Origin of the sequence: Pedobacter sp. ok626, assembly GCF_900100435.1 — a bacterium.
Taxonomy (GTDB): domain Bacteria; phylum Bacteroidota; class Bacteroidia; order Sphingobacteriales; family Sphingobacteriaceae; genus Pedobacter.
On the sequence record NZ_FNEX01000010.1, the window covers coordinates 57,672 to 115,342 of the forward strand.

Here is a 57,671-nt window from a genome sequence, read left to right on the forward strand (position 1 = left end):
GTCGGGCCGGAGTAAACAGCTTATTGACCATCTACCCTATGAATAATGCAGGTACGCAGGTGACGGGAAAAGGCAAGCATGTGTTTGATGGGCATGACCATCACCATACCGTAGAAGGGCCTAAATTTTACAAACGCAATGGGTACTATTATTTGTTTGCCCCGGCTGGTGGTGTGGCTACAGGCTGGCAGCTCGTATTGAGATCCAAAAATATTTATGGCCCATATGAGGAAAAGGTCGTGATGGACCAAGGAAAAACTGGAATTAATGGGCCGCATCAGGGAACATTAGTAGGCACACAGAAAGGAGAATATTGGTTTCTGCATTTCCAGGACAAGTTTGCTTACGGTCGTATTTTGCATCTTCAACCGGTAAAATGGGTAAACAATTGGCCGGTTATTGGAGCTGATCCCGATGGAGACGGTAAAGGAGAACCTGTGCCTTTCTTTAAGAAGCCGGATGTCGGCCGCGTATACCCCATGGCTACCCCAGCGGAAAATGATGAATTTAATCATGATGAACCTGGCCTGCAGTGGCAATGGCATGCCAATGAACAAATTCAATGGACTGCACAGATCCGGAATTCGGGCTATCTGCGTCTGTTTGCGTACCCAACGCCAAAAAATGCAACGAACTTATGGCCGGTACCTAACTTGTTGCTGCAAAAGTTACCTGCTCCGGATTTTACGGCGACTACTAAAGTTAAGTTTAGTACGGAATGGGATGTTTGGCAAAGTAAAAAAGCCGGTTTATTAGTAATGGGGAATGATTATGCTTACCTCTCTATATCAAAAGATGAAAAAGGGTATAGAGTAAGTCAGGTACTTTGCAAAGATGCTTTAAACGGCTCTTCCGAAAGCTTGATCGAAGAAAAAGCAATAGCTGGGGCTGAAATATATTTAAGCGTTCAGTTATCGGCTCCTGATGCCGTATGTAAATTTAGCTATAGTGAAGATGGAGTTAATTTCACACCTATAGGCATTGCTTTTAAGGCACAGCCAGATAAATGGATTGGTGCTAAGGTCGGATTGTTTTGCATCAGCAAACCAGATGTTCGTACCGGGGGGTATGCAGATTTTGATTGGTTCAGGATAGATAAATAAGATTGGATAGAATGATGAAAATATTTAAGGAAATAGCGACCTGTTTTGTTTTGCTTCTGTTTGTGAGTGATTCAATTTTTGCGCAGATTAAGGCAGATGCCGTCTGGCAATGGTCAACTACAGTAAATGCACTTACTTCTAAGGAGACCAATGATCATCCTACAGCTTTTTTATGGATTCCACCCAATTGTAAACAGGTTAAGGGAGTTGTAATTGGTCAGCACAATATGCTGGAAGAGGGGATTTTGGAGCACCCTGCTTTTCGTGAGAATTTAGCAAAGCTTGGTTTTGCAGAAATATGGGTGACACCGGCTTTGGATATGGTATATGATTTTAATGCTACAACCAGCCTGACTGCTTTTAATGAAATGATAAATAGTTTTGCTGACATTTCAGGCTATTCTGAACTACAGTTTGCGCCAATCATTCCTATCGGACATTCGGCAGCAGCAAGTTACCCATGGAATTTTGCAGCGTCGAATCCTTCACGCACATTGGCGATAATTTCTGTACATGGGGATGCACCCCTTACAAATATGACCGGAAGTGGTAGGCCAAATCCAGATTGGGGAAACAGGAATATCGATGGTATACCCGGACTTTTTGTAATGGGTGAATATGAATGGCTGGAGGGACGTATTGCACCTGCTATAGCCTATCGTAAGGCGCATCCAAAAGCGCCAATCGCCTATTTATGTGACGCCGGCTTTGGTCATTTTGATTATTCAGATGAACTGGTTGGGTTTTTAAATATGTTTATCGCTAAGTCGGCAAAAGCGAGACTTCCAGTCTCATTTGCAATGAATAGCCCAGTAGCTTTGAAAGCCGTAGATCCGGAAAAAGGCTGGCTCGTTGATCGATGGCGGGACAATAAACCTTCAGTGGCTTTGCCAGCTACTTTTGCAAATTACCAGGGCAATAAGGAAGACGCTGGCTGGGCATTTGATCGGGAAATGGCTTTGGCTACTGAAAGTTATTATGCCAGGGCAAAAGGGAAAATGCCCCAATATATTGGCTATGTGCAAGCTGGAAAACTATTGTCGCCATCAGGATTTTCTGGCTTCAATCCTAAGTTTATACCCCTCGCAGATGGACTGACATTTCATCTCCATACCAAATATCTGGATGCTGTGGTTGGCAAGCCTGCTGCAAAAGGACATTCAACTGCTAAGATTAATATTACGAGAATCTGTGGCCCCGTAGTTAAGGTAGATGATTCCACTTTTAAAATCTCCTTCAACAGACTTGGCTTTAATAATACAAAACGTTCAGGGGATGTATGGTTCATGGCCAGAAGTGATGGCGATGCGATTTATAAGTCGGCTGTTCAGCAAGCCAATATGAAAATACCGATAGTCAATAAGGAAGGAAAGGCACAACAGATCAATTTTCCACCAATTGAATTAACCAGGGAACAAAAAGAAATTAAGCTGAAGGCAAGTTCAGATTCAGGGGAACCTGTTCAATATTACATCAAAGCAGGGCCTGCAGAAATCAAAAACGATAAGTTATATCTGACCAGGATTCCGCCAAGCGCTAAATACCCTTTAAAAGTAACGGTGGTAGCCTGGCAATATGGAAGAAGTTTTTCACCACAGCTTCAGTCTGCATCACCTGTTGAACAAGTCTTTTATATTACAAGGAGGTAATTTTCAAGTTTTAATAAAAAAAAAATCAACGTCATGAGTATAGGGATGACATTTAGTTGTCCTTAACATATAGTGTCAGTGGTTTGAGAGACTGCTGACACCAGATAAATTAAAATTAACCAAATATACATGGAAAAGAGTTTTACGAATTTATGTACGAAGAAATTTCGTACTTCTGAAAGCTTAAGGAAGATAAAATATTGTACTTCCTCTGGTTTTCTGCTGCTTTTACTACAGTTTTTTTCGCTTGCGGTCTCTGCCCAGGAAAAAAGACTTTCGGGAACGGTTATCGATGCTGAAGGTGGGGGGCTACCTGGTGTAAGCGTTCAGGTTAAAAATACAAAATCCGGTACAGTAACCTCGGCTGAAGGAAAGTTCAGTATTAGTGTTCCTTCAGGCACTAACAATCCGGTATTGGTGTTCTCCTTCATCGGCTATACTAAAAAAGAAATTGAAGTTGGCAGTCAAACCACCTTTAATATTACCTTGCAGGCATCAGACAATGACCTGACTGAGGTTGTTGTAGTTGGGTATGGTACACAGAAAAAGGAAACTTTAACAGGTTCTGTTGCAGTAGTCAACGCAAAAGCATTTGAAAATAAAGGGGCATTGGCGAGTCCCTTGCAAGCCTTGCAGGGCCAGGTTCCCGGGGCTATAATTACTCGGGGCTCCGGAGCACCAGGTGATGAATCATGGGGCATAAAACTGAGGAGTGCTGTATCTGTTAAGTCTGTTGAGCCTTTAGTAATTATCGACGGTATCGCTTATGATAGCTTCCGGGAATTAAGACTGATTAATCCATCTGATATTGAAAGTATTTCTTTTTTAAAGGATGCTGCTGCTGCAATCTATGGATCTAGAGCTGCAGGTGGGGTGATGTTGGTAACCACAAAAAAAGGAAAATCCGGAAAAGCAGCGGTGGAATTCAGTTCCCTATATAGTTACAAGAAGCCAGGATTGCAGCCCCGTTTAATGAGCATGGATGAGTGGGCTAATGGTGTAATAACGGCCAGGACGAACGATGGTTTGGGTGAAAATGATGTATGGATCCGTTATGCAAATCTTGCGCTTCAAAATAAGGGCGGGTACATTGATGCTAGAGATCCAGCCGCCGCACCGATACCATCTGCCTTTACAGATGTAAAAGATTTCGTGTTCTTAGACAATAACTGGACTGATATCATGTGGGGAGGGGCAGCCTCAACTCAAAATGATTTAAGTATCTCGGGAAGGACAGAGAAAGCTGGTTATCGTTTGTCAGCCGGCTACTTATATGACGATGGTATTTTACGTTGGGGCAACAACACCAACAAGCGATATAATTTTCGTTTGAACAATGATTTTAAAGTATCGGACCGTTTTACCATTGAGTCCGTAATTAGTTACAGCAACCAAAATCAAGTCAGCCCTACAATGATAGGCAATAGTTTGGGACAAGGATATCCACAGCCCGGTTTCCCATCGGCTACCTTAAATGGTAAACCTTATGCATGGGGTGGACAATACACGCCGAACTGGTTTGCTGAGCTAGGAGGCGATAATCAACTTAAGGTAAAGTCAACCAATATCAGTGAGAATTTTAAATTTAAGGTAACTAAGGAGTTGGAATGGGTAACCACATTAGGGATGAATATCAGTACTGCAATACGTGATGTTCAGCAGAATCCAATCGACTGGTATAACTATGAGGGTGATCTGCTTATACAGAGTAATCCGAACCAGGCCAGTAGCTATTATGAAAAGTCCACTGCGACCACGGATTTCTATTCTGCTTCCACTTACCTAAATTATATGAAGAGCTTTAAAGGGGAGCATAACGTTTCCGCTACGTTAGGAGGCCAGTATGAGTTTAATGATTTTGATAGTTACAAAACAAAAACACTAGACATCAATAGCTCCTTGTCTACTATTAATGGTGCCGGTGTAGTAACTTCTAGTGGTACCCGTAATCAGTATGCAATAGGTTCTTACTTTTCAAGATTAAACTACAATTATAAAAGCAAATATCTGTTTGAGCTGAATGGGCGTTATGATGGTTCATCTAAATTTGCAAGACAAAATAGATGGAATCTCTTTTATGGTTTCTCCGGCGGATGGAGGCTTGGGGAAGAGCGCTTTGTAAAGGACCTTAATATTTTTGATGAATTAAAATTAAGGATCTCTTATGGTATTGTTGGTAATCAAACTGGTATAGATTTGTATGATGGTGTACAGTTATATAATCAGTCTTCTGGTACTGGTGCTTACCTTGGTAGTGGAAAAGTAACCTATGTAGCGACTAATGGAAAACTGGTTTCCTACGACCGTACCTGGGAACGTATTCATAATTATAATTTAGCCCTCGATTTTACGCTATTAAAAAATAGGCTTTCTGGTACCCTTGAATACTTCCTTAAGAAGAATAATAACATGTTCCTGGCAGCACAGTATTCTGCGGTGTTAGGTGCGACTGCACCTGAGGCCAATATTGGAAAATTTAGGGGAAATGGTTATGAGGCTACTTTGAACTGGAGTGATAGAAAGGGTGAATTTTCTTATAACATCGGTGGCGTATTCACATTCGCTGAAAATAAAATAGTTGATTTTGGAGGTGTTAATGTACTTTCTTCTGGGGGTAGAATTGCCGCATTGCAAGGATTTCCACTAAATTCCATTGTGGGATTGGAGTATGATGGCAAAATACAAAATGAAGACCAGCGTGCCGCTTATTTTGATAAGTATTTAGTAGGCAATACTATTGGGCTTACAAATGCTATCCGGGTTGGGGATAATATGTATAAGGACTCAAATGGTGATGGCAAGTTAACTTATGATGACCTGGTTTATCTGGGTACGGATGATCCAAAAATTTCTTATTCTTTTAATTTTGGGGCCTCATACAAAGGGTTTGATTGCTCAGTCATTTTTCAAGGTGCTACGGCGCGGACAATATTCAGGGATGATGTAAACTGGAGACAGCCCTTCAGATCCGTATATTTAAATACCACCAATCAATCGGTTAATAACAATTGGACTCCCGAAAATACCACGGCGTTTTTTCCAAAATATTCAACCAATGGCGTGATCAATGCCTATAACTACCAGGCTTCTTCCTGGTCTGTGGAAAATGGAGCTTACTTGCGTTTAAAGAACATTGTACTTGGCTATACCTTGCCAGAATCTGTAATTAAGAAAACAAAAGCATTTTCTAAACTGAGGGTGTATGTAGCCGGACAGGATTTATGGGAGACGACTAAAATTAATGATGGCTGGGATCCAGAAGCTACCAGGACGGTAAGTTCCGGCATACAGCGCTATCCTTTCAGTCGCTCGGTAACGGTGGGTCTTAATGCAGCATTTTAATTTAATCATCATGAAAACGAATTTCAAAAAATATACAATCGCGCTATTTTTGGCCACATCTCTTTTTGGAGGACTTGTGGGCTGTAATAAGATAACAGATCTTGATCCACTGGACCAGATTGCTGATGGAAATTACTGGAAAACGGCTAACCAATTTAAGTTGTTTGCCAATCAGTTTTATGGCTGGAGAGCTGATTTCAGAAGTGTGATAAATGATAATCCGCACAGTGATTACCGTTCTGATTTGATCACTAACCTCACACCCAATCAATATAGCAACGGGACTAATACCAACACCGGTACCGATGGTAACTTTTCAGATAAATTTAAAAACATAAGGTTAACAAATACTTTATTATTAAACGCATCCAAATACGCCGCAACTGGAGAAATTGCTCAATATGTTGCCGAAGCAAAATTTTTTAGAGCCTATCTTTATTTCGATTTATTGCAACTATTTGGCGATGCGCCAATTGTTGAGGGGGTACTTGATGTCAATGATCCAATCTTATTCGCCAAGCGGAACAACAGATCTGAAGTAGCTGATTTTATTATTGCGGATTTGCAGGCGGCCATCCCGAACTTACCTTTAGAGAGTTCGATCCCCGCTGGAGATAAAGGACGGGTCAGCCGTGGGGCTGCGCAAGCTTTTTTATCGAGGGTTGCCTTGTTCGAAGGTACCTGGCAAAAGTTCCGCAACAACACGACCCGTGCTACAGGGCTTTTGGATATTGCTGTGAATGCCGCAAAAGGGGTGATGACCAGCACCCAATACGAATTGTTTAAACCTGCTATCTTGGGAGATTCTGCCCAGAAGTATATGTTTGTGCTGGAAGATGCAAAATCAAATCCAGCAGGCATTGCCAAGAGTGCCAATAAGGAGTACATTTTTAGCAACAGGCATGATGAGACCTTAAACCCAATTGGAACAAACATCAGTCACGGGCAATTTGCGAACGTTGTACTGGTGGCACGGAAGTTTGCAAATCTTTACCTAAGCCAAAACGGATTGCCTATAACGAATGCGAATAATACCCAATTTCAGGGCTATAATACCATCACCTCAGAATACCAAAATAGGGATAACCGTATGAAACATACGCTGATGCCACCAAGAAAAGCTTATTGGTCGAATGACAATGGACGTGTAAACTGGTTGGGAGATGCAGCAGACTTAACCACTGCGGTATTTAAATCATATATTCCTTCCAATTCCGGTACAGGCTATAACAACCAAAAATGGAATGCTGAGCGGAAGGTAACAGACAACTTTGAGGGTTATGATTTTCCGATTATACGTTATGCGGAGGTTTTATTGAATTATGCTGAAGCAGTTTTTGAAAGAGATGGGGCAATCTCTGATACGGATTTAGATATTTCGCTAAATCTGGTTAGAAACCGCGTAAATACGACTATGCCAAAATTGAGCAACGCTTTTGCTACCACTAACAATTTGGACATGCGTACCGAGATAAGGAGGGAGAGAACGGTAGAACTTTACAACGAAGGCTTCAGGATAGATGATTTAAAGCGTTGGAAAACTGCTGAAACAGAGATGCCGCAGGATTTTTTAGGTATCAAGTATACCGGTACTGAATATGCAACAGCGGGAGTTTGGGGCACCACGCTTAACCGACCTAAGAATGCTGAGGGGGCGATCATTTTCGAATCAGGAAGGACTTGGGCTGACAAAAATTATCTGTACCCGATTCCCGCAGATCAGTTAAAACTTAATCCTAACCTGGGTCAAAATCCAAATTGGTAAAATTTAATATTTAAATATATGAAACGAATTAAATCTATATATAGCTTGAATGTTGGACTTTCGCTTATGAGCTTTGTCCTGCTTTTCTGCATTTCTTCATGCAAGCAAAGTGGCTGGGTGGACGAAATAGCCAAAGAAAATACTTTGGTGAATGTGCTTTCCGTCAATCAGGATGCTAATGTTCCATTACTACTTGGCAAGGATACAACTTTAACCATATCATCCAGTCCACAATCACCTACCAATGGTAAGCTGCAATGGAGCAGTGCGGATGAAAGCGTTGCCAAAGTTAGCCAAAATGGTGTGGTAACTGCAGCCGGTTTGGGTACTACAACAATCACAGTTCAATCCACCGATGGAGGGTTACGTAAGGCAAGTGTAGAGATTACAGTGATCGACAAAGTGATTTATGCCACTAGTATTGTCGCTAGTCCTGTAGCATTAAATACCTATCCAAAAGTGAAAACTACCATAACCACTACGGTACTCCCAGTCAACACCACTTATAAAAGGTTAATTTGGTCCAGTAGTAGCCCAGGCATTGCTACAGTAGACCAAAGCGGAGCGGTAACCGGTGTTGCACCAGGCACGACTAATATAACTGTAAAGCCTGCCGATGGCAGCAGTGCAATGGCGACAGTTGCTGTTACAGTAATCGAAGTAGTGCCCATACAGACCATTAATATTAATACCGTATTAACGGATGGTATAGCAGTAGATGAAAGATTGGTTATAGATTATGGAGTATCTCCGGCAGCAGCAACCAAACAGCTCGTTAACTGGACCAGTAGTAATACTAACATCGCAACTGTAACTTCCACCGGCATTGTTACTGGTGTGGCTATCGGACAGGCGGTTATTACAGGAACCAGTACCGATGGTGGCAATGTAACTACTACTTTAACCATTAACGTTATGGAAGGCAAAATCAACGATACCTTTACTGATGGGGTAACTCCAAGATGGATTGCTTCTTCGAGCGGATCTACGGCTGCAGTTCAAAATAACGTGCTTTGGATGACAATGAATAATCCTACCGGACCAAGTCGCAGAGGGGACTTTAGGCGGACAAATACTACGTTAAATATTGGTAAGTATCCGGTTATCGCCTTTAAGTTCACACGTCCTTTGCCCGTAAATGGTAACGTGTTTTTTGATACCAACCAGGGGAGATGGAAACAGACTACAGGAGGAGGAAATAATGTGATGCCTTCTTTAACCGGTAAAGACGGGCTGACAGTTTACTATGCGGATATGGCTGCGAGCAATACCTTCGGCACAAGTGGCTTTACCCTGCCAACTACTGCAGCTTACACTTTTAGTCAAATTAGTGTAGGTGTGGCTGATATGCCCATAGCACAAAACCCACTGTCGCCTTATCCGGTGTATTGGATAAAAACATTTAAATCGGTAGCAGAGCTACAAGCATATATCAATTAATAAGAAAACTAATTATTTTGTCATGATTAAAAATATTGTTAAAGTCGCTATTCCTGTTGTGTTTTTGGTTATGGTGGCAATGTCCTGCAAGAAGGACTTTTACAAGCTGGTGAATCCCCAAACTGAACAGGTTAATGAACCGGTCATTACAGGTAAGTTAGCAATTATACATCCTGGAATGTTACATACAGCTGCAGACTTTACCTTTGTGAAATCGAAAGTGGATGCTGGGTTGGCTCCATGGAAAGATGGCTACGATAAACTGAACAGTAGTACTTTACTGAATCTAAGTTACACTGCAAGCCCTACGGTAAAACTGATCCGTGGAGGAGGATCTTTGGAGGAACCTGAAGCGGACAATTACGCAAATGCTATGCGTGATTCGCATGCGGCTTACCAGATGGGATTAAAATGGAAATTATCCGGTGATGACCGGTACGCAGCTAAAGCCGTAGAAATATTAAATGCCTGGGCACGTGTATGCAAGTCGATAAGCGGAGACAGCAACAAGGCTCTCGCCTCTGGGATTTATGGTTTAAGTTTTGCCAATGCAGCTGAACTCGTTAGAGGATATAGTGGTTGGGCTGTTGCAGATTTTAATACCTATAAGCAATGGATGCTGGACGTTTTTTATCCAGTGGCCTCAGACTTTCTGCAACGCCATAATGGTACCTGTCCCTCGCATTATTGGACAAACTGGGATGCTGCAAATATGTGCGCGGTAATGGCCATCGGGATTTTGACTGACGATATGGCTAAAATAGAATTTGCGATTACATATTTTAAAAGAGGTGTAGGTAATGGAAATATAGATAATGCCATAACATCTACTCACAATGTGAACGGGGAGGTTCTTGGGCAGGGACAGGAAAGCGGCAGAGATCAGGGACACGGTGTTTTAGTGATCTCACTGTTGGGGTCGTTCTGCCAAATGGCATACAATGTTGGCGAAGATCTTTTTGCATATAAGAACAACAAGTTTTTATCCTTGTGCGAGTACACGGCAAAATATAATTATACAGATGCAGGCGGTGCTTTTCCTTATACAGTTCCATTTAGCCCTTACGTAAGATATTTTAATGCGAACTGCGCGAGTTCTGAAACCCTTACTGAGGTTTCTGCTGTATCGCGTGGAGATGTAAGGCCTTCCTGGGAGCTTGTATATAACCACTATGCGAAGCTGAAAGGCGTCGGCGCTAAATACAGTCAGCTTTTTGCAGAGAAAGTTCGCCCTGAAGGGGGAGGTAGTCAATATGGCCCGAATAGTGGAGGATATGATCAGCTCGGCTTTGGAACTTTAATGTATTCTAAATAGTCTTTTTGAATTCTGCATATTCAAATGTAGCCATCTGTTGTAAAACAAGATGGCTACACTTATATACATAGTCCATCTCATAAAAAATAAACTATAGCAATGGCAAAGAGATTATCGATAAGCGATATTGCTGCTGAACTGAATATATCAAAAACCACCATTTCCTTTATCTTAAATGGTAAGGCAAAAGAGAAACGGATCAGTAATGGGCTTGCAGAAAGGGTGATGAAATATGTCAAGCAAAGGGATTATAAACCCAATCAGCTGGCCAAAAGTCTAAGTACTGGAAAAACGATGATGATTGGTCTGATGGTAGAAAATATCTCCGATTATTTCTTTGCCCAGGTTGCTTATCACATAGAAGAATTAGCCTACCGTAATGGATACCGGATCATTTATTGCAGTACAGATAACGACTTGCAGAAAACTCAGGAGCTGATCAGGATGTTCAGGGAGCGACATGTCGATGGTTACATCATTACTGCTCCCGCAGGCCTGGGAAAGGATGTACAGGGCTTAATGGATGATGGTTTGCCCGTAGTACTGTTCGACAGGTATTTGAAAGGTGTAGACACCAGTTATGTCATCCTTGATAACTATAAGGCAAGCTACGATGCTGCCAAATATCTGACGGGACAGGGCTTTGAAAATATTGCTTTTGTTGAGCTGGATTCTGATCAGAGCCAGATGCATGATCGCCGCGAAGGCTATTTGCAGGCAATTGCCGACGCGCAGCTTGTGCCGCTAATTAAAAAGATCGCGTTCAGCAGTGATTTTGACCAAAAGGTAAAAGAGCTGGTAAAGTTTATCAGTAAGAACCAAGGGCTTGATGCCATTTTTTTTGCAACAAATTACCTGGCCTTCAGCGGTATTAAGGCACTAAACCAGTTGAAAATGCGTACTCCTGAAAATGTAGCTGTAGTGGCATTTGATGATCACGAGGTTTTTAATATTTACTCTCCAACAATAACGGCTGTGGCCCAGCCGATTAAAAAACTGGCGCAGCAGTCCATCAATGCCTTATTAAAAATGCTGGACGCTAAAGCCAGTCCGCAAACTTTAGAAAAAATTGAGGTGGCTGCCGAATTGATCATTAGGGACTCTACTCAGGTGTAAAGTATGGATAAGTTATTCATTTTTTTTGAGTATAACTTTCCCATTGAGGTGTCTTAAAAGAAATAAATAATTACAGATGCTTCTTTTTGAAAAACGATTAATAGTTGGGATAGATATTGGCGGTTCACATATAACCGCAGCTTTAGTTGACCTTGAAAAACAATGTGTGCTGGAGGAATCAAGAGTCAGGAGCCGTGTAAATTCAAATGGTCCTGCGGAAGAAATTATCAATACCTGGGTTGAGGTATTAAAGGAGGTGATCTCTGGCGCTCCTTCTGAAATTGCAGGCTTAAGACTGGCTATGCCTGGTCCTTTTGATTATGAAAATGGTATTTCTTTGATCAAAGGAATGAATAAATATGAATCCCTTTATGGCCTGGACATCAGAACATGCCTGGCGGAACATCTCTCGATTCTCCCTCAGCATATTTTATTTCGCAATGATGCTGAAGCTTTCCTCCATGGGGAGGTTTTTTGTGGTGCTGCGAAGACAAATCGTATAGCAATTGGAATTACACTTGGTACAGGCTTGGGCTCAGCTGTCAGCATAGCTGGGATCACGAAGGATGCCTGTCTTGGTGTTTCTGCTTTCAAAGATGGTATAGCGGAAGACTATATTTCTACGCGATGGTTTGTGAAACGCTACCAGGAGCTGACCGGTAAAAAAATAGATGGAACGGAAGCCATGGTCGAATTATATCATCTTGAACCAGCGGTTAAAACAGTTTTTGCAGAATTTTCATTGAATTTGTCGACGTTTTTAGCGTCATTTATCCAGACTGAACAACCTGAAGTGGTGGTCATCGGAGGGAATATCGCTAAAACACATAACTTGTTTCTGGATGATGTAAAAAATCACTTGCAGCAGCATGGTCTGGCAACCCCGCTTAAAATTGCCGAGCTTTGGGAGGCAGGAGCCCTGCTTGGCGCTGCCTATTATTCCCCAGCTGAAAAAATGATAAATTAACATGAGGAAAAAAATATATACCCTGATCATTGCTGCACTGCTTACGAAGGTGACGATGGCGCAGCTCATCCCATTGCCTGCTGATTTACCTAAAACTCATCCCAGACTGATGACGACTGCAGCGGGTAAAGATAATGTACAGAAACAGATTAAAGAGGAAAAATGGGCCCAGGAGGTATTGAAAGGTATAAAAAGTCGCATCGATAAATACGTTGATCAGCATGTTACTGATCCAACCTGGATGCCTTCCAGATTAATGATGTATTGGAAAAGCAGAGCTACAAATGTATACATTAAAGGCGGGGTATATTCACATGCAGATGGAACGGCGCCTGTACCAACTGTTCGTTTTGGTAGTAGCAGGGGGCAGGCCAGCGTGTACAGCAGACCAAAGTTGGAAGACATCATTCCTTATATGGATGACACCAAAGGCGTATATTTTCACAACACAAAAAAGGCTGGTATGCCTTTAGAATGGGGCGAACAAGCTAATGCCTCAGGTATAGAAAGCATTAACGAACAGATTATGGGATTGGGGAAGGATGCTGCTTTTATATACTGGCTTTACGGTGATGAAAAGTACGCGAAATTTGCCTACGCTATTTTTGACACCTATATGATGGGGATGTATTACCGAAATGAGCCTGTTGATTTAAACAACAGCCACGCCCAAACATTGGTTGGTTTATCAACCTTTGAAGTGATCCAGGAACGCATTTTAAATGAGCTTGCCTATCTGTATGATTTCCTGTATCCATATGTAAGCTCAAAATATAAGGACAAAACAGATCAATATGAAGCTACATTAAAAAAGTGGATAGACATTACGATAAAAAATGGCGTTCCCCAGAATAACTGGAATTTGCATCAGGCCAAATTTATCCTGAAAGTAGCCATGGTTCTGGAGGAAAACAAAAAATATGCGGATGGCAAAGGGCGTGAGTATTACATTGATTATATCTTAAACAAAACTTCAGCCCGTCAATGGTCACTGACTAAATTTATGCAATATGGTTACGATGAAAATACTGGTGTCTGGGCCGAATCACCTGGTTATTCACAGGGGGTGACCAAAGACCTGACAAATTTTATCCGTGATTATGACAATACCTTTAACCAAAATTTGTTGCCTTATACACCTATCATGGTGAAAGCAGTCGAAATGCTGCCACAATACCTGTTTCCCAACGGAGATATTACCGCTTTTGGCGATACACATTATGGACCGATTTATACAGAAGCTTTTAGCGATATGGTCAGAATGGCCCAAAAGTATAAGCAAAAAGAAAATGAAACTACGTTTACCAGAATGTATCGTTTGTTCGATCCCAAAGCTGCTGAAGGAAAATCAGTTACCGGTAATCTTGCACCTCAGGTAGCTTCTTTTTTTACCAGCAAGCCACTGAAGCTAGACAAACAAATCACATCGGGGAAAATCCAGGACTTCATTACGCAGACGTTTTATGCACCTAATGTAAGCTGGTTTGTGCAGCGAAGCGGTTATGACGACAAGAAGAATGGATTAATGATTTCGCAGAATGCATCGCTCGGGAACCACATGCATGCAAATGGGGTTTCTATAGAATTGTATGGCAAAGGCTTTGTACAGGGGGCAGAATCGGGTATCGGATCAACCTATTTCCAACCGGATTATAAAGAATACTATTCGCAGTTTCCTGCGCACAATACCGTGATGGTCGATGGCATATCCGCCTATCCGGAAATGTTAAGCAATCATGCATTTGATCTGTTAAGCTGTTACCCGAAGCCGATGCAAAAAGACGGCTACTACGAAGATATCACGTTTTCTGATGTGTACTTTTTAGAACCGGAGAGCCGGAGCGATCAAAACCGGTTTTTAAGTATCGTGCGGACTAGTGGATCAACTGGCTATTACATCGATATTTTTCGTTCAAAAAAACAGCGGCAGGGTGATAAATTTCATGATTATTTTTACCACAATCTGGGGCAGGAAATGAAGGTGACAGATGTAAATAACCAAGCCCTGATGTTGAAGCCGAGTGAAGAAATGGCCTTTGCCGGTGGGCATCTGTTTGCATTGGACTACATGTGGGACAAAAAGTCGGTCACTACCGATAAAGATTACAAGGCCGAATGGAAGATAAACATGCCCGATGGCGACCATGTCTATATGAATCTCTGGATGAAAGGGTACCCGGGAAGGGAAGTGTTTTCTATCAAATCGCCCCCTACCAAGGCCTTCCGGAAAGAAGGCCATGGACTTCCTTATGATGTGGAGAAGGCGCCGTTTTTAACGATTGCGGCACGTCAGCATGGTGAGGCATGGAATCATCCTTTTGTTTCTGTTTTTGAGCCAAGCACTGAAAAAGAAGGTAAATCTATTGAATCGATTTCTTCGTTTACACCCGATCATACGTCAGCTGATTTTGTCGGCCTCATCGTAAAAGGTAAAACTGGTAGAACAGATTATATTTTCTCATCAGTAAAGGATGAAGCAGTAGTCTATAACAGCATGTCAGCTAATGCTACTTACGCAGTCGTAACTGAACAAAATAAAGATTACACGCTTTTCCTGGGAAATGGTATCGAGTTAAAGGGAAAAGGATTTACGATAAGCGCAGCGGAAAAAACTTCCGCGGTGCTTACTTGTAAAAATGGGGTTTTTTATTTCAGCTGTGAGGCCCCTGTTTCAGTTATTAATAGTAAAGGAAAGGTATTCAGGTTTAATCAAATGGCTTATCAGAAGATTGCAATAACCCCATAGTGAGGAAGACTTTTGGAACCGGGGTTACAATACAGATAAAAATCTCCTATTGTCACAACGTTTGATTATTTTAGATGCCAAGATTTCGAACTGACGTGCATAAAGCCTTTATAACTTTTCTTTTACTTTTTTCTGTGTTATTTAAGAGTGCGGCACTTGATCCACCTACGGTGCGGCGTTTAGACATAGAGAATGGGCTTCCCAATAACTTTGTAAGATCGGTCTATCAGGATAAAAGAGGTTTCTTTTGGTTCGGAACCAAAGATGGGCTGAGCCGTTACGATGGTTATGGTTTTAAGGTATTCAGAAACCAGATCAACAATAAACTTTCACTGGTCCACAATATTATTCACAGCATTAACAGCGATTCGTACCATAATGTTTGGATTGGTACCAGGCGGGGAGTAAGCGTTTATAACGATTTGAAGGGAACGTTCAGAACGGCAGCGTTCCGTGACTTTACAACAGGTAAAGTGGCTTTAATCACCGACGTCATCAGGGAAATTAGTCCCGGTCCTCAAAATACCATGCTTATTGGCAGCGAAGGTCTGGGTTTATTGGTATGTAAAAAAGGCTCCGTTATTGCGGAGCAAATTCCCCTGGTTTTGAATGGCATCCCGACAACCTCCTATGGCGTTCAATCCGTAAAAGTAGACAAGGATGGGAAGGTGTGGGCGTTCGCCCAGAACCTTGGACTTTGTTACCTTGATCCGCAGAGCGGTAGGCTGATCCTTTGCGATAAAAAGGTAGGACTTGCCATCGCTATGGCCATCGCAGATCAACAGATTTTTATCGGGACTTTTAATGGACTATATCGTTACGACATTAAAAAAAAAGAAATGCTGGAAGCGCCTGGTCCGCACAATGAGCTCGCAGCCGTTACCATTTCAAGCATAACGCCACAAAAAGATGGGGAGCTTTATCTGGGCACCAACGGCGATGGAGTATATATTTATTCCCCTAAGCGAAATGCTGTCGAACGGCTTTCGGTAGGAAAAAATGATAACGGACTGAAAGGGGAACAAATATTTTCCATATTCATCGACAATAATTCCAGAAAATGGATCGGGACTTCTTTTAGTGGGGTAACCATTGTGGATCCTCTTAAGAAGACCTTTAGGACCTGGTCACAGAATCCAGGAAATAACGCGATATCTGCTTTTCTGGAAAGGCCGGATGGAAGTTTGTATATTGGGACTGATGGAGCTGGTTTGAGTATTTGGGACAGGAAGACTGATCGCTTTACTAATTTCAGGAAGTCCACTGATCCCCGGTCAATTTCTTCTGATCTGGTCACGACGATGATTTCCGACCATCAGGGACAAATCTGGATGGGTACTTTCACTGAGGGGCCTAATAGGTTCGACCCGGTTACCAGAAAATTTACTCGGTATAAGCTGATCAATCCTCATACCGGTGCCGAAATGAAGGTTGCCTTTACAGTTTTTGAAGATAGGGACAGGGACATTTGGGCAGGAACGCTTCGAAGGGGAAGTGTGTATGGAGCACTTTACAGACTAAACAGCTCAACCGATAGTTTTGAACTTTTTGATTTACGGCTGAGCGATCTATTTACCATGATGCAATCAAGGGACGGTACGATTTGGGGGGGGACCCTTACCCAGTTGGTTAAGATTGACAAAGTAAGAAAAGATCATGTTTTCTATGATGTCGGGTATACCGTTAGGGCTATCTATGAAGATACGAATGGACTGCTTTGGGTTGCAACCGAAGGAGGTGGACTTATTTTATTCGATCCGGTAAAAGGCAAGGCTTTATCGCGGTTTACTACTGCTCAAGGGTTGAGTAACAATTCGATATTAACCCTTATAGGGGATAACCAGGGGAATCTTTGGATGAGTACTTATTACGGGATATCGGCTATGGATCTGAGGAAACGGACTTTCAGGAATTTTTACCAGAGTGACGGGCTGCAAAGTAACCAGTTTCAGGTTAACGCCGGCCTCAGGCTCAAATCAGGTGAGATCGTATTTGGTGGCATAAAAGGCTTCAGTATTTTTAATCCTCACCAGATTGTACCTCCCAGCCCCCAGCCAAATCTCTTTCTTACTGATATCACCATCAACAATGTTCCTCTGGAACAAAAACCAGATTTGATCCTGAAGACGGACAAGGAGAACATAAAGGAGATTAAGGTGCCTTACGACCAGGCCGTATTCTCATTTGGTTTTACCGCGCTGGAATATTCCTCGCCAGACAAAATCTCTTATCAGTATATAATGGAGGGCTGGGACCGTGGATGGAACAATTCAGGAACGGACAGGAAAGCGATCTATACCCACATTTCGGAAGGCAGTTATGTTTTTAGGGCCAAGTGTACGAACGCAGTTGGGAAATGGGGAGAAAAGGAGATTGCCCTGAAGATCACTGTGCTGCCCCCTTGGTATAGAACGTGGTGGGCCTATCTGGGATACTTCTCTGTCGTAGCTGCCCTTCTGTATATTTATCAGCGATACAGGACAGCCCAAACGAGGCTGGAATATGAAGTGAAACTGGAACGCATCGCCCATGAGAAGGAAAGACTAGTCAATGAGCAGGAAAAAGCGCTTACAGAAAAACGCATGTCCTTTTTTACTAATATTTCGCACGAATTCCGGTCCCCACTCTCACTGATCATCAATCCGATTAGAGATCTTATCAAAAAGGACATTTCCAGCGGGCAGGGAAACGCTGATGAGCTCAACATGATACAACGTAACGCAAAAAGAATGCTAACCCTCGTGGATCAGCTACTGCTCTTTCGAAAAGTTGACGCTGGTTTTGACAACATCCAGGCTTCCAGATTGGATCTGAATAAATTATGCAGGGAAGTTTACCTTTGTTTTACCCAACAAGCGGCTTCAAATCAGATTGATTACACCTATGATTCTGTAGCCAGTGATGCGATGGTATACGCTGACAAGATTAAGATAGAGATCGTACTTTTTAATCTGCTATCTAATGCGCTCAAATACACTCCGCAAGGTGGTAAGATAGCGGTAAGACTTATGGATACTGATCAGGAGCTGATACTTGCTGTGGAGGATTCCGGGCCGGGTATTCCAGAGGCTGCCGGAGACAGAATATTTGAGCGTTTTTACCAGGCGGAGCGAAGCGAAGGAGGTTATAAGTCCGGTTTTGGAATAGGCCTTTATTTGGCTAAGCAGTTTATGGAGTCCCATCGCGGTAAGATCTCCTATGAGAATCTTAAGGATGGTGGAAGCCTTTTTCGCATCATTCTGCTTAAAGGAACGGCGCATCTCAATAATATAGTTACAGTAGATGATCAACCGGGATCTGAATTATTTACCGAGTTCGATGCTGCGGTCGAATACGAACAATTGGATAGTGAGATGGTCATCCTTGAAAGCAATGTGGTTAGCGACAGGCAGTCTATTTTAATCGTGGATGACGAACAGGATATCAGAAAATATATAACAGGCTTATTTAAGAGTTCTTATATTGTCTACGAAGCGGAAAACGGGGAGCAGGGACTTGAGCTTGCCAGTACAAAGCTTCCTGACCTGATCATAACTGATTACCGGATGCAGGGCATCGATGGGATTGAACTTTGTCAGAACATCAAATCCAATCCGCTGCTTTCTTATATCCCGGTGATCCTCCTTACGGCCAGTTCATCCCAGGAGATCAAGCTTAAAAGTGTTCATGAAGGCGCAGATGATTACATCAACAAGCCCTTCGAGCGTGAATACCTGATAGCAAGAGTTGCCAATCTCCTGAAGAACCGTAGCAATCTGCAGAATTATTTCTTTAATGAAATCACACTTCAGTCAAATTCAGTGGTGGTTTCTGAGGAATATAAGAAATTTCTGGATACCTGTATACAGGTTGTAGAAGTGCATCTGACGGATTCTGAATTTGGTATCAAAGCACTCGCAGAGGAGGTGGGAATGAGCCACTCTACTTTGTATAAACGTGTGAAATCCATTTCCGGACAATCGGTAAATTCGTTTATCAGATTCATCAGGCTGCGTAAGGCTGCAGAACTCATGATCAATTCAGATCATAATGTAACTGAGGTAGCCTTCAGGTCTGGATTCAATGATGCCAAATATTTTGGAAAACAGTTTTCTAAGCTGTTTGGGCTGACCCCCTCAGAGTTTATTAAAAGGCATAGGAAATCTTTTAATAACCGGTATAAAATGAAATAATAGCCTCAAAAAAATGGGTTTTTTGCCATGCTAAACCGGTTAGTCGAAAATGCACTCCTATTGTATGAATTTATACCCCTCTTTTTTTTAGCTGGTCCGCATCTTCGTATCAACCAAATATTGATACGCTATGATGTCGGAGAAATTGATCGCTTTGTGGAACGGCTCGCTTGCCGGAAGTGAAAAGGATTATGCAGTTTTACATGCCAATCTTTATCCTAAACTGTTTATTCATGCATCCAGAATGCTCAATGATAATGATCTTATAAACGATCTTTTACAGGACCTTTTCACTAAATTTTGGGTAAACAAGGAAAAGATAGGACTAATAAAAAACGTTGAGGGTTATTTCTACAGGTCCACCCGATCAATCGTATTGAATCATATACGTTTGGAAAAGCAACGAGAATCAAAAATGGTGCGTATGCCAGAGCCTGGGATTGTTTCTTCTACAGAAGACATTATTGTTTCGGACGAGTCACAGCGGTTGACAAAACGTCTTGTACAATCTGCACTGAACAGGCTTCCCGCAAAACAAAAAGAGATACTCAATATGAGGTTCTATGATGAACTGACTTACCCGCAGATTGCCGTGTTACTTGGAATCCGTTATCAATCTGTTATCAACCATGTATATAGAGCCGTTCAATCTCTAAGACAAGTTTCTGAACTGTCTGCTAAGTACGCGGCCTAATGAGTATCCATAAACGATCTCTTTTTTGGAGGAAAAGCAAGTTGTCCTCGATTTTATTGAATTTTATCTAAAATGATAAACACCTCTGAACCTGCTCTTTGTGCAATACTGTTATAGCATTTTTCCATAGTCTTAATTTGAAAATAGGGGTTGAAAATAGGGCGGTATTCAGCACTGGAGCCACCAAATGGAGGGCCTTGTTGTTCAAACGTTTTGTCAAAAAGTAATCCGATTATTTTTCCTTTTTCATGGAGTAACGATGCTGTCTTTTCAGCATATTCTTTTCTTCTGTTTGGTGAAATTGCACAAAAGAATGTTTGTTCGATGATGAGATCGTATTGTCCTTTATGCTGAAAAAAATCTTCAGCCAATACCTTTACTTGTGGATTGTGCTCAAATTTATGACGTATTTTTTTAACGGCTTCCGGTGATATATCGATTAAAGTAATGTTCGTGAATCCATTCTCTACTAAATATTCCGCTTCATAGGCGTTGCCACAACCAGGTATTAATAGGGCAGCGTTCTTATTGGGATATTGGTCAAGATATTGGCAAATGGCTGGTGAAGCATAACCAATATCCCAGCCAGTCGCATTGCTTAGCCATTTGGCGTCCCAATATTGCTTGCCGGATAGCTTATCTTGAGATTGTTCTGAATCCCGTTCTGTTGATATTTCCATGGTGTTTAAATCTAAAGTTTCCATAACAAGGTTACCAAGGTAAATACTGTTGCTTAAACTTCTTCTATCATCTGCAATAAAAGACATATAGACATGAAGTTTCATGCCTTTTACTTCTGCTGGTAATTCTAAAAAATCTGTCTCTTCTGTCATACGTGCACCGGAAAACAGGTAATATGATTTTCCTGTTTCTTCTGCATATACCAATAACATTGCTCGTGCGCTTCTGTCGCTCCAGTTTAATGCGGTGTCGTAAGTCCAGTTAAAGCGAACACCATTGTTTTCGGCTATTGCAATTGGGTTTAATGGCAGCTCAATGGTTCCCTGAGTTAAACGCGCTGCAGCGTAGTTAATGCTGATGTCAGGATATTCGCCTTGAACTGCATGTAAGAGTTGGTAGGATTTAGCTGCATTGTTGGGCGAAATGGGTTTACCTTCGGCAGCTTCTTCAAAGCCTATTCGAACATAATCCGTCATACTGTTGACGAAATTATTCACTACTTCCATTCTCTTCCTTTGAATTTTCTCTTTTGGGCTTGGGGGACTTGTACGCTTTCTTTTCTTTGACCTAACATAAGCTACTCCATACCTTACATAACCCTCTACTGGACCGAGATTACCATTGAAGCCACCCAAAATACCGTTATTAATTCTTGCCATAGTTTTTTGTTTTTTTTCTAAAAGTATGCACTAAGCTGTTGATTGTCAACTCGCATGCTTTTGATTGCTTGTACTTTAAAGCAATTTAATTCACAGTATATTAACGGATGTTAATCGGATGCTACTCGGCTCCAGTCGGGCAGTGTCCGAGTAATATCCGGGTAAATGCCGGGTATAGGCCGGGTTTATAGGATTAACTGAAAGGAAACTTTTAGGCTGAAATCCTTAGTTGTAACATTCTGGTTGCGAAACAGAAAGTCTGTTTTTTTTAACAAATGTTAAAATATTTTAACTTTTTTTGATCGGTTGACTCGCTGTTCTATACCCATGTTATTGAAGTAGGAGCCGCATTGGGGGGAACATGATGATTGTTATTATATTTGTCCTGCATGAGCTATAGTAACATGTGATGTATGAGTAGTAAAAACAATACCGAAATAGAACATGGGGGAAAGGAGGCTTTTCACAAAGACGATGAAAACCTTTTGCGGTATTTTTTTGATTTACACCATAAATCTTTACGTTATTTCGCTATAGGATTGGTAAGTAATGATGCTGAAGCAGAAGATATTGTAGCTTCCTGCTTTGTGAAATTATGGCAATTTAGGGAACAGTACTCAGATCCAACTAAAATTAAAGCCTTTCTTTATATCAGTTGCCGAAATGCTTGTTTGGATTACCTAAAGAAAAATAAGAGACGTAACGGCTGGCAGGATGAGTATTTAAGGCAGCTTGAAGGTGATGATGAAAGGATACTTCAAAGAGCGGCAGAATCGGCTTATCTGGATATCATTAATAGGGAAATAGAAGAACTACCCGAAAAATGTGCTGAGGTATTTAAACTGCTTTATTTTGAACATAAAACAACAGATGAAATTGCCAATCAGTTAAATATCTCTGTTAAAACGGTTCGTAATCATAAAGCTAGAGCAGTTAAGCAGTTGCGGTATGCATTTGTAGAGAAAGGATTATCCGATGCTATGATGTTTGCCGTTATCTTATTCCTTAATAGTAAATAAGTTAAATTTTATTTTTCTGATAATCAGCTGTTTATTTGTATTCTGTTTTTTTATGTGCAAAAAAAATGATTTTTGACTAGGCGTTTGGAGGAAATGTCGTTTTTATGTTTTATAAGCGCTTAAATGATTAGTATTTAAGTTCGAATCCATAGCGATAATTATGAAACATACTGGAATGTTTGAACATGAATTTGATATGGCCTTACTTTTCTCCGCTCATGTTAAAGGAGAACTGGATGCTCAAGGACAGAAACAACTCAATGCCTGGCTTAATGCAAGCCAAGGTAACAGAGAACTGTTTGATAGTCTAATGCATAAAGAAGAATTGAAAAAGAAACTGATCAGTTTTAATGAAGGCAATTCAGAAATAATATGGGGCAAAACATTGCAAAGCCTTGTAACTTTAAATATTCAAGAGGATCATCGGAATATTTTTACCGCAAAAAATCAGACAGTCAAACTTTGGAAGCGGATAAGTATAGCAGTCTCCATTATAATTGCATTGAGTGTAGGAGGATATTTTTTCATTAAGGGCCTAAATTATTTTGGTTCAGATCAGCAGATTGTATTAACTATTAATGACAATGCTCCTGGACGTAATAGAGCAACATTAACCCTTGCTAATGGCAAGGCTATTGCGCTTAGTGATACTAAAACAGGACTTGTAGTTGGATTGACAGATTTAACCTATAATGATGGTAGCTATATAGATGTTAAACAGGAAAACCAATTATTAACGGCTTCAACACCGCGCGGAGGTACTTACCAAATTACTTTATCAGATGGGACTCGTGTATGGTTAAATGCAAATAGTAAGTTGATCTTTCCGTCTAAATTTAGTCCTTCACAACGAAAAGTTCAGTTAATAGGAGAAGCTTATTTTGAAGTAGCCAAAGTAATGATTAAAGATAGCAGAATGCCATTTGTAGTCGTTACTGATCAACAGGAAATTTCTGTTTTAGGTACTCATTTCAATCTGAATAGCTATAAAGATGAGGGTGTTGCGAAGACTACCCTGCTTGAAGGTAGTGTGAAAGTCTCTTTACTTTCATCTTCCGGGAAAGCTAGAGCAATAGGCAGCGTTATCCTAGGTCCGGGACAGGAGGCTGTCTTAAACAAGAATTCTGAATTAAAGGTAACAGCAGCTGATGTAGAACAAGCTACTGCATGGAAAAATGGCCTGTTTTATTTTAAAGATGCTGACTTAAAAACTATTTTACGCACATTTTCGCGTTGGTATGACATTGATATAGTGTATACGGGCTCACTTAGTAGTCAGAAATTTTCAGGAAAGCTGTATAGAAATGTGAATGCTTATCAAGCATTGGAAGTCCTAAAGTTATTAGGATTGGACTTCGTTTTGGAAAAAAAGAATCAACAAATACCACAAAAGATCATTATTAAACCTTAAACAAACCAACGAAATATGATTAAAAAATTAACTTGAAATTTTATCGAAGGGAAACGGAAAAATTACGGAGGTGTTACTAGCACCTCCGCATAAAATCTGGGCCGCCCAATTAAAGGGTATAAAAACAATTCAACTAAACCATTTCTTTATTCACCCAAACATTACAAAAGTAATGAAATTAAACTTTATAAGCGGAGCTATGCCTGATGCATGGTTCCCGGAAAAACTATTAAGAGTTATGAAACTTACCACCTTGATGTTAATTGTAACATTGATGCAGGCAAGTGCTGCAGGGTATAGTCAGAAGGTTTCCTTATCGGAACGGAATGTACCTATCGAAAATGTCTTTAAGGAAATTGAAAAGCAAACGGGTTACGTATTCCTTTATGAAAATGGGATTTATAAGCAGCGGATGAGTATCAATGTGAAAAATGTGAGTATTGAAGAGGTACTGAGCAGTCATTTTAAAGCACTACCATTAACATTCAATATTGTCAACGGCAACAATATTGTTGTAAAAAAGAAGTCAGAATCGCTAACTGATAAGGTTTTGCAACTGTTTAATCAGAAAAATCCCGTTAAAGGTAAGGTTACTGATGAAACAGGTAGGGCTGTTCCTGGGGTCACCATTTTAAATAAAACAACAGGCAAGGGGACAATTTCTGAGGGTTCGGGGGCTTACAGTATAGACGCTGATAAAGGCGATCTACTAATATTTAGTTATATCGGATACCAACAGAAAAAAATCTATGTTGCAGAGCAAACAACGGTAAATGTTTCTCTGGAACCTGAAACCTCAAGCCTGGATCAGGTGGTAGTTGTGGGTTATGGTAGCACCAAGAAAAAGGATTTAACAGGATCTGTATCTACTGTTAATGCTGCTGATTTAAAAAATGCTCCTTTTGCAACTATTGATAATGCGCTGGCTGGAAAAGCCACTGGGGTTCAGGTAACTAAAGCTGATGGTTCGCCAGGTGGGGCTGTACGCATCAGGATACGAGGTTCCAGTTCGTTACTTGGTGGAAATGACCCTTTATACATTATCGATGGCGTACCGGTTCAGGTATCGAACAGCTTTATCAATCCGGGATTTGATGTGGGCAGTCCTATTGGCAATGAGATCAATGGGATGGGAAGTATGAATGCAGGTTTATCAACTGCATTTGCTAATGGACTAAATAGTTTGGGTGGATTAAATGTCGAGGACATCGAATCGATCAGTATCCTTAAGGATGCATCTTCTACTGCAATCTATGGTTCAAAAGCTGCTAATGGTGTGGTTATGATTACGACAAAAAGAGGAAAAAAAGATATGAAACCTCAGATTACGGCAAATTATTATTCCACAGTTACTACACCCAAATTACCTAAATTATTAAATGCTGATCAATACAAAATGCTGCTTACAGAATCTGCGCAAAATTTAATGATGGAAGCAAATCCGGATGAAGACTATATCCCGGAAAATATTGACGCTATTTTAAATCATTCAGATACCTTCTTTGGTAAAGCGAATACAGACTGGTTGAAGGAGGTTACACGCAATACGGTTGCTCACAATGCCGACCTTTCTGTACAGGGTGGTGGTGCAGCTTCCAAGTATTTCAGCTCTATCTCGTATAATCAAACACCTGGTGTCGTAAAATCAACAAACTATCAGCGTATTGCGGGTAAGTTGAATCTAGAGAATGAGATCGGTAATAGGTTCCGATTTATCACCAATTTGAATTTAGGCTATACCGACCAGAATATTGGCGATGGTGCTTATGGACAAGCATTAAGGGCACGTCCGGATTTGGCACCCTATGACGAAAATGGTATGCCAACCAGTTTTGTTGGGCAGGGTGGTGAGGACTACCAGGGTTTTCAAAACCCTGCAGGATTGTTGCAGGCAACAAACAATGCCAAGACTTTTAGCATGTTGGGGTCACTATCAGCACTATACGATATTACAAAAGACTTGCAGTTTAAAAGTACGGTCTCCATGAATATGCAGACCTATAACCAGCGTATTTATATGCCTAGTTTTATCCAGACAGGTAGCTATTTTGGTACACCTACAGAAAGGTCAGGGATTGGAAGCAACTCAAATAGCAGAATGACCAATTGGTTTTTGGAAAATACACTTACCTATACTAAAAGTATAGCAGACATTCACGATATCAATATTTTGGCAGGTACATCTTACGAAACCAGAAAAAACAGCTTCTTCAGTGCTACAGCTTCAGGATATCCTAATGATCATTCGCTAAATAACCTTTCTTCTGCTATAACGCCTTTGTTTACTCGTGGCGATGAGCCTACCGGGCCACAGAGTTATTTATTGTCATTTTATTTGCGCGCAAATTATACCCTAATGGATAAATATCTGTTTACTTTCACAGGTAGGACAGATGGTTCTTCAAAGTTTGGCCCTAACAATAAATTTGGATACTTCCCTTCGGCAGCTTTCGGATGGAGAATCTCTAAAGAGAATTTCCTGAAAGAGGTAAAATGGATAGATGACCTGAAAATAAGGGGAAGTTATGGACTTACAGGAAGCCAGAATATTGGCGACCAGATGTACCGTACTTTGTATAGCCCTAAGGCATATGCTGGGGCAAATGCTTTAATCCCAACTCAGCTTGGTAATGAAAGCATTAAGTGGGAAAGTACAAAGTCTACAGATCTGGGATTAGATGTTTCATTGTTTAACAATAGGCTACAGCTTACGGCTGATTATTACGATAAGAGAACCAATGGTGCCTTGCTATATTTACCAGTTCCATCAAGTAGTTCTTACGCTTTCTTACTCAGCAATGCTGCAGATCTTAAAAACCAGGGTTTTGAGTTTTCTTTGCAGGGTGATATTATAAGAAGTAAAGATTTTAAGTGGAATGCTTCATTTAACGTAACCTGGAACAAGACCATAGTTACCAGGCTGGATCCAAAAGCTAATTTGGGACCGTCGGGAAGTACGACTGGCCTGGAATGGCAGAATACCCGGATTGCAGAAGGAATGCCTTTAGGAATGATTCTTGGCTATACCTACGCCGGAATCATTAAAACTCAGGAACAACTGGATGCTTATAAAAAAGAGCTAGGTCCGGGTAATACTGTATTTTATCCATTTTTAGGTATTGGTGATCCAATGTACAAGTTGGACTATGAATACTTCAAATCAAGTAAATCTGCAATTGCTGATTCAAAAACTATTATTGCAAATGCTGCACCTAAATATTATGGTGGCTTTACACAAGGTTTTAGTTACAAAAATCTGGATCTTCAATTGTTCTTCACATTTTCTCAGGGGGGCAAATTGTTATGGGGTGATCATATCAGTAGCAGGCAGTTTAATGGGACTTCAAATTCGCATGCGCTGATGTTAGACCGATACCATCCAGGAAATAAGGAGACTAACCGTGAACGATTGGTTTTGGAAGGTACCATGCCCATGCCATCATCTATTGATGTTTTCAGTTCTTCTTATATAAAATTAAGGACTTTAAATATGAATTATAGGCTTAACCAGACAAAGTGGATGCAACGTGCAGGGTTGCAGCATACTTCAGTTTTTCTTTCTGCAACTAACCTATTTACCATCACTAAATATCCTGGAAATGACCCGGAGACAACTAATGACACATTTAGTGTAGGCGGGGGATATTTTGATGTAAGCAATTATCCGGTGGTACGCACATTTTCACTAGGATTTAAACTTGGTTTTTAACATAAGATATTGAGATGAAATATATACAATTCAAATTATTACTACTGTTATTGTTAGCATGTACATTTTTTTCATGTGAAAAACAATTGAATGTTTTTCCTACAAATAAGTTAGTAGATGGCAATGTAATCATTGACCTTAAAAGTGCTGAGACGGTATTAAATGGCGTGTATTACGCTTTTGCAAATGTAGGTTTGGATTACGCTAGCTTAGAGTCTGTTAAATGGATTTCAGTAAATGAAATTTTGCCTTCAGAACTTTCCGGTACTTTGGCTTATTCTTATGGTCAGGATGGATTCATGAATATGGCTTATCGTAATTCCAGTCCGGTACTTGTAAGTAAATGGAAGTACGGTTACAATATAGTGAATGCGGCCAATGGTTTTCTAAAGAATATAGGGCCAGTAAGCAATATCCCTTCAAAGCGGAAAGAACAAATGATTGCTGAAGCTAAGTTTTTGCGTGCTTTTGCCAATGCTGATCTGCTCCTTTATTTTGGCCATTATTATGATGTAAATAGCAAGTATGGAATTATATTGAGGGATGAGTTTGTTTCTGCCGATAATGTAAAGTTACCTAGAAGTACCGTTGCGGCAACATATCATTCAATTCTTAAAGATTTGGACGAGGCAATTGCTGCTTTGCCACCTTTAAATACTCAAATCCATTATGCGAATGTTTGGGTAGCAAAAATGCTTAAGGCCAGGGTACTGATTAACAGAGGGGCGCCAGGGGATTACAATCAGGTCATTAATTTAACTGAAGACATCATTAATAATAGTTCTTTTAAGCTGGAAGCGAATTTAAAAGACTTGTTTCAAGTAAAAGGATTTGCAAGTCAGGAAGTTATGTTGTCAGTACAACCTTTCCCCAATGACAGTTGGAAATTTTACCTGAATAATACAAGTGTAGATTATTATGTTACTCCTGCTTTAAAAGATTTGTTGGCTAATGACCCAAGAAAGGCCTGGATGTATAAAGACGCTGCAAACATAAATGGGATATTACCTTCTGTAACTAAGTATTATTCTGGACCGGCAATTAAGCCCGTAAAAACGCCCTTGGTATGTAACAGCTATGCTTTCCGGTTAACAGAAGCTTACTTAACACAGGCCGAGGCTATTGCTTTATCAGGTGCCGACCTTAGCTTAGCTAAGTCGCGTTTAAAGAAAGTATTAACGTGTGCAGGAATCTCTGATTTTACTGTTGTGGATGAGGCAACTACCCCAGCGGCTATGCAATTATTAGTAGTGCAGGAAGTGTGCAAAAATTTCCTGCAGGAAAGTGGCTTGGATTGGTTTGCCTTGCGTAGGCTTCCTCTTGCTACCTTAAAAACATTAAGACCTGGTGTCAAGTCTGTTTATTCGCTAACGCTTCCTATTCCTATAGTTGAAATTAATGCAAACGGTTTAATTGAACCAAATCCTGTGGATTAATTTATTTTTTATGATCAATATGAATATTATGAGTAAATCACTTTATATGTTACTTTTTATTTGTGCAACAGCTTTAGGCGCTGTTGCACAAAATACTGCGCTAGAAAAAAAGGTTGTTTTTAAAGGAACAGCTGCAACCAGATACAATGGTCAATATGTTTATCTATTTTCCAATGCGCCAACGACAGTTCGGGACAGCGCCAAAATTGTGAATGGAACTTTTACTTTTTCACGTATTTTTATGGGACCCGGTATTTATAGTTTTTACAGTGGATATGAAAAAAAGACAAAGGGAGACTATAGCGTGCTAACGGTTCCTTTTGATCGTCCTTCGAAGATGGAGATCAAGGGCAACATAGAGCGTTTCGACAATTCGGCCGTTAAAGGGAGTAAAGACTTTTTTATTTTTGATGCTGTTGTAAAGGCTACTGACCCAGTTTACGAAAAGTTGATAAATGACCTGTCTGCTAAATACGGAAAAGCTTATCTGTATGACATGAAGCGCGATACTACGCAGCAAAAGTTTAAAGATATGATCTCTGAATACAATAAGGGAAAAGCTGCTTATAATTTGTTATTGAAAGAACAAGCTATTAAGACCGTAAATGAGCATCCGAACTCTTTTGCGTCTGCATTGATCCTGCAGAATTACGCAGAGAATTTGGATCTGGAAGTATTGGAAAGATTGTATAAGAAGGTTTCTCCGGCGGCAATGGATAATTTTTTTGGTCGTAATTTACTGAGCCAGTTAAATGGCCGTAAGCAATCTGCAGTTGGTAATTTTGTAGAAGATTTTACTTTAAATGATCCCAAAGATCAACCGCTGAAATTTTCTTCATTAAGGAAAAAATATGTACTGATTGATTTCTGGGGTAGCTGGTGTGGTCCTTGTCACATTGCGTTTAAGGATTTGAGATTGTTGTATGCCAAGTATCGCGATAAGGAGTTTGAAATTTTAGGTATCGCTACAGAAAATAGTAAGGAAGCCTGGACTAAGGATCTTGAAAAAGAAAAGTTACCTTGGTTACAGGTCATTGATATGCAGGGTAATAAAAGTGTGTCTCTTAATCAGTTTGCTATTGCAAAATATCCGACCACTGTTTTGGTTGATCCTAATGGAAAAATTATTGGAAGGGATTTAAGTGTGAAGGCGCTTGAGGCGATACTGGATAAATTGTAGTTTTTATCCAACTGATTACATTATATTTTTGGGGGCAATCCTATCAGCCCCCAAAAATAATTGAAGATGATCGTTTTTAAAAGTTTTAAATTGCCAATGAAGGCTATTTTGCTTCAAAAAATTAATATGACAGAACAAGTATTGACATTTCGACAAGCAAACGAAAATGATATTGACTATCTGCTTTGGTTACGGCAAAAAACAATGACGGAACATCTTGTAAATTCAGGACTTGAAGCAAGTGTTGAAAAACATTTAGATAGAATTAAATATGAATTCAATGAGGCTAAAATTATTCTTTTAGATAATAAGGCTATTGGACTTTTGAAATCAAAAGAAGATGATAAAAAAATCGAAATCATTCAAATCCAAATTGACCCTAAACACCAGGGACTTGGACTAGGACAAAAGATATTAAACACAATAATAAAAAAAGCAGAGGCAAATAATTTGAAGACAATTTTAAGTGTATTGAAATTAAACCCAGCAAAGAATTTGTACGTCAAAATGGGATTTGAGATTATAGAGGAAGATAAATATTCCTATAAAATGATTCGACTAAAACAACTAACCAGATAAAATGCCAAGCCCCGCCCATCGCAAATCTGCAAATCGTTGTGGGCAATTCTAACGACACACTTCAATAAAAGGGATAGATAAAAGGTAAAGTACATTAGTGCTTTACCTTTTATAACAAAAATTGAGGCCTGGGCTTAAATCATATGATTAAATATTTTTTTGAAAGTATGTGTGTTGCGTTAAAGAATTGAACTCTTTATAACAAACGATACTAACCAAATATAAATCATAGCAATCAATGACGCCTGAAGAGTTTATTAAGCTTTCCGAGAAGTATATTGCTGGTTGTTGTAGTCCTGAGGAGGAAAAACTACTACTCAGTAATAAAGATGCCTTTAAAATTCGCGATGATGACGGATGCGCGACTTACAATGAATCTTTAAAAGAAGAAGAAATAAGAGGGCGAGTTTTTCAACAAATTGAACAAACTATTGCTGAAAAGAAAATCTATAAGCCCTTGTTTGCAGGTCAGTGGTGGGCGGTTGCCGCTATCTTGTTAATTTCTGTAAGCGTTGGAATTTTGTTTTTTAATCGATACACAGAACCCTCAAATGTTACTTCAATGGCACACATGCAGCGTCCGATTAAGCCTGGAACGGATAAAGCTGTACTGATTCTGGCCGATGGATCCAAAATTCAGTTGGATGAGGCGAAGAATGGGGTACTGTCTGATGAGGGTAAGACATTGATCAAGAAAACTACCGATGGAATGCTTGTGTACGAAGCTGGGACAAGCGCAAAATCCGCTTCAAGCTCTTCCTTAAATACGATAACTATTCCCCGAGGAGGTAAATACCGGGTGAAGTTGCCCGATGGTACATGGGTATGGCTAAATTCAGAATCTACATTGACCTATCCTGAAGCTTTTTCTGGTGCAACTCGTTTGGTTGAATTAAAAGGGGAAGCCTATTTTGAAGTGGCCCGTAATAAGGAAATGCCTTTTATAGTTAAAACCAGCAGTATAAATGTGGAGGTATTGGGAACGCACTTTAATGTGTCGGCCTATGCCGGAAACGCAGCTACAAAAACAACTTTGCTGGAAGGTGCTGTAAAGCTAAGGGATGGGCAGGATAGAGCTGTGATGTTAAAACCTGGGGAGCAGGGAACAGCCGTCTCAAAAGGGATCAGCGTAGCTAAAGTTAAAGTGCAGGAAGTGGTGGCTTGGAAAGACGGGTATTTTGTGTTCAGGGAAAATACCATTCAGGAGATTATGGAACAGGTTGAGCGCTGGTACGATGTTGATATTGAATATAGAGGTAAAATAAATGAACATGTTTTTGGTGGTGTGTATTCAAAAAATAAAGAGTTATCAGAACTGCTAAAAGGATTGGAGTTAACCGGACTCGTTCACTTTAAAATTGAAGGAAGGAGGATAATCGTTATGTCTTAAATAAAAAGATCGTAATGGTTAATTAAACCAGGAGCGTTCGCACCGCCCCTGGTTTGCCAGCCTAAGCTGCGTGAGGTAACCGCTAAAATTGTGTAGTTAACAACAATTGTCAATTTAACCAAACAACCAAATGTATAAAATTTTTACTGCATTAATGTGCAGGAGACACTCCTTTGTTCACTTAAAAATTGTTCGCATTATGAAGTTAACCTGCGTTCTGTTGCTCATCGCTATAGTTCAGGTAAATGCTAGTTCCTATGCTCAAAAGGTAACCATTATGGCTAAAAATGCCCATTTGGAAGACCTTATCCTGGAAATTCAAAAGCAAAGTGGTTACGACTTTGTGTATAGTTCAGCATTGCTAAAAACTGCTAAATCCATCACCATATCTTTAAGAGATGCCAGTATAACCGAAGTGCTGGACAAGTGTGTGGCAGGGCAACCTTTTTCGTATATGATTAACCAGAAAACGGTGACCATAAAGCCCATCGAAAAGCCACTTAAACAAAAAGAGATGAAAGATGTAACCATAACAGGTAAGGTTACAGACGAGCAAAATCTACCCATACCCGGGGTAACGATACAGGTAAAAAACAGTAATGTTGTTGCCATTTCGAATCATGACGGAAATTATCAGATCATTTCGAAAGACCAGAGTGATGTGCTGGTTTTTCGCTATATGGGCTACGAAACCAAAGAATTACCTGTTACTGGTAAAAATATTATCAACGTCACGCTAAGAGCTAGTTCGCAAGGATTGGAACAGGTTGTGGTGGTAGGTTATGGTAGTCAGAAGAAAGCCACCGTTACAGGTGCAATTGCCTCCATACAAACCAAGGAAATTAAGCAAAGCCCGGCAGCAAATCTAGCCGTGACGCTTGCGGGTAGACTTCCAGGTTTAACCGCTATTCAACGAAGTGGTGAGCCCGGTCGTGATATCACCAACCTTTTTATAAGGGGACAGGGAACTGTGAATGGACAGGCACCCATTATCCTGGTAGACGGTATTGAAAGAGATCTGGTCAGTATAGATCCTAATGAGGTGGAATCGGTTACGATATTGAAAGATGCTTCTTCAACTGCCATGTTTGGGGTAAGAGGAGCGAATGGTGTGATTTTGGTCACTACAAGAAGAGGGGTGTCTGACGTTCCTGAAATTAATTTAAGTATGGAAGCGGCAGCACAGGATTTTACAAGAATCAATACGCCTGTAAACTCAGCAGAATTTGCAACGCTTAGGAACCTGGCTTTAAGGAACGATGGTCTCCCTTATGCCTATTCGGCAGAAGCCATTGAAAAATATAGATCGGGAACTGATCCTTTAAGATACCCAAATACCAATTGGAACGATATCCTGTTAAAAGATTATGCTTTCCAGCAACGCTATAACCTGAACGTTTCAGGGGCAACAGCTGCGGCGAAGTACTTTATCAATGCCGGAATGTTAAACCAGGGTGGGCAGTTTAAAACTGAAAAAAACCTGAAGTATGACCCTGGCTTTAAACTAGATCGTTATAATTTCCGCTCGAACGTGGACGTGCAGCTCAATAAATCTTTAAAAGCATTTTTAAATGTCGCTGGTTATCTGGAAAAAAGAAATTCACCTATCGGTGTATTTAATTACTTAGGCGGAGACACCAATGATAACCTGGAAAACAATACGCCGGCTTACTGGATTTTGGCCTTGGCCAATGATTTAGATGCTACCATTCCAGGACCGCTTACCCCAGACGGTAAAGTAATTACAACTAGTGCGGTTCCGCATCCGGCTTATGGACAAATCAACAGATCGGGGTACATTCAACAAACCAGAACAAATATCACAGCTACTTATGGAATGGAACAATCGTTGGCGTCCATAATTCCAGGTTTATCTGTGAAAGCTGTAGCGTCTTTCGATTCCAAAACGATCAATAATATGTTTGCCGCAAAGTATTATGAAAAATGGATACCAGTTATTGACGAAAACCAACTGGATGAAAATGGACAACCATCACTTACCTACAGACCATTTAATGCAGATAAAGATACGCCTTTAAGTATTTGGGGCGGTCGGTATTTTACTTCCCTGACCAATTTGCAGGCTACATTAAATTATAACCAAAGGTTTGGTAAACATGCCGTAAGTGGCTTATTACTTTTTCAGGACCAGTCAACCCGTATCAATCAGGAATTACCTTATAATTTAAGGGGATTTGCTGCACGTATGACCTATGGTTATAACAATCGTTACTTTATGGAGTTAAATGCTGGTTATAATGGATCGGAACAATTTGCTAAAGGAAAGCGATTTGGATTTTTCCCCGCAGTATCGGCTGGATGGTTAATATCTGAAGAGAATTTTCTGAAAGGAAATAATATAATAAATCTGTTGAAGTTAAGAGGATCGTATGGTGAGGTAGGAAATGACCGGATTGGCGGACGCAGATTCCTTTACCTGGATGATATACAGGTAAATGGGGGCGGGTATTCGGGGAGTTTAGGCAATGGACAGATCATCACTACCAATCTGCTGAGAAATGAAGATTTACAGTGGGAAGTAGCTAAAAAAGCCAATATAGGTTTGGAACTTGGGTTATTTGGCGCCGTAAATTTAGTCGTTGATGTTTTTAATGAAAAAAGGAATAACATCTTAAGGACAAGAGGCACAGTGCCTGCCCTTAATGGATTGCCTAATGGATCCCTTCCTCCGGTTAATATTGGTGTGATTAACAATAAAGGTTACGAGATTGAATTAAATTATAAGAAACAGATCAATCCTGACCTTTCTATTTTTACCAGGCTAAATTTAAATTATGCGAGAAACAAACAAATAAATGCTGATGAAGCAATTTTACCTGAAGATTATGCTTACCGTTATCGTCAAACTGGCTATAGAATTGGACAACAATGGGGATATGAGATTGAAAGCTATTTTGCAGATGCTGCAGACATAGCAAATTCTCCTGTGCAGAATGTAGGTGGTCATGAGTCCAGACCTGGTGATTTTAAATACAAAGATCTGAATGGGGATGGTGTCGTAGATGGTAAAGATGTTGCGCCTATGGCTTATTCTGTAGTACCAGAATATACATTTGGTGCTGCCTTCAACGTCAACTATAAAAACTTTGATCTTAGTGCCTTGTTTCAGGGAGTAACCAATGTCATGAGTTTTTATGGTGGGCGCGGAAACTGGCCATTGTACAATTATTCTGAATGGCATGCCTATAGCTGGACTGAAGAGCGTGCTGCTAAGGGACAGGAAATTCGATACCCGAGGTTGACCACACAGCCTTCACCAAATGAAACAACCAACTCCTTCTTTTACATGGATGCCAGTTACATCAGGTTAAAAAACGTCGAACTGGGCTATACCATTCCGACTGGTATTGCAAAGAAATTGCGGGCGAAATCAATCAGATTTTATGTGAATGGACTTAATCTGGTGACTTGGGATAGACTGCCGACCAAGAATTTTGATCCGGAGCTGACTGGGGACTACGTGTACCCGGTTACCCGTTACTACAATGCAGGCGTAAACTTTACATTTTAATATTAAAAGCAAACGATATGAAAAAAATAATGATTTGCTCGTTCCTGATATTTATCGGCTTACAAGGTTGCAAGAAAGATCCTCTTGACATTACTCCGGATGGAAGGATAACATTAGAAGAGGTTTTTAAGGATGAAAAACGAACCGAAGCTTATTTAAATACAGTATATAATTCTATCCCAAGTTACTTTTGGCGCTATCAGTTTTATTCTTTTCTTTCTGTGATTACTGATGAATCACAGGATGGCGATGTGGGTAATGCACCGAACATCATGTCAGCACAATGGATAAATGGTGGATTGACACCTTCTTATAACCCGCTGGAATTTGATGGACAAGGTGCGGGTAGAGTTCGTTATAATACTTATTGGGCAGGAATAAGGGATGCCAATGTTTTTCTGGAAAATATAGATAAGGCGAATGTGCCGAGTCCAACTAACAGAAATCGTATGCGAGCAGAGGCACAAGTGCTTAGAGCATTTTATTACCTGGAATTGATTAAACAATTTGGGCCAATGCCCGTTGTCGATAAATCTTTTTCCGGATCTTTTGACTATAAGAGTTTAACAAGGCCAAGTTTCCAGGCCTGTACTGATTTTATCGTTCAAAACTGCGACCAGGCTATAGCGACTAATGATTTGCCTTTAAGAATAACAATTGAGACAGAAAGAGGTCGTTTTACCAGGGCAATCGCTCATGCGATTAAGTCGCAGGCATTGCTGTATAATGCGAGCCCATTATGGAATCCAGGTAATGAGATTAGCAAATGGAAGGCTGCAGCTGAGGCTTCAAAAATAGCATTAACTACGTTGACTGCGAACAACAACTATAAACTTGCAGACAATTATGGAGAATATTTTTTAAGTCAGACGGATATCAACAATACGCCGCGTGATAAAGAAACCATATATGAACGGCCTGAAGGTGGAGATCCGAATTTTGTTTCCATGAATGGAATCCCTAGTCGATCGGGCTCTAGTAAATCAGGTACAAATCCTTCTCAGGAATTGGTTGATGCTTATGATATGAAAGTTACAGGGATGCCTGCAATTACGGGGTACCTGGATGCAGATCACCTTCAACCTGTAATAAATGCGGCATCAGGTTACCTGGAAACTAATCCTTACGAGGGACGTGATCCTCGTTTTTACGCCACTGTATGGTATAATGGCGCTGCATACGATAACATTTCTGGGCAGGTACACACCATAGAGACTTTTACAGGTGGATCTGATCAACTATTAAAAAGTCCCCCAAATAAGGTAAATACACACTCTGGTTATTACCTGAGGAAGTTCATTGATCCTAAAATTCAAGTGGGACAATCTTCTAATGCCAAATGGAAAAAATATAGATTAGCAGAGATCTATCTGAATTATGCAGAAGCAGAAAATGAAAATCTAGGCCCAATTCAGGATGTTTATGATGCTATTAATACAGTGCGAAATCGAGCTGGCATGCCTAATCTGCCTTTGGGATTAACGAAAGATCAAATGAGGGAGCGGATTAGAAGGGAGCGCAGAGTAGAGCTTGCTATTGAAGAGCATCGCTTCTGGGATGTTCGCAGGTGGAAAATCCTTTCGCAAACAGACAAAGTGCTTACAGGAATGGAGATTACAAAAACAGGGGGGAATTCTTTTTCCTATAAGCGTTTTGTTTCTGAACGTAGAAGTGCATGGGCAGATAAATTCCTGATTTTCCCTATTCCTATCAATGATGCAGCCAACATCCCTGATTTTGGTGCGAATCAAAATCCCGGCTGGTAATTTAATTCCTGTAAAAAATGAAAACCATGAAATATAAAATCATATATATAATTTTTTCTGTTGCAGCTATTTTAACCTTTCAGATAGGATGTAAAAAAACAGATAAAGAGAATGGGCCTGTAGAGCTGCCAGTGGTGACTACCTCGGGGCCTACCGATATTTCTCAGTCGACAGCCAAGAGTGGAGGAGAAGTTGTTTCTGATGGCGGGGGCACCGTAACCGTTTCTGGTGTTTGCTGGAGCGCAAGTCCTAATCCGACACCGGCCGATTTTAAAACCACCAATGGGCCGCAGAGAGGTGCTTTTGCCAGTAATATTACCAAACTGGATATGAAGAAAACCTATTATTTAAGAGCCTATGCAACAAACAAGGCGGGTACAGCGTATGGTGCTGAGGTATCTTTTACAACTACTGCCGCGGTTGCTATACTGACGACAACACCAATAACAGAGTTGACTGGAACGACAGCAAAAAGTGGCGGGAAAATTACTGAGTATGGTGAGACGGTAACATCAAGAGGAATTTGTTGGTCGTTGGGTGATTTGCCTACCATCAACGATTCAAAGGCTGAAGCGGGTGCTGGTGCTGGAAGTTTTAGTGCCAATTTAACGGGTTTAACACCTGGTATGACCTACAGGGTACGTGCTTATGCCGTAAATGTTGGTGGAGTTGGCTATGGAGAAATCATTAAAATTACGACCCCAATGCCACCGATAACAGACTATGATGGCAATGTTTACAATTCTGTAGTGATAGGCAACCAGGTATGGATGACAACTGATTTAAAGGTTACTCATTTTAGAAATGGAGATCTGATTACTGATCTGGATAAGAACGATCCTTATAACGCTACCAGGGGAATGTTGTATACCTGGCATTCGGCAGCAGATGGAAGGCAAATTGCACCATCAGGCTGGCATGTGCCAACCGATGCAGAATGGACGCAGCTGGAGCAATATCTTGGCGCCGGATCTGCAGGTAGGTTGAAAGGTGTCGGTAAAGCCTATTGGGATGCGCCTAATGTGGGTGCAACAGATGATTTTGGTTTTGCTGCAGGTGGTAATGGGATCAATACCGGAGGCGGAAGATTCGCCATGGGATCTGTAGGGATCTGGTGGAGTTCTACGGCATCAAATGCAAGTGCTGCATGGAGGCGTGATATGGACACGAGCAGGTCGAGTTTTTACCGCTATGACAACGATAAATCATTCAAATTCAGCATCAGGCTGATTAAAGATTAACAACAGATGAAGCTGCCTCTTTTATTATTAACGCTGGTTATGAATTCGGCACTTCTATTTGGTCAGCAACCGGCACAAGTTGATGCCGGTTTGCTGAACCAAAAATGGAATGCGCATTGGATTACTTATCCTAACGGATCATTAAAAGAATATGGTGTTTATCATTTTAGAAAAACGATATCTTTAAAAGAGCACCCGAAGAAGTTTGTCATTAATGTTTCGGGCGATAACCGTTACATTTTATATGTAAATGGAAAGGAAGTATGTCGGGGACCTGCACGTGGTGATCTGGGACACTGGCGTTTTGAAACCTTTGATATTGCTGCGGAATTGAATGCCGGAACAAATATATTGGCTGCAGTGGTTTGGAATTTTGGTGAGTTTAAGCCACTCGCGCAGATGAGCAATAAAATTGGATTTATTGTACAGGGCAATAGTGATGAGGAACAAATTGTAAATACCGCTGAAGATTGGAAAGTGTATAAAAATGAAGCTTATGTTGTACCAGCTAAAAAAACTGCAAGAACAGTTGTTGGCCCCGGAGATGAGGTAGATGCCAGTAAGTATCCCTATGGTTGGGAAGGATTTGGTTTTAACGATAAGGAATGGCTGCAACCTCGTTTATTAAGCAGGGGTGTGCCTTATGGTAAATTTGAGGATTGGGACTGGATGCTGGTGTCTAGAAATATTCCTTTTATGGAACATACCATCCAACGGATGGGGCTGGTAAGGCGTACTGAGCAAATAGATGTAGACAGTTTACATTTTCAGAAAAAAGCACCATTTCGTATTGGTAAATATAAAAAAGTAAAGTTATTGCTTGATCAGGGGCAGCTGACCACCGCTTATCCGCAACTCTTGGTAACTGGCGGGAAAGGAGCGAGAATTTGCATAGGCTATGCTGAAGCACTTACTGACGGGCAGGGACATAAAGGGAATAGAAATGAGATCAGCGGAAAAATACTGGACAGTGATTTTTATGATCGGTATAATCCGGATGGTGGGATGAACAGGAGCTTTAAACCTTTATGGTTTAGGACTTACCGTTACCTGGAACTGACAGTGGAGACGAAGGAGGAGCCTCTTGTAATTGAGGATTTTTTTGCTGAATTTACAGCTTATCCTTTTAAAGCGCTGGCTTCTTTTAAGTCTAATGATACTTCGCTGGATCAGATTTGGAAAACAGGATGGCATACAGCAAGACTTTGTGCTGGTGAAACTTATTATGATTGTCCATATTATGAACAACTGCAGTATATAGGTGATACCCGTATACAGGCTCTGATTTCTTTGTATGTGTCTGGCGATGACCGTTTGATGCGTAACGCTATTGAACAGTTTAGGCATTCACAGTTACCGGAAGGTTTAACGCAGAGCAGATATCCATCTGCACAGCCACAGGTTATTCCTCCATTTTCATTGTATTGGACAAATATGGTTTACGATTACTGGATGCACCGGGAGGATGATCAATTTATTAAAGCGCAATTGAATGGCATAAGGAACGTATTGGATTGGTACGAGAAACAGATAGACCAAACTGGAATGATGGGAGGGATGGATTGGTGGAATTTTGTTGATTGGTCTTTCGGGCCGTGGACTGATCAGCAACCTATCGGAGGTGTTCCTTCAGGTGCCATAAATGGAAATTCATCTATTTTAACCCTACAGTTTGTCTATTCTTTGCAGATGGCTGCAGAGCTTTTTGCTGCTTATGGTGAAAAGGATTTGTCAGCCCGTTATACAGCCCTTTCAAAGAAATTGGTAACCGCTACTTACGAACGTTGTTGGGATAAGGAAAGAGGATTGCTGGCAGATTCGCCTGACAAAAATGCTTTTAGTCAGCATGCCAATATTCTGGGTGTATTGACTGGGATGTTTAATCCCCGATCTGAAAAAGTAATGATTCATAAGATTTTAAATGAGAAGGACATCACGGAGGCTACCTTATATTTTAAGTTTTACCTGGTGCAAGCCATGAAAAAAGCAGGGATGGCTGATGCCTACCTGGAATTGCTGAAACCCTGGAAAGATATGATTGCGATGGGCTTGAGCACTTTCGCGGAAACACCCGAGCCCACAAGATCGGATTGCCATGCCTGGAGTGCCAGTCCTAATTATGATTTTCTGGCTACTGTTTGTGGCATTACACCCGGCAGTAAAGGTTTTGGTACGGTAAACATAGCGCCTCAGTTGGGTGCATTAACCAGTCTTTCTGCCGTAATGCCGCACCCTAAAGGAAACATTGTTGTGGACCTGAAAAGAATAGGCCTACAGGGACTGGAGGCTGAGATCACTTTACCGGATGGTATTGCAGGACAGTTGATCTGGCGTGATAAAAAGATTAAGCTTAGAGCTGGCAGACAGTTTTTAGGCATTTAAAAAACAGATTTAAACGATTGTTATGAAAAGATATATATTGACCATGTTAATGAGTGTTACTTTAATTTACAGCTGTAAAAGTGATACACTCGATGTAAAAACGATAATTAAGCAAACAGAAACTATTGATATCATTTCTGATCAACAGTTTTTGAAAGGGATTAACCTGCTGGGCTTGAGTTCTTCCAATTCCGCCCCTATTGATCAGCTTTATCCTTTTGGTAAAACAAATGGGGAGCCTGTTTGGAAAGTTGCACAATGGGGAAGTAGGTTTAATTTACTGGGTGTAACTCCTGAAATTAAGAATGATAGTGTGATCTATAAAAACGAAGGCAAGAAGTTATCCTTTTTAAAAGTAGGAGGGGAGGCCTTGGTAAATATGGAGGTTTATGCGTCAAAAGAATATAGGGCCCCGAGAAAAGAGGGAGAAGAATGGCCGCATTTATTATTAGAGCAAGGCACCAACCAGACAAAGCTTATTAACATGAAGACGTTAAATTATAGCATTAGTGCAAAGCTGATGTTTGCTGAAAATAAAATGGCTGCAGATTATAATGCCGGAATGCATACTGCACAGATTAATTTATACCTGTTGGTCCAGAACATAAATAAGCAGTCGGCAGGTTATGGTGATTTCTTTTGGTTTGGACTGCCTTTATACGATTACCGTTACAGAGATATGGCGGAATATGCAGCACAGGATTTAGGTAAAGTGGATGCGACGAAGAAATTTATATTCGCAGTAGCCGCAAATACTTTGTTTGAAGGATCTTTACATGATAAGAATTGGATTTCGATTAACAAAGATATCTATCCACAGCTGATTGTTGCATTTAATAGGGCAAAGTCGACAGGGTATATGAGTACTACAAGTTTGGCAGACTTAAGTATTGCGAGTACAAATATTGGCTGGGAGGTACCGGGGACATTTGATTGTGGAATTCAATTTAAAGGATTAAAATTAATTGCTACAGCCAACAAATAAGCTTTCTCATGAGGATTTACCGTCTTGCTTTTTTCTTTGTTTGTTTCTTTTTTGTGCAGGTTAAAGGTCAGGATTTGCCCGTTAACCCTGTATTGTTAAAGGGGGAATGGCCTGCTACCTGGATCACTTGTCCGGGCGTACCACAACGTGACTATGGTGTTTATCATTTCCGTAAGACTTTTAGCCTGGAGAAGAAGCCGGGGCGATTTGTGATTCATGTTTCTGCAGACAACCGGTATCGTTTGTTTGTGAATGGAGTTGCTGTATTGAGCGGACCTGCACGGGGTGACAAATTCAATTGGTATTTTGAAACGATAGACATCGGCAGCTTTTTAAAGCCTGGTAAAAATGTGATTGCTGCCAAGGTATGGAACATGGGGGTACATGCAGCGGTAGCACAAATGTCTGATCAGACTGCTTTTGTGGTACAGGGTGATACTAAAAATGAAGAACAGGTAAATACGAATGGTGACTATAAAGTGATGGTTAATGAAGCCTATAAACCCTGTTCTTTAGATAATGGACAGAGGTTGGAAGCCTATATGGTAATTGGGCCAGGAGACCAGGTGGATGGGACTAAATATCCATGGGGATGGGAACAGGCTGATTATGATGATCGTAAATGGAAGAATGCTGCAGGGATAGTACATCCGGTTACTTCTGGATATGGAACGGATAACATCTGGACTCTGAGTCCACGTAATATTCCACACATGGAAGAAAGGATGCAAAGATTTGCCGTTGTGAGGCGTACAGATGGGATTAAGGTAGGTGATGATTTTTTAAAAGGGAAACAGCCTTTAACGATTGCGGCTCATAGCAAGGTGAGTATTTTACTTGATCAGTCTTTTAATACGGTCGCTTATCCTGAACTGCTGGTTAGCGGTGGTGCCGGGGCTAAGCTTACTTTGAGTTATACGGAAGCACTGGTTGATAAGGACAAAGAAAAAGGCGACCGGAATGAAATTGAAGGCAAAACGGTGATTGGTAATTATGATATTTTTGAGCCTGATGGGGGAAAGAATAGGCTTTTCAGGCCTTTATGGTTCAGAACATACCGTTATGTTCAGATGGATATTGTAACTAAAAACGAAGCACTGGTGTTGTCTGATTTTTACGGGAAATATACTGGCTATCCGTTTAAACAACGGGCTACTTTTAGCAGTAATGATGCTTCATTAAAGGATTTATGGGAGGTAAGCTGGCGGACAGCAAGGCTTTGCGCAGGTGAAACCTATTTTGATTGTCCGTATTATGAGCAATTGCAATATGAGGGAGATACACGTATCCAGGCTTTAATTTCATTGTATGTGGCTGCTGACGATAGGCTGATGAGAAAAGCAATGCTGGATTTTTTGAACTCTCGGGTGCCAGAGGGTTTAACGCAGGGGCGGTACCCTAGCAATCGGGTTCAGGTGATACCACCGTATTCCTTATTCTGGGTTTCTATGGTATATGATTACTGGATGCATAGAGCTGACGATGCATTTGTAAAGGATTTTATGCCTGGAATAAAAGGTGTATTGGATTGGTATGAAGATCGTATAGATGTACGACAAAATATGCTTGGCCCCATGAAATGGTGGAATTTTGTGGATTATACAGATGTATTTAAAGGTGGCGTTCCCGACGGTGCAACTGATGGTAATTCGGCTGTAATTACCCTGCAATATATTTATACCCTGCAACAGGCTGCGAAGTTGTATGCATATTTTGGAAAATCGGCAGAAGCTGATCATTACAAAGCATTGGCGGCTAAGCTTGGCGAAGCCACTTATAAGCAGTGTTTTGTGGAAAGTAAAAACGCGATGGCCAATACACCCGAACAAAAAAAGTTTAGTCAGCATGCAGGTATTATGGCTTTACTGGCTGATGTGATTCCGAAAGAAAAAGAAGCAAGTGTGATGCAAACGCTTTTACATGATGAAAGTTTAGGACAAGCTACTTTCTACTTTAGGTTTTACCTGATCCAGGCGATGAAAAAAATAGGTATGGGCGATTTATATTATGCGGAATTAAAACCATGGCGTGACATGCTTAAAGTGGGCTTAACTACGTTTGCTGAAAAACCTGAACCTGCGCGTTCTGACTGCCATGCCTGGAGTGCGAGCCCGAGCTATGACTTTTTATCGACCATTTGTGGGATCAATCCGGCTCTGCCAGGCTTTAGGACTGTAGAAATTAAGCCTGCATTGGGCGAATTAACTGAAGTGAACGCAACGATGTTACACCCGGATGGTGAAATTGCATTGCAATTAAAAAGGAAAGGTAAAAACGGTGTTGAAGGTATGGTAACACTTCCGCGAAGTTTGAAAGGGAAATTTATCTGGCAAGGAAAAGAACTGATCTTAAAAGGAGGAACTCAGCAAATCCTGATGGCCTCAAAGTAATTTTAAACACACACAATTTAAATATATGACTGGGAATAATGTAAACTATCCAAACGATTACCTGGCGAGATGGTACGCACAAGTTTTATTTAATATGTTAAGTAAGGGGAATTATGGATTGAAGATTTAAAAAATATTCTCTATTTTTAAGGAAAACCAGATATGACACTTGAACAGTTATCAGATAAAGAATTGTGGGATTCTATTGTTGAAGATAATTCTCAGGCCTTTGCTGTTCTTTATAACCGGCATTGGAAAAAGTTATATAAAACTGCTGCTTATTATTTAAAAAATGAAGAGGCCGCCGAACAGATTTTACATGATGCTTTTGTAGTACTGTGGAATAGACGTAAGTCTTTAAAAATAGAGAACTTTAGTAACTACATGTATATTACGACTAAGTATCATGTTTTTAAATACCTTAAGGCTGCAAAGGTTTCCATTGTTGATTATATAGAACAATATGATGACCTGGATAGTGCGGTTGACTACAACAATGGAGCATTGAGATTAAACCACAAGGATTTTGAGACCCAGCTGGATCAATGTTTACTGGGGCTGCCCAAAAGATGCAAAGAAATATTTTGGTTAAGCAGGATAGACAATTTATCTAATGATGAGATTGCGGAGCAACTGGGTATTTCAAAACGAACGGTAGAGAATCAGATTACACAGGCTTTAAAGCATTTGAAGGCATCTTATAAGGAACTGTCTGTCGCTAGTTTAGCGCTCTTGTATATAACGTTGTTTTAGGAAAACCAGTTTATCTGTCCAGCCACTCTTTAAAAGCAATGGATTTATCTCTGCTCAGTACTACTTCTTCTTCCGCAGGAGGCAGCAATTCTACTTTGAGCTTACCGTTAAAAAAGACATGTATTTTGCATACCGCAGTATTACAGACCAGATATTGCCTGGTGATCCTGAAAAATAACGAAGGATTAATCTCTTTTTCCAGCTCTTCCAGCGTCTGACTGATATAGTGTTTCTCTCCTTTATGAGTCACCAGAAATGTGGTTCTAAATGAAGAACCAAAATAGGCAATGTCTTCCACTGCAACAGAAATCAGCTGATCTCTGAAAGTTATCAGGAAACGGGATCTATAAATAATCTGCTTTGATTGAATCTGACCAAACAACTGTATCATCGCCTCATAATCCGGTTTACGTTGTTGCATACTGAATTTATGAAGTGACTGTTCCAATGCCTCTTTATCAATTGGCTTTAACAGGTAATCCACACTGTTTACTTTAAATGCCTGCAGCGCATATTCATCATAAGCTGTAGTAAAAATCACGGGTGCCTGCAGCTCTACGTTTTTATAAATTTCGAAGCTCAGCCCATCGCTTAACCTGATGTCCATGAAAATCAGGGAAGGGGCGGGGTTGCTCTTCAGCCAGATGACGGCCTCTTTTACCGTCTGCAGCCGCCCGACGATCTGAACAGGATAAGCAGATTCATTGAGCAGCTTTTCTAATCGCCTGGCGTTGGGCAATTCATCTTCTATAATTAAACTATCTATGGTCATAGGGTAGCAGGGGGATTTTAACTTGAAAGCGATTTGAAGTCTCAATAACGACAGGGGTTTTATTCGATAATAAAAGGTATCGTTCTTCAATGTTTTTCAAACCCATCTTAGAGCTTAACTCTACATGGGTTTTCAGGTTGATGTTATTTTCTACAAAAAGATGATCTTTTAATCCGTAGATCCGGATGTGCAGGGGCTCAGATACACTGATCACATTGTGTTTAATCGCATTTTCTATCAGCAATTGTAAGGTAATAGGAGCGATCCCTGAGCCCAACATTTCATTAGGAATATCTATTAATAATGCAATTCGGTCCCCATAACGTATTTCATACAAAAAGAAATAGGACCTGATAAAAGACAACTCTTCTTTCAAAGCAATGACACTCTGACTCCGGTTGGAAAGTAAATACCGGTATACGGAAGAAAGCTGCTGAAGAAACTTAACCGCAATGTCTTTATCTTCTTCAATCAAAGCCGTCAACGTGCTGAAATTATTGAATAAAAAATGGGGGTCTATCTGGGCTTTTAATGCATCTAGCTGCGCCTGCGTCACCGATTGCTTCAATTTCACGGATTCCAGCTCTGCATCAGTCCATTTGTGCAAAAAATAGTCTATCGTAAAAGCGGCGGTATTCAATAAAGAAATGAGTACACCGAGCACAAGGGCCTGGCGGATCAGCAGCTCCGTCAGGAATTCAAAAGCACTTAATGAAACCGCCTGAATCAACATTGATGTTCCATAAAACATCACCGTGAGCAGCACGATCTGGATGATCAGCTGTAAGAGAAAACGATTGACCGGTGATTTTTCCCAGGGTAAAAACTGATTGAGTGTCCTGGTAATCAGGATCGCTGATTCTATCGTCACAATGACAAAATAACTCAGGTAAAACAACTCGAGGAAATAATCGTAAAAGGTATAATCAGCATAGGATTTCATGTGATCATCACTGATCATGAAAAAGAACAATAAGTAAATGATTACTGTTAGAAAAGGGTATCCGTAGAATCTAAACAACCGGTAAGTTAATTTTTGCATCAGAATCAAGATCTTATGGTTTTAAACGGGATCAAAAACAAAACTACGAGAATCAACAACAGCATTAGATATATTTTTATCAGGAACTTAAAAAAGTTGATTACTGGCTCTGAGATAAGCCGTTTGCGCCATCAAATAGGCATAAGCGGCTTGTAAGTGGTTATTTTTAACCTGAATCAGGCTCAGCTCTGCATCTGCAACCTCATGGTATTTCACCACACCCTTTTGCCACCTGCTGCTGATCAGCTGAAGGTTCCGCTCTGCGGAAGGAATGATTTTTCCCTGGTGTTCCCATTCCAGCCAGGTGGTCCTCAGGTTGTTCTTCGCATTTAGCAATTCCAAAGACATGTCCTGATTCAACTGTATTTTTTGCAACTCAGCAATCTTAACACTGGTCTGGGCTTGTTTTACCCTGTTGCTCGTTTTAAATCCAGAGAAAATAGGCACCGTCAACCGGAGACCTACAAACATACTGTTCGGCCATTCGTAATCCCCGAACCTGAAATTTTCTGCCTGAGTCTGCAGCTGATACTGACTGATGAAATTAAGGCTTGGCAGGCATTTACTTTTCTGCAGTTCGATCTGATTCATGGCAGCCTTGATGTGAATGTTGTTCCTAATCATTTCCGGACGGTTTTCAAGGACTATACTATCCCCTAAGTCCAATGACGCTACTCCTGTAAATGGAGCTGCATCCACCTTCAACTCGTCGCTCAAGTCAACTTCTGTTGCTAATGGCAGCTGAATTAAGTTTTTTAGGAAATTCTTTGATTGATGGATTTCATTATCCGACCTCAATTCGTTGATTTTCATGGATTCCAGATTGATAAATGCAGATAGGGTATCTGCCGGGACGGCCATCCCTTGTTTCACCAGATTCCGGCTGTTTCTTAAATTGAATTCTGCCCGCTTAATCGATTGTTTAACCAGTGTTTTTCCCGCTTCTGTTGCCAGGACATGGTAATAAGCCCTTCTGATTTCATCAGCTAGCTGCGTTTTTGACAGTAGGGTATTCACTTTGCTCAGTTGTTCATCCCATTTTGCAGCCGCTATCTCTTTATAAATTTCTCTGTTAAAAATAGGCATGGTCAACGTTCCGGTCAGGGAATAGGCGTTTTTTGAGGCTGCATTTATTGGGGTCAGATTTTTATCATCCAGCGTTAAGGCACCATCAGGAGCAACACCAACAGTCGGGAAAAACATCACCGGCGATTTCACATTCCTGAAGTATTCACCCGAGGCAGAAATATCAGGATACAAATTCCCCTGGCTTTCCGACCTGAAATGTCGGGCCTTCAGTTCCTCCAGCTCCGCCTGTTTAATCTGTATATTTTCAGACAGCCCTTTATCTAATGCCTCCTTAAGGCTCAATTTCCGGTTTTGCGCCAAGGCCAGATTTCCTGCAAAAAGCAACAACAGAAAGGCCCCCGTTATTTTTGCAATTCCAGATAATGCAGGAATGCCTTTTGACAGTTCAATTTTTGGCTGCTCTGCATCTCGGCCAGATGTTTTTCCACCAGATGTTTTTTCTAATATTCTGGTGATCAGGTCGTAAATCACAGGAACCACAAATAAGGTCAAGAACATGGAACTGCTCAGTCCGCCAATCAATACCCAGGCCAGTCCGCTATTCATTTCTGCTGCGGCACCTTTTGCCAATGCCAGTGGCAACATCCCGATCACCATGGCCAGGGTAGTCATTAAAATAGGCCTTAAACGTGTACTTCCTGCATCCAGTAAAGCATCCATGAGCGATTTGCCTTCTGCTCTGGCCTCGTTCGTCCGGTCCACCAGCAGGATGGCATTTTTAGCCACCAGTCCCATCATCATAATCAGGCCGAGAATGGAAAAGACATTGAGACTCTTCGCCGTTAAGGCAAGTGCTAAAAACGCACCTACAGCTGCTACGGGGATAGAAAACAGCACCACAAAGGGGTATGCCCAATTGTTATACAAGGCCACCATGATCAGGTAAATCAGGGTAAATGACGACAGCAGGGCAAGCCCAAGCTGGTTAAAGGCATCATCTTGCAACTCCAGATCACCTTCATAGGAGATTTTTACACCCGCAGGGACGTTAACTTTTGCCACCGCAGCCTTAATGTCTTCTCCAACATCACCAACCGGTCTTCCTGTTACCTGTGATAACAGTACAAGGCTTGCTTGTTTTGCCCTTCTCTGGAGGTTGGTGGCACTGGATTTCAGCACTACTTTCGCAAACTGGTCCAGGTAAACCAATTCTCCTTTATCATTGGTAAAGCTGTATTTCGGCAACATCGCGGTATGGTTATGCTGGTCCTGCTGCAATTGAATCCTCACATTCACATCTTCTGCAGTACCTCTGAACTTCAGCTCATCATAACCATTAATGGCGCTCCTCATATTGGCAGCAACCACTCCCGGGTCCAGGCCTAAGAATGCAGCCTTTTCACGATTGATCTCGATCTCAATTTCGGGCTTGCCTTCTTCTGAGGACATGCGGGGAGTTACCACACCAGCGGTTTTACGCATAATGTCCATGAGCTGTCCCGCAGCAGCAAAAACACTGTCCCGTTCATTTCCGGACAAAAGGATCTGAATTGGCGCATCATTGGCCCCAAATAATCCGATAGGGGAAACCCTGGCCTTTACACCAGGCACTTCCATCGCCAATGCACGAACTTCCCTGCTCAGATCGTTAAGGGATTTGCGCCGTTCCTTTCCTGGTTTTAAGGAAATATTGATGGACGCTACATTGCCAATGTTATTTTCGCCAAAACCGTCCGACTGATACCCTACATTGGTAAACAGTTTGGTGATTTCAGGTACTGATTTCAATTTTGCTTCTACGGCCTTTACCGCATCATCGGTAGCTGATAGTTTTGTGCCCGGCTGCATGTCGATCAATAAGGAGAGTTCGCCCTTATCCGTGGCCGGTGTAAATTCAGAACCTACAATGCCCGTGAGTACCAGACTTAGAGAAGCGATCAGCAAGCTAATGGTAATCAGTAAGGTAGCCATTTTACGCTGCAAGGCGATTTTAAGCACCCGGGTATACCAGTGGATCAGGTTATTGATTTTCTTTTCAAAGAAGAGTCCGATTTTCCCGAAAAATGAAGCATTACTCAGTTGTTCCAATTTTGCAAATCTGGAAGCCAGCATAGGGGTGAGGGTGAAACAAACAAATAAGCTGGTCAGGGTTGAGACTACAATCACCAGGGAGAACTGTTTCACCAGACTCCCCACCAGGCCGGGAACCAATGCCATTGGTAAAAACACCACCACATCCACCAGTGTGATCGAAAGTGCGGTGAAGCCAATTTCATTCCTGCCATCTAAGGAAGCCTGCACTTTTTCTTTCCCCATTTCCATATGGCGGTAGATGTTCTCTAAAACCACGATACTATCATCTACCAAAATTCCGATCACCAGATTCATGGCCAGCAAAGTCATCAGGTTGAGGGAATAATCCATTATATACATCATGATAAAGGCAGTCACGAGTGAGGTTGGAATCGCAATCAGCACAATAGCTGCATTCCGGAGACTGTGCAAAAACACCAGCATCACCAGGGCCACGAGTACAATGGCAATAAAGAAATCGGTATACACTGCCTTAGCGGCATTCAGCGTAAATTCACTGCTGTCCTGGGCAATGTTAAATTTCAATTGAATATCCTTGTATTCTTCTTCCAGCAGTTTCAGTTCTTCTCTTACTTTCTCAGAAACATCTACGGCATTGGCACCAGATTGCTTGTTCACAAATAACCCGATAGAAGGGGCGTTATCCTGTCTGCTCAGCACCTCGATGCTTTTGGCCGCATTTTCTACACGGGCCACATCTTTGACGCGGATTGCGCTGCCATCAGGAAAAATACGGATGGGCAAATCAGCTACCAGGGAAGGATCGGTGATCTTTCCGGCCATTCTGATGCTCAGCTCCGCATCGGTATCTTTGATGTTTCCAAGGGGAACATCATTGTTATTCTTACGGATGGCCTCTACAAGTTCAATATTCGAAATCTGGTAACTGGCCATTTTATCCGGATCGATCCAGATCTTCACTTCATTTTGTTCTCCACCGAGTATCGTGATCCTGCCCACACTTTTAAGCTGAGCCAAACGTGGTTTGATCTTATCCTTAATCGTTTGGTATAACGCGGCAGGAGTAGAACCAGAGGTGATCCCCAGCCGGAGTACCGGTAGATCATTGATGTTAAACTTATCGATGTATGGGGTTTTAACGCCTGTGGGCATCTCCGCAAGTATACCACTCAGTGCCCTTTGGACATCCTGAACCGCCTGATCTGCATTGGCATCGGCAACAAATTCCAAGGTAACAACAGACAGGTTTTCTGACGAAGTGGCGCTCACTTTTTTTACTTTGGTGACCGATCCTAAGCTTTCCTCGATCTTCTTCGTCACACTGTTTTCAACTTCCTTAGGCGAAGCACCAGGGTAGCTGGTCAGAATCGTTACATAAGGAGCCGCCAGATCAGGAAGCAACTCGTATTTTAAATTTTTGTAGGCAATAAAGCCAAGTCCTCCCAATAGGATGAAGAAGACCAGAAATATGATAGGGCGTTTGATGGCCAAACCTGTGATAGACATGATGCGTTAATTTAAGGTATAAGATTTCAATACTTTTCCAGGCTCGATATTTCCCTGGCCGGAACTGATCACCAGATCTCCCTTTTTCAGCCCTTCTTTAATTTCAACTGTAGTACCGATATCTCTGCCCGGAACCACTGCTTTTCGCAGCGGATTTTTCCTGGAATCGATCACGTATACATAGTTTCCTTTAACATCCCTCAATAGGGCTGTCCTTGGAATCGTGAGGGCTTTAGAGAACAAATCTTCATTGAAATGAACGGAAACATTCATGCCGCTCATCAATGGTGTGGTTTCTGGGTTGTGGATTTCAATTTCCACCGGAAATGCTTTGGCTTCATTGGCCAGTGGAATAATGGTTTTAATCTTTCCTTTCAGGCTGGTGTTCACATAAACATCAGGCCGGATGCTCACCGTTCTGCCCACCTGTATTTTTGTAATGAGCTGTTCCGGAACAAATACTTTAACCAGCACATGGTCCATTTCTGCAATAACCCCAAGAAGCGTTCCCGGGCTGATATAATCACCGGGATTTGATTTTTTCTCTACAATTATTCCGTTTGCGGGTGATACAATGTTCAGCTGTCCCACTTCTTTGTTGGAAATGGTTAGCTGCTGTTGATAAGTTTTTAGCTGCATTTCTGCGGAGCTCAGTTGTAAACGGGCATTTTCTACCTCCACATAGGAAGCATTGTCTTCTTTTAACAATGCTTCAAAGCGGGCTGCATTTCTTCTGGCTGTTTCATAATCTGTTTTCGCTTTTGCCAGTCCCAATACATTGATCTGATTGGCGGCCGTCTTGATGGTCCTGTCGATCCGCCCGATCACTTGCCCTTTGCTCAGGTTTTTTCCCAGTAATATAGCAGAACTGGTCAGTTTTCCTTCTCCTTCACTAAAGATGTTGATTATGTTTTTGGCGGCAATATGTCCCCTGAAGACCGATGCTCCAGGGACCTCGGTTTCAGTTGCATAAGCGGCAGAGACCGCATAGGGGACAGGGCTGAGATCTTTTTTAATCTCATTGTCGGCCGCAGCTTTATTGTCAATAAGAACATAGACAATAAAGCATAGTATTCCGGTTATGGAGGATAACCAAATGAGGATATTTTTTCCCTTTTTCATTTCTGTTCTTGGTTTATAATTTCTTCAAAATTATTTCTTGCACAGGGTGATGAGGGGAGGAAACTGACTGAGTTGTAGAAAAAGGCGATCGAATTAGAGAAATCGGCGGATCAATTGCAAAATGCCTGTTTTCTTCTGCTGGTGCAGCGATATTCAATAAACTCTTGATACTTGTCTGCTTATTATTTTATAAAGCGCTTGTGTTTATTGAATAAAACAATTAACATTGTTAACCAATATAAACAAGTATTTTCTTAACAATTTAGTGAGTAACGAAAAATCATCTTTTTTTTTGCAAAAAATTGCTGCAGGAGACCATTCCGTTTTTAAGGAATTGTTTATGGAATATTTTCCGAAAGTAAAGTGTTTCATTACACACTTGATCAAAGATGAAGTAATTGCTGAAGAATTGTCGCAGGATGTATTTGTTAAAGTCTGGGAACATCGGGAAAAGTTGGCCCAAATTCAGTTGCTTGGATCGTACATCTACAAAATAGCTAAAAATATAACACTGGATCATATAGCTAGAAAGAGTAAGGAAAAACTGTTTGTTGATGGGTATCAGCCGGATGCCGCTTATACGATAGAGGGAGATTTGTATGCCCGGGAAACGGAATTATTGATACAACTTACCGTAAACATCATGCCCCCACAGAGAAAAAAGGTGTATGAAATGAGCCGCACCCAGGGCTTAAATAATGACGAAATAGCGGAACAACTCGCGCTCAGCAAAAAAACCGTAGAAAATCACCTCAACTTAGCACTTAAAGAAATCAGAAAAACGATTCAGCTGATTGCGCTATTCTTTTGATGAAATTAAACTGTTGATATAGAGTTTGTTATTGTGGTTTTTGATGAAAATACATTTTCTCATTGGGTGCAAAGCCTCATTTTACAGTTATAAGTATGTAAAACGGGATCAAGATGTCGAGAATTAACCAAATATGTAAACTGTTTTTCCAGAATAACTATTCCAAAGATCTTCAGCAGAAGTTCTTTGGCTGGCTTAGTATGCCAGTTTCCATGGAGCAAAAAGAAGAGGCTTTAAAAGAGTTGTGGGAAAGCATCGAGCTACCGTTTGATGCTGCTGCAGAAGCCTCTTATTTAAAAGTTTATGAACGGATTTCGCCTGCAGAAAATAAAGTTCATTTTCTTATGAGATTCAGATGGGTTGCAGCAGCAGTAATTGCAGTTGTATTGCTGGGTATCGCATTTTACAGTTTCAATGGTAGCCAGGTTCTAAATCAGCTTGTCGCTTTAGGCAAGCCTGTAAAATATCACATCAATCCTGGAACCAATAAAGCGACTTTAAGGCTCGCAGATGGTTCTACAATAAACCTGGACAATTCTGCTGAACCCAGCTTAACCAACTATGGAAATATCCAGATCAAAAAGAATAGCAATGGGCAAATTATCTACCAGGTAATCGCAGACAGCACCGATACCGAATTTGCTTCAACTTACAATGTATTTACAACACCAAAAGGGGGGCAATACGAAATTATTCTGGCAGACGGCAGTAAAGTACTTTTAAATGCCAATTCATCACTTACATTCCCAACAGTCTTCTCGGCCACTCAAAGGTATGTAGTACTTAAAGGAGAAGCCTATTTCGAAATTGCAAAAAACAAAAAGAAACCTTTCAAAGTAAGTGCAAACGGGACTGAAATTAAAGTCCTGGGTACACATTTCAATGTGATGGCCTATGAAGACGAACCTGAGTTAAAAACGACTTTATTCGAAGGCTCAGTTCAGGTTGGGAAAAACAACGTAATCAAGGTGATAAAGCCTGGACAACAAGCTACTACTTACCAAAATAAAATTGAAGTCAGTAAAGCGAACCTAGACGAAGTTATGGCCTGGAGAAATGGTTATTTCATTTTCAAAGATGAAAGCATTGAAAGCGCCATTCGCAAAATTGCCCGTTGGTATGATGTAGAAATCATTTATAAAGGAGCCATCCCAACAAACGAAATTAGCGGAAGAATATCCCGTTACCAGAATATTTGGGATGTATTAAAACCACTCGAGGTTGCCGGATCTATTCATTTCAAGCTTGAAGGAAGGAGGATTATCGTGATGCCGTAATTTTATAATTTCATCAATCCTATAAAAAATTGGGAGCGCTTCTGACACGCCCCCTATTGAAGCTTTTTGACAAAAGCTATGGATTAAAAAAAGACAATTCTTCTAAAACCGAATATTAATTAATCACTAACCAAATGTATAAAATTTTTACTCCATTAGTATATAGGGGAAATTTCCGTATTCCAGCCAATTTTGTCCATAGTCTAGTTATGTTTTTGTTGTTCATTTCCAGTAGTTTGCTAAGTTGCAAACAGCAACAGGAAGAACCAGAAACTGGAATACGAACACTTTCAAATCGTTCCGTAGATCATCAATTAAATACATTAATTGCCCCTATTCAGTTGCTCACTGATCAGAATTTTCAAAAAGGTTTCAATGTCCTACATCCCGGTACAGGCGCAATCCAAGGGCCATTGCAATACACTACAGCTAACGGAAGTCCAGTATGGAAGCTGGCGCAATGGTATAGTCAGTCGAGTATTTATGGCGCAAGCCCAAGTACGCTGGCCTCAGGGTCCTCACATTTTGCCAACTCGTATAAAGCCATCACCATAGGTCCAACAACTTCTACTGATGGGAGCCTGATTTTTGCGATGAACGGTCAAAATGAGTTTAACAATGTTTACCGTACTGCCTCGAATCCTTTTCCTCATTTACTGGCCGATTTAAAAATTGCCGATCCAGATGGATGGTTGGGTACCACCACACCATTTATAGGAAGTTTAAGTAGTGTACAATTCAATATTGATGCTAAACTCCTGTACCACGCGCGTAATCAAAAAATCGGGTATAATTCAGCCATCCATGCTGTGCAGTTTAGCTGTACCTTTTTGATCCAAAACCTAAACCCTGCGAGTACAGGGTACGGAAAAGCGATGTACTTTTTGGTTATGCTTTTTGACGACAGGTACCCTGTGCCTCCACAAGCTATTTCTGCGGATGTATTTAATGGACAACTCATTTATAATGTTGGAATTACACCATTCAGCTCTACGGGACTCAGTGTTGGACAATGGAAAAACATCAATGGAAATTTACTTCCGCTGATTAAAAATGGGTTAACGGAAGCCTGGAGCCGAGGAATACTTACCCAGTCACAAAATTACAACGATTATAAAATTTCGCTATTTACCATGGGTATTGAATGTCCTGGTTTAAACATACTGACGATGCAGGTTAAGAACTTAAGCTTAATAGCGAATTAAAGGTTATGACTAAAATAATTAGCTCATCCTATAAAATTTTATTCATGAAATCAATATTATCCATTTTGATCTGTGTGTTTTTATGTCAATCAACTCATGCACAACAATTAACAGAACTGATCAGGAAAAACATTTACAACGATTACAAAGGCATGTTCCGCCCAGCAGGCGGTACGCTAAAATACCCTTTTATTACACCTGGTAGTGATCAATATGCCAATGACTTATGGGATTGGGATTCCTGGCTCAGCAATATCGCACTGCGACAAATCTTAGCAGATGAAGGCAATGCCAAAGCACAGAGAGAAGCCCTTGCCTACGAACGTGGCTGCATTTTAAATTTCCTGGATTATGGCGGTGCAGATGGCTACATCCCTATTGTGGTATGGAGAAATACCAATCCAAGAGCGCAAATGCCTAAAGATATTTATAAAGAGAACATGCATAAACCTGTGCTGGCACAACATGCTGCCTTTTTAGTTAAGCAAGATCAGGGCAATGCGGAATGGCTACGCGAGAAATTCTATTTTATGCAGGCTTTTATGACCAATTATAAAATGCATCACCGCGACAAAGCTACAGGCTTGTATTACTGGCAAACTGATGTGGCCATTGGTGTAGATAATGATCCTAGTACCTTTTTTCGTCCTCCGGGAAGCTCTGCCTCTATCTACTTAAACTGCCTCATGTATAAAGAACTTCTGGCTATGGTTTATCTGGCAAAGTGCTTAAATCAGCCAGAGGTAGCTCATGAATTTGATCAGGATGCCATTGCGCTGAAAGCAGCTGTACAGAAAAATTGCTGGGATGAACGTGATGGATTCTTTTATTCGGTAGACCTTAACTTGATGCCTATTTCTGAGGTTCCAAGACGGATACTAGGCTTAGACATGGTGATTCATAGCGGCTTCCCTCGCGGCTACGATGGACTTATCCAAAGAATTGGCTCCTGGTCTGGCTTCCTGGCAATGTGGAGTGGCATAGCCAGCCAAGAACAGGCGCAACGCATGGTTATAGAACATTACAAAAACGAAAGGACTTTCAATGCGCCATATGGTGTGCGTACACTTTCAAAATTAGAAAAGATGTACAGTGTAAGGGCCAGCGGCAACCCCTCTAACTGGTTGGGTCCGATTTGGGGTATATCCAATTACCTTGTGTATAAAGGACTTGTAAAATATGGTTTCCGAAATGAGGCTACTGAACTCGCCAATAAAACCATTCAATTGTTTGGGAAGGATATTCAGAAGCATGGAGCTTTACACGAATATTATGAGCCAGATTCTGGAGAACCGATATTAAATAAAGGTTTTCAAAACTGGAATTACCTTGTGCTTAACATCATGGCACAGGAAGAGAGCAGGCCGGTAATTGAAGAGTTTTAAGAAGATAAGATTTTTTGAGTTCAGGAGATAGAAACTGATTTATAA

34 protein-coding genes (1 of these 34 only partly in view) are annotated in these 57,671 nt (G+C 40.9%); 29 read left to right on the forward strand and 5 right to left on the reverse strand.

All coding sequences use genetic code 11. The annotated features are described in order from the left end of the window. The 11 genes from BLS35_RS14985 to BLS35_RS15035 all read left to right on the forward strand — a co-directional run. On the forward strand, nucleotides 1-1,103 hold the 3' portion of the coding sequence (locus BLS35_RS14985) for a glycoside hydrolase family 43 protein (RefSeq protein ID WP_090782438.1). It extends 532 nt beyond the left edge of the window; 1,103 of the gene's 1,635 nt are visible here — the last part of the coding sequence; its start codon lies off the left edge, out of view; it ends in the stop codon at nucleotides 1,101-1,103. 11 nt (nucleotides 1,104-1,114) lie between these two features. Continuing rightward, on the forward strand, nucleotides 1,115-2,752 hold the full coding sequence (locus BLS35_RS14990; RefSeq protein ID WP_207909119.1) for a hypothetical protein: 1,638 nt from the start codon (nucleotides 1,115-1,117) through the stop codon (nucleotides 2,750-2,752). Nucleotides 2,753-2,881: 129 nt separating this feature from the next. Then, nucleotides 2,882-6,094 (forward strand): SusC/RagA family TonB-linked outer membrane protein, encoded by a 3,213-nt coding sequence (locus tag BLS35_RS14995; RefSeq protein ID WP_090782440.1) that lies wholly within the window; start codon nucleotides 2,882-2,884, stop codon nucleotides 6,092-6,094. Between the two features lie 10 nt (nucleotides 6,095-6,104). Further along, a complete protein-coding gene (locus BLS35_RS15000; protein WP_090782649.1) occupies nucleotides 6,105-7,859 on the forward strand; it encodes a RagB/SusD family nutrient uptake outer membrane protein in 1,755 nt (584 codons plus the stop codon). An 18-nt stretch (nucleotides 7,860-7,877) separates the two neighbouring features. Further along, on the forward strand, nucleotides 7,878-9,299 hold the full coding sequence (locus BLS35_RS15005; RefSeq protein ID WP_090782442.1) for an Ig-like domain-containing protein: 1,422 nt from the start codon (nucleotides 7,878-7,880) through the stop codon (nucleotides 9,297-9,299). 22 nt (nucleotides 9,300-9,321) lie between these two features. Next, nucleotides 9,322-10,614 (forward strand): alginate lyase family protein, encoded by a 1,293-nt coding sequence (locus BLS35_RS15010; RefSeq protein WP_254778893.1) that lies wholly within the window; start codon nucleotides 9,322-9,324, stop codon nucleotides 10,612-10,614. Nucleotides 10,615-10,713: 99 nt separating this feature from the next. Continuing rightward, the gene (locus tag BLS35_RS15015; RefSeq protein WP_090782444.1) at nucleotides 10,714-11,730 is read left to right on the forward strand and encodes a LacI family DNA-binding transcriptional regulator; all 1,017 of its coding nucleotides are present in this window, start codon (nucleotides 10,714-10,716) and stop codon (nucleotides 11,728-11,730) included. Between the two features lie 76 nt (nucleotides 11,731-11,806). Then, nucleotides 11,807-12,697, forward strand: a complete 891-nt coding sequence (locus BLS35_RS15020; RefSeq protein WP_090782446.1) for an ROK family protein — start codon at nucleotides 11,807-11,809, stop codon at nucleotides 12,695-12,697. 1 nt (nucleotide 12,698) lies between these two features. Beyond that, nucleotides 12,699-15,443: a heparinase II/III family protein gene (locus BLS35_RS15025; protein WP_090782448.1), complete on the forward strand. Its 2,745-nt coding sequence runs from the start codon at nucleotides 12,699-12,701 to the stop codon at nucleotides 15,441-15,443. Between the two features lie 74 nt (nucleotides 15,444-15,517). Continuing rightward, complete coding sequence (locus tag BLS35_RS15030) at nucleotides 15,518-19,615, forward strand: hybrid sensor histidine kinase/response regulator transcription factor (RefSeq protein ID WP_090782450.1); 4,098 nt, start codon at nucleotides 15,518-15,520, stop codon at nucleotides 19,613-19,615. Nucleotides 19,616-19,745: 130 nt separating this feature from the next. After that, nucleotides 19,746-20,309: an RNA polymerase sigma factor gene (locus BLS35_RS15035; RefSeq protein ID WP_090782452.1), complete on the forward strand. Its 564-nt coding sequence runs from the start codon at nucleotides 19,746-19,748 to the stop codon at nucleotides 20,307-20,309. A gap of 53 nt (nucleotides 20,310-20,362) precedes the next feature. Here BLS35_RS15035 and BLS35_RS28185 read toward each other — a convergent pair whose 3' ends face one another. After that, a complete protein-coding gene (locus BLS35_RS28185; protein WP_254778895.1) occupies nucleotides 20,363-21,649 on the reverse strand; it encodes a DUF6266 family protein in 1,287 nt (428 codons plus the stop codon). 413 nt (nucleotides 21,650-22,062) lie between these two features. Between BLS35_RS28185 and BLS35_RS15045 the strand changes: the two genes are divergently transcribed. The 14 genes from BLS35_RS15045 to BLS35_RS15110 all read left to right on the forward strand — a co-directional run bounded on the left by BLS35_RS15045 (nucleotide 22,063) and on the right by BLS35_RS15110 (nucleotide 45,422). Beyond that, entirely contained in the window at nucleotides 22,063-22,668 is a 606-nt protein-coding gene (locus BLS35_RS15045; RefSeq protein WP_090782454.1) for an RNA polymerase sigma factor, read from the forward strand. A 160-nt stretch (nucleotides 22,669-22,828) separates the two neighbouring features. Further along, a complete protein-coding gene (locus tag BLS35_RS15050) occupies nucleotides 22,829-24,079 on the forward strand; it encodes a FecR family protein (protein ID WP_090782457.1) in 1,251 nt (416 codons plus the stop codon). 172 nt (nucleotides 24,080-24,251) lie between these two features. Next, on the forward strand, nucleotides 24,252-27,788 hold the full coding sequence (locus BLS35_RS15055; RefSeq protein WP_090782459.1) for a SusC/RagA family TonB-linked outer membrane protein: 3,537 nt from the start codon (nucleotides 24,252-24,254) through the stop codon (nucleotides 27,786-27,788). 14 nt (nucleotides 27,789-27,802) lie between these two features. After that, complete coding sequence (locus tag BLS35_RS15060; protein WP_090782461.1) at nucleotides 27,803-29,224, forward strand: RagB/SusD family nutrient uptake outer membrane protein; 1,422 nt, start codon at nucleotides 27,803-27,805, stop codon at nucleotides 29,222-29,224. Nucleotides 29,225-29,252: 28 nt separating this feature from the next. Further along, on the forward strand, nucleotides 29,253-30,404 hold the full coding sequence (locus BLS35_RS15065) for a TlpA family protein disulfide reductase (RefSeq protein WP_165973319.1): 1,152 nt from the start codon (nucleotides 29,253-29,255) through the stop codon (nucleotides 30,402-30,404). A 66-nt stretch (nucleotides 30,405-30,470) separates the two neighbouring features. Continuing rightward, nucleotides 30,471-30,983: a GNAT family N-acetyltransferase gene (locus BLS35_RS15070; RefSeq protein ID WP_207909118.1), complete on the forward strand. Its 513-nt coding sequence runs from the start codon at nucleotides 30,471-30,473 to the stop codon at nucleotides 30,981-30,983. Between the two features lie 238 nt (nucleotides 30,984-31,221). Next, on the forward strand, nucleotides 31,222-32,373 hold the full coding sequence (locus BLS35_RS15075) for a FecR family protein (protein WP_090782465.1): 1,152 nt from the start codon (nucleotides 31,222-31,224) through the stop codon (nucleotides 32,371-32,373). A 199-nt stretch (nucleotides 32,374-32,572) separates the two neighbouring features. Continuing rightward, the gene (locus BLS35_RS15080) at nucleotides 32,573-35,905 is read left to right on the forward strand and encodes a TonB-dependent receptor (RefSeq protein ID WP_165973318.1); all 3,333 of its coding nucleotides are present in this window, start codon (nucleotides 32,573-32,575) and stop codon (nucleotides 35,903-35,905) included. A 17-nt stretch (nucleotides 35,906-35,922) separates the two neighbouring features. Further along, nucleotides 35,923-37,671 carry a RagB/SusD family nutrient uptake outer membrane protein gene (locus BLS35_RS15085; RefSeq protein ID WP_090782469.1) on the forward strand — a complete coding sequence of 583 codons (1,749 nt, stop codon included), beginning with the start codon at nucleotides 35,923-35,925 and terminating at the stop codon, nucleotides 37,669-37,671. Nucleotides 37,672-37,697: 26 nt separating this feature from the next. Next, nucleotides 37,698-38,912, forward strand: a complete 1,215-nt coding sequence (locus tag BLS35_RS15090) for an FISUMP domain-containing protein (RefSeq protein WP_165973317.1) — start codon at nucleotides 37,698-37,700, stop codon at nucleotides 38,910-38,912. A 39-nt stretch (nucleotides 38,913-38,951) separates the two neighbouring features. Beyond that, nucleotides 38,952-41,294, forward strand: a complete 2,343-nt coding sequence (locus BLS35_RS15095; protein ID WP_207909117.1) for an alpha-L-rhamnosidase-related protein — start codon at nucleotides 38,952-38,954, stop codon at nucleotides 41,292-41,294. Nucleotides 41,295-41,316: 22 nt separating this feature from the next. Beyond that, nucleotides 41,317-42,279, forward strand: coding sequence for a hypothetical protein (locus BLS35_RS15100; protein WP_132226000.1), 963 nt, complete (start codon nucleotides 41,317-41,319; stop codon nucleotides 42,277-42,279). 8 nt (nucleotides 42,280-42,287) lie between these two features. Further along, nucleotides 42,288-44,669 carry an alpha-L-rhamnosidase-related protein gene (locus tag BLS35_RS15105; protein WP_090782479.1) on the forward strand — a complete coding sequence of 794 codons (2,382 nt, stop codon included), beginning with the start codon at nucleotides 42,288-42,290 and terminating at the stop codon, nucleotides 44,667-44,669. Between the two features lie 162 nt (nucleotides 44,670-44,831). Further along, on the forward strand, nucleotides 44,832-45,422 hold the full coding sequence (locus BLS35_RS15110) for an RNA polymerase sigma factor (RefSeq protein ID WP_090782481.1): 591 nt from the start codon (nucleotides 44,832-44,834) through the stop codon (nucleotides 45,420-45,422). A 10-nt stretch (nucleotides 45,423-45,432) separates the two neighbouring features. On the opposite strand, the gene BLS35_RS15115 is transcribed toward BLS35_RS15110, so the two are convergent. The 4 genes from BLS35_RS15115 to BLS35_RS15130 all read right to left on the reverse strand — a co-directional run bounded on the left by BLS35_RS15115 (nucleotide 45,433) and on the right by BLS35_RS15130 (nucleotide 52,948). Then, a complete protein-coding gene (locus BLS35_RS15115; RefSeq protein ID WP_090782483.1) occupies nucleotides 45,433-46,194 on the reverse strand; it encodes a LytR/AlgR family response regulator transcription factor in 762 nt (253 codons plus the stop codon). Continuing rightward, the gene (locus BLS35_RS15120; RefSeq protein WP_090782485.1) at nucleotides 46,181-47,236 is read right to left on the reverse strand and encodes a sensor histidine kinase; all 1,056 of its coding nucleotides are present in this window, start codon (nucleotides 47,234-47,236) and stop codon (nucleotides 46,181-46,183) included. Before BLS35_RS15120 ends, BLS35_RS15115 begins: the two co-directional genes overlap by 14 nt. A gap of 87 nt (nucleotides 47,237-47,323) precedes the next feature. Further along, nucleotides 47,324-51,826, reverse strand: a complete 4,503-nt coding sequence (locus BLS35_RS15125) for an efflux RND transporter permease subunit (protein ID WP_090782487.1) — start codon at nucleotides 51,824-51,826, stop codon at nucleotides 47,324-47,326. A gap of 6 nt (nucleotides 51,827-51,832) precedes the next feature. Then, a complete protein-coding gene (locus BLS35_RS15130; RefSeq protein ID WP_090782488.1) occupies nucleotides 51,833-52,948 on the reverse strand; it encodes an efflux RND transporter periplasmic adaptor subunit in 1,116 nt (371 codons plus the stop codon). Between the two features lie 265 nt (nucleotides 52,949-53,213). On the opposite strand from BLS35_RS15130, the gene BLS35_RS15135 reads away from it, so the two are divergent. The 4 genes from BLS35_RS15135 (at nucleotide 53,214) to BLS35_RS15150 (ending at nucleotide 57,626) form a co-directional block, all read left to right on the forward strand. After that, nucleotides 53,214-53,759: an RNA polymerase sigma-70 factor gene (locus BLS35_RS15135; RefSeq protein ID WP_090782656.1), complete on the forward strand. Its 546-nt coding sequence runs from the start codon at nucleotides 53,214-53,216 to the stop codon at nucleotides 53,757-53,759. Between the two features lie 113 nt (nucleotides 53,760-53,872). Further along, on the forward strand, nucleotides 53,873-55,036 hold the full coding sequence (locus tag BLS35_RS15140) for a FecR family protein (protein ID WP_090782490.1): 1,164 nt from the start codon (nucleotides 53,873-53,875) through the stop codon (nucleotides 55,034-55,036). A gap of 134 nt (nucleotides 55,037-55,170) precedes the next feature. Then, complete coding sequence (locus BLS35_RS15145; protein ID WP_132225999.1) at nucleotides 55,171-56,241, forward strand: hypothetical protein; 1,071 nt, start codon at nucleotides 55,171-55,173, stop codon at nucleotides 56,239-56,241. 44 nt (nucleotides 56,242-56,285) lie between these two features. Next, the gene (locus tag BLS35_RS15150; protein WP_090782494.1) at nucleotides 56,286-57,626 is read left to right on the forward strand and encodes an MGH1-like glycoside hydrolase domain-containing protein; all 1,341 of its coding nucleotides are present in this window, start codon (nucleotides 56,286-56,288) and stop codon (nucleotides 57,624-57,626) included. Nucleotides 57,627-57,671: the final 45 nt, after the last annotated feature.

Bases quoted from the DNA above. Each gene is read 5' to 3' on its own strand.
- BLS35_RS14990 (WP_207909119.1), top strand. From the start codon at position 1,115: ATGATGAAAATATTTAAGGAAATAGCGACCTGTTTTGTTTTGCTTCTG.
- BLS35_RS14995 (WP_090782440.1), top strand. From the start codon at position 2,882: ATGGAAAAGAGTTTTACGAATTTATGTACGAAGAAATTTCGTACTTCT.
- BLS35_RS15000 (WP_090782649.1), top strand. From the start codon at position 6,105: ATGAAAACGAATTTCAAAAAATATACAATCGCGCTATTTTTGGCCACA.
- BLS35_RS15005 (WP_090782442.1), top strand. From the start codon at position 7,878: ATGAAACGAATTAAATCTATATATAGCTTGAATGTTGGACTTTCGCTT.
- BLS35_RS15010 (WP_254778893.1), top strand. From the start codon at position 9,322: ATGATTAAAAATATTGTTAAAGTCGCTATTCCTGTTGTGTTTTTGGTT.
- BLS35_RS15015 (WP_090782444.1), top strand. From the start codon at position 10,714: ATGGCAAAGAGATTATCGATAAGCGATATTGCTGCTGAACTGAATATA.
- BLS35_RS15020 (WP_090782446.1), top strand. From the start codon at position 11,807: ATGCTTCTTTTTGAAAAACGATTAATAGTTGGGATAGATATTGGCGGT.
- BLS35_RS15025 (WP_090782448.1), top strand. From the start codon at position 12,699: ATGAGGAAAAAAATATATACCCTGATCATTGCTGCACTGCTTACGAAG.
- BLS35_RS15030 (WP_090782450.1), top strand. From the start codon at position 15,518: ATGCCAAGATTTCGAACTGACGTGCATAAAGCCTTTATAACTTTTCTT.
- BLS35_RS15035 (WP_090782452.1), top strand. From the start codon at position 19,746: ATGATGTCGGAGAAATTGATCGCTTTGTGGAACGGCTCGCTTGCCGGA.
- BLS35_RS28185 (WP_254778895.1), bottom strand. From the start codon at position 21,649: ATGGCAAGAATTAATAACGGTATTTTGGGTGGCTTCAATGGTAATCTC.
- BLS35_RS15045 (WP_090782454.1), top strand. From the start codon at position 22,063: ATGAGTAGTAAAAACAATACCGAAATAGAACATGGGGGAAAGGAGGCT.
- BLS35_RS15050 (WP_090782457.1), top strand. From the start codon at position 22,829: ATGAAACATACTGGAATGTTTGAACATGAATTTGATATGGCCTTACTT.
- BLS35_RS15055 (WP_090782459.1), top strand. From the start codon at position 24,252: ATGAAATTAAACTTTATAAGCGGAGCTATGCCTGATGCATGGTTCCCG.
- BLS35_RS15060 (WP_090782461.1), top strand. From the start codon at position 27,803: ATGAAATATATACAATTCAAATTATTACTACTGTTATTGTTAGCATGT.
- BLS35_RS15065 (WP_165973319.1), top strand. From the start codon at position 29,253: ATGAGTAAATCACTTTATATGTTACTTTTTATTTGTGCAACAGCTTTA.
- BLS35_RS15070 (WP_207909118.1), top strand. From the start codon at position 30,471: ATGATCGTTTTTAAAAGTTTTAAATTGCCAATGAAGGCTATTTTGCTT.
- BLS35_RS15075 (WP_090782465.1), top strand. From the start codon at position 31,222: ATGACGCCTGAAGAGTTTATTAAGCTTTCCGAGAAGTATATTGCTGGT.
- BLS35_RS15080 (WP_165973318.1), top strand. From the start codon at position 32,573: ATGAAGTTAACCTGCGTTCTGTTGCTCATCGCTATAGTTCAGGTAAAT.
- BLS35_RS15085 (WP_090782469.1), top strand. From the start codon at position 35,923: ATGAAAAAAATAATGATTTGCTCGTTCCTGATATTTATCGGCTTACAA.
- BLS35_RS15090 (WP_165973317.1), top strand. From the start codon at position 37,698: ATGAAATATAAAATCATATATATAATTTTTTCTGTTGCAGCTATTTTA.
- BLS35_RS15095 (WP_207909117.1), top strand. From the start codon at position 38,952: ATGAATTCGGCACTTCTATTTGGTCAGCAACCGGCACAAGTTGATGCC.
- BLS35_RS15100 (WP_132226000.1), top strand. From the start codon at position 41,317: ATGAAAAGATATATATTGACCATGTTAATGAGTGTTACTTTAATTTAC.
- BLS35_RS15105 (WP_090782479.1), top strand. From the start codon at position 42,288: ATGAGGATTTACCGTCTTGCTTTTTTCTTTGTTTGTTTCTTTTTTGTG.
- BLS35_RS15110 (WP_090782481.1), top strand. From the start codon at position 44,832: ATGACACTTGAACAGTTATCAGATAAAGAATTGTGGGATTCTATTGTT.
- BLS35_RS15115 (WP_090782483.1), bottom strand. From the start codon at position 46,194: ATGACCATAGATAGTTTAATTATAGAAGATGAATTGCCCAACGCCAGG.
- BLS35_RS15120 (WP_090782485.1), bottom strand. From the start codon at position 47,236: ATGCAAAAATTAACTTACCGGTTGTTTAGATTCTACGGATACCCTTTT.
- BLS35_RS15125 (WP_090782487.1), bottom strand. From the start codon at position 51,826: ATGTCTATCACAGGTTTGGCCATCAAACGCCCTATCATATTTCTGGTC.
- BLS35_RS15130 (WP_090782488.1), bottom strand. From the start codon at position 52,948: ATGAAAAAGGGAAAAAATATCCTCATTTGGTTATCCTCCATAACCGGA.
- BLS35_RS15140 (WP_090782490.1), top strand. From the start codon at position 53,873: ATGTCGAGAATTAACCAAATATGTAAACTGTTTTTCCAGAATAACTAT.
- BLS35_RS15145 (WP_132225999.1), top strand. From the start codon at position 55,171: ATGTATAAAATTTTTACTCCATTAGTATATAGGGGAAATTTCCGTATT.
- BLS35_RS15150 (WP_090782494.1), top strand. From the start codon at position 56,286: ATGAAATCAATATTATCCATTTTGATCTGTGTGTTTTTATGTCAATCA.